Here is a 53230-nt window from a genome sequence, read left to right on the forward strand (position 1 = left end):
TATCGGCTTCGCGGCAAGCTTCCGTTAGGAGTTCGCCAAGCGTCTTCAGAACAAGCGTCTTCAGAACAAGCGTCTTCAGAACTCGGCGAGCCGCTTCAGGCTCGCGCGAAAGCCGAGGCCTTGTGCTAATCCGCTGTCCGGCTTTGTTCCAGCTTCGCCTTCCTTTCGTTCTCGAAGAACGAATCGGAATCGCGGAAACCGGCGCGAAGCAAGCCTAAAGAATTCGTTTGCACGCAAACGAGCGCCGTCGCCAGCCATCGCGCGCTCACATCGCGTCTTCGGATTTCGAGCGCGGTGGCACTTGCGGCACCGATGGCCTGCCTTTGCGCAAGCGCGGGTGCCGATCGTACCAAAACACTTTTGCGATCTCGGCGAACATCTCGAGAAACCAGCACGCATCCATGTCGCGTCTCCCTCGCCTGATCTCGTAGCGAGGACACGCGGACGGGACCGTGCGAAGCATCACGCTGGATTGGTTAGGAAGCGCGTGTCCCGCATCGACACAGAAGGCACGGCTTGTTCTGCATCCGACTCCATTTCGTTCGCAAAGAACGAATCGGAGTCGAGAAGTCGGCGCAAAACGATTCCTAACGATCTGTGAAGGCAGGCGCGACTGCCCGTTATCATCGGCGCAATGCGACGCTAATTACGCGGCTCGCTTCACAGTGTCCTTCCCCGACAGGTCCTTCTCCGAAAAGCATTCGAGGATCTGGATGCGGAGTTCTTCCGCGGCCGGGCCCTCGAGCTTCCTGAGCTGATTCCAGAGCCTGATCACTTCGCGTTGTTTCTCGACAGTCATGGGCACCTCCAAAAGAATGCTCACTTCCAAAACCGATGCCTCACTAGAACAAAATAGGAACAAAAAGTCTAGCCCCTTGCCCGCGGAATTCGCTGGGCACATCGACTTGAGTCTTCCGCGCGCCGGCGCGGTTGCTTTTTGGGTTTTCAACCTTAAGTTCGAGCCACGGCCGGCGGCCAGGCGCTGAAATCCCATCGCCGCCAGCCAAGAAGGCCCCGTGCGAAAGCGCGGGGTTTTTCTTTTGGGGAACGCGCCATCGCCCTTCCCGTTAGTCATTCCGGAGCGAGGGACCGTGACCAGAAAATTCTACGCCGTCGAAGTGGTGCGTCAGATCGAGGAGACCGTGGAGATCATGGTCGAAGCGCCGGACCAGACCGCCGCACATGATGCAGCGCTTGCGCACCTGAAGGCGCGCGGCTCCGAATATCGGTGGCTCAATCCCAAATGCGATCTCGTCGTCTGGCGCGAGCGTCAGGTCGATACGCCGGCGATCATCGACGTGTCCGTGTCGCCAGACTAGCGCTCGGAACGAATTTTTCCGGCCCGCGTTGTCAATTCGAATTCAGTGGTGCTGGCGGCATGTCGCGACGCGGCCGGCCAGCTTGAAGAACCCCGGTCCCTAAGCCCGGGGTTTTTCTTTGCGGGCGACTCCATTCGGAACGGTGGCCCGAACAGCAAAGCAGCCACCCGGGTGTTACGCCGGGTGGCTGCTTTGAGAACTGTCAACGCTCGCCTCTGTTCGCCTCTTAGACCAGCAAGTCAGACCGGCAAATTGTCGGTCATCCCGGGCGGCACTTCGCCTTGCTTGGTCCGTTCGGCGAGAAGCTCCTTTTCGGCCTCGTACCAGAAGGTGTCCATCGTGCCCGCGGGCTCGCCGGCCTCCTTCCAGAGGTGATAGGCCCGGTTTCGAATCTCTTCTTCGCTGAGACCAGTCATGTGATTTCTCCCTTTCGGAAGCAAAGCCTGACGACGCCCTAGAGTTCCCTAAGAGAGTTCCTTATTGGTTCGGCACAAGCAAGCAGTCATTGCAGTACGTCGCGGCAGCACTCCGCGAAAAGGAGGCTCCGCAACGAAACCGCGAACCCTTAGCGAACTCTTAGACGGAGTCCTTGGCCACCTTCAGCGGCGAGGCCTTCACCGACTTGCTCGCCGGCTTCGCCGCGAACTGCATCGGCTCCTTGGTGAAGGGATTGACGCCCATGCGGGCTTCGGTCGCCGGCTTGTTCACCACCGACATCTTCACGAAGCCTGGAATGACGAACTCGCCGGACTCGTTGAGCTCCTTGTAGCCGACCGTCGCCATGTACTCGATGACCGACTTCACGTCGTTCTTCGACAGCTGCGTGCCCTCGGCAATTGCATCAATCAACTGAGTCTTGGTCATCTTCGCCATGTCTGAATTTCCTTCTGTGCGCGCGAGCAGGCTTTGCTCAGGACGCGGTCCAACCGCGCAACGCGCTTCTGATTCATGCTAACTTTCATGAAGTGACGGGGCTTAGAACCCATCGACGCCCAAAACGCAAGCAGGGGGTTCTGCGGGAGCCCGGACGCCGTGGGGAAAGATGCCGCAGCCTGCGCCGTTTTCGCCTTGAACCATTTTCTCCCTGAGGCGTCTAACTCTTTGAAGTCCCCAAGCTTCACCCCCATCAGAGAGCCCCGCTTCCCCCAGGCGGGGCTTTCGACTTTTTCCAGGGACCCGGCCGCGCAATGCCGATCAGGCTGGGCCCCGAGGTCTGCGCCTGGGCCGCGCGGGTGACCGTCACAAGGCAGGTTCTCTTTTCCGGCCATCTCCTGCATAATGCGGCATGGCAAAAACAAAAGTGACCTTCAAAACCGTCCGCATTGCAGACAACGACTGGAAAATCCTGGCGGATTACCCGGACAGCGAACAGCGCGAAATCAAGGGCTTCACCAGCAAGGCAGATGCCGACGACTGGATCAACGGCGACCGCAAGATCGCGTGGCTCCGCTCTCAGGGATACGCCAAATAGCGGATACGCCAATAGCGCGTGCAAGTAACACGCGCCTAAGTTACGCGCGCATCGTGTGACGCCCGTATGGGCATGCGCGCTTAGTCCCTCCCCGCTCCAGATGTTCTTCCCGTGCCGGCGCGTTGTCGAGCAGGCGGCGACGCCCGCGCGTCTATCGCTTACCTGGTCGAGAAACCTGTGGCCGGGCATGTGCCGTTGAGACTTCAGTAACCTAACGCCTCCAAGCTCCTCTCAGTATCGTTGCGTTGGAGTACCCACAGTGCTGGATTTTAACGAGCTGCGTGAACTCGCAGCCGATGTTCGCGTGTTCGTCGACATTGCCGAAGACAAGGCCGAAGCGCTTCGCGCCGTTATCACGGCCTATGACGTGGTGCTCGCGATCTTCCCGGCCGGAGAGGGCATGGGCCTCCACGTCATCAAGGGCGGCGAGATCCTGGACCATATTGCAAAATCGCGAACCCATGCGAGCTACAGCCACACGGCCATTGCGGTTCCCGACCTGGAGCATGCGGAAGTGCTCAAGCACCTGACGGGACCGGCCGACCAGCGCATTGCGGCGTAGAGCGTTTTCTAGCGAAGTCGATGGCGGTTCGCCCGCAGACGAGAATTTTTGCACTCCGGAACACCCTGTTTTAGGAACACGGCTCCTGCGCTCCCGTTGGCCCACGCAACCAACCAGGAGTTTGAGATGAAGAAGCTCATCATTGCGACCGCCGCCCTCGGCCTCATGTGCGGCTCCGCCTTTGCGCAGAACCAGACCGGCCCCGCCGCGCAGACCGACAACATGCAGAAGCCCGGCATGACCAACACGGACAAGGGCACGATGAGGAGCGGCACGACCGGCATGAGCCATGACGGCATGAGCAAGGGCGGAACGGTGAGGCCCGACGCCTCCGGCCAAGGTGGCTCCGGCCCCGGCAGCGATCAGGGCGGTACCAAGACCCGCAGCAACATGAAGTAAGCCGGTTTCCTGTACGGCTTGTTCCCGGCCGCGTCGCTTTCCACAAGGCGGCGCGGCCATTTCATGACGCGGTTTTTTTGAACCTGTCGCGAATGCACTCCTCACAATCCCGCGCGCGCCGGAACGGTCAGGTCTCGCCGCGAGTTGCCCCATCTCCAGCAAGGAGATCGTCATGAGCGTTGAAGGTAAAGTGAAGGAAGGCGCCGGGTTCATCAAAGAAGAGATGAACGAACACGGCAAATCCCCCGAGAGCCAGAAGAAGGCTCAGGAAGGTCGCGACTTGCGCAACGAAGGCCGGATCGAAGACGGCAAGCCGCCAAAGACGACGAAGCCCGGCACCGGTCACTAGATCGCGTTTCGAAACCCCATTTGGTGAAAGCCGCCCCTGGTCATGTCAGGGGCGGCTTTCACGTTCATGACCAGCCGACACGTGCCCACGCGATCTTCCGAAGCTCCGATCTTCCGAAGGTGCGGCCTACAAAGATAGAGGGCGGCTCGAACCATCCAGCGCGATGGCTGGTAGAACGCTTCGGCTGTTGTATGGTCGAACGTTTCTTGTGAGGGGCCGATGAAGATTGCCATTGTTATCGCCGGCTTGATCGTTGTTGCTGCTGCCGTTCTCGTCTCGGTACAGCCCGGCTTCCTGAAGCCTGCGTCTCTGGCACTCGTGAAGAAGTCCGACATTCTCGGCTTTTCGCCCGGAATGACATTCGACGAGACCAACAAGCTGATCACGCAACGTCGCTACCGCTGCCGTCAGCTTCGCGATTCCTACGTCCTTGAATGCGCAGTCGACGGCGCCAAGGTCACGATCTTTGCCGACGACATCGACCCCAAGAATCCGGACCCCAAACATCCCATCTGGCGCGTCAATGCGGAGTTGAGCAATCCGGGGCCCCAAGACGCTGCTTCCAAAGACGCTGCCGTCAAATCGATATCCGACCAGTTCAACGCCCAGCCAACCCGGGACGCCCGGGACGCCCGGGAGGAATGGATATGGACCGTCGGCCGTGGGCTGAAGCTGAGCTACGACGGCGCCGCCTTGAAGCTCGTGGACGAAGCCGAGGAAATCAGGCGTGCCAAGCAGGAAGCAAAGCGCTAGCGAGCGCTCCTGTGGTCGTGCCTTTGATGAATTGCACAGCAGTCTATCCGCCTGAGACATGTCTCATTCCCAGCGCATCCAACAGCCATCTATCGCATCCGCGCAATTGTTCCTTAATGGGTTTCCCGCCTAGATTGCGCTATCCTGAAATGAACGTGGCGGGGCTTGGTGCGGATCTTCGCGGGTGTACAGGCGATGCGCGGGGTCGCTGCGCTGTCGGTGGTCTGCGGACACGCAATCAGTGCGCGACCCGATATGGTCGGGCCGGACCTTGCCGAGGGCGCGCTGACGATCCTTGCGAGCGGCGTCGACATCTTCTTCGTGATCTCCGGCTTCATCATCGCGACCACGGCGGCGGCACAACACAACCCGCTGGATTTCGCTTTCAGACGAGCCCTCCGAGTTTTTCCGCTCTATTGGCTGGTGTTGCTGGCGGCGTTTGTCAGCTCCTCCTGGATCGCGCTGGCACCGGGCGACCGCCCCGCCCTCGACCTCGGAACCATCTTCGCATGGACCTATCCGAACTGGTACCTTGCGCCGGCATGGTCGCTGGCTTTCGAACTGCACTTCTATGTTGCCGTCGCCGTCGTCCTGGCGATCAAGCCGGACCGGCTGTTCGAGATCTTGTTCGCGGGATTCGGCCTGGTCATTCTTGCTCTCGTCTTCGGCCTTGAGCTCGGGATCTACTTCCATCCGCTGGTGCTGGAATTCGGTGCCGGCGTTGTCATCGCCTATCTCCAGAGAAGCGGACGATTGCGCTTTTCGCGCCGCGTCCCAGCCGTTTCCGCGGGCCTGTTCGTGGCCGGCTGGTACTGGATTTTCGTGCACGGTGCGATCGACGCGCAGTTCGCGCGCGTCCTGACCTATGGCCTCGGCGCGGGATTGCTGATCCATGCTGTGGTCGCCGTCGAGATCGAAGGACGATCCTTCTCACGGGTCCTGCAATGGCTCGGCAAGGTTTCGTACTCGCTCTATATCGTCCATTATCTGGTGGTGAAATGGATCGCCAGCTTTGACGGACTGTGGCTTCTGTCGACCGTCGGCACAGTCATCGCCGGCATCCTGCTCTCCATCGGTCTCGCCGCCGCCTTGCACGTCGCCGTCGAGGCACCGATCCTCGATTGGGGGCGCAAGGCAAGTCGCAAGATAAGTCTGATGCGCAGACGCCGAACGATGCCGGCCGTTTCCTGATCATTTCCCGACGCTCGATTCCGGTCGCCGGCCACGAACAAACAAGGAACAAAAAGCGCGAGCCGGCATTGAACCTGAAAAGGAGAGATCGCCATGGCTGACAGGATCGCTGACAACACACAAAAGGATCCGAAGGATTGGGTCTCCGGCGACGACCCGATGACCGGTGCCCAGGAATCCTATCTCAAGACCCTCGCCGAGCAGGCCCACAGGGAGCTCCCCAAGGAGGATCTGACCAAGGCAGAGGCGTCAGAGCTGATCGACACGATGCGCCAGAAGGCCGGGCTCGAGAAATAGACGGCTTCAGCATTTCGAACCACGGGAGATGGGCGGCGGCTGACAGGAAGGCCGCCGCCGATTTTCGCGAAGCGCCAATTTGCGGCAGCGAAACGCCAACCAGAGGCCGTCATGGGCCATTGGAGGCATCGATGCTGGCGAAGAGCACCGCGATCACGCAGTCAACTGCGCGTCACCGTAATTCGCAATTCGCCTCGGATGGGCGAATATCCGGCATCACGGTCATTGCCGGATCACTTCGGCAGACCACGAATTGCCAACTTGGCGACCGTAACAACGACGAAGGCAACCGCCCCGTAAACGATGGCATTCACGGCCCAAGTGATGGCGACGCCCAAGAAAACCGAACTGCCGACAGCTCCCCAGAAAAGGTAAGCTGCAGATATGCCCGGCATCTCCCATGCCATCACAGCGATGGAGTAGTCGGTGAGCTGCTCCATCACGAGCAGCACCGCCGAGACGAGCGCCCCGATTGCCAGTGCGGTGATGAGAACCGATTTCATTGTCTTCAAAGCCCCAACAGACCCATCAGTATCGGAATCATAAAAAAGGCTGCCAGACCGAGGAGGCCTCCTACGGCAACCTTCACCCAACGCCGTTGGATTTTCGGCTCGAGCCACGTCGCCACTTTGACCCAGAGCGCATACGCCCATCCAGCAACAATCGAGCGGATAAGTGAAAACAGAAGCTCGCCTAGAATACTGGCCATAGCGGTTAGTCGCGCCATCGCCGCGAGCAGTTCATCTGCGAACGGCTAAACAACCCTGTCCACCCGTGAGTGAGGTGCCCAGACTCTGCGGTTGGCGTCACCGTTCTGACGGCCCAGTTAGCGCTGGGGCGCTTCGTGAAGGGGCTAGTTTTCTAGCGCTTGAGCACTGCCATCGCAATTCATGCCCGTCGTTGGCGCGCTCGGCGCGGCATCGTGACTGCTGCCATCAGGGTGGCAGCAGCGGTGTGCGACGAGCCCCGCGATGCCGCTCAAATCTGCGGTCAACCAAAGGACATGCCATGAAGTTCGCCTCCACTCGCCTGATCGCCACCGACATCAAAATCATGGTTTCGTTCTACGAAATGGTAACCGGAGCTTCCGCCGAATGGCTCGCGCCGGTGTTCGCCAAGATCGTGACGCCGGGCGCCAACCTGGCAATCGGCGCAGCCGAGACGGTCGCGCTCTGGAAAGAAAACAGTGCCGAGCCCGGCGCAAACCGCACCGCCGTGATCGAGTTTCAGGTTGAAGACATCGATGCGGATTATGAGCGCCTGAAAGACAAGATCACGCTGGTGCATGAGCTGAAAACGATGCCATGGGGCAACAGGACGTTCCAGTTTCGTGACCCCGAAGGCACCGCAGTATCGCTCTTCATGCCGCCGACCGAGGAGGCCGGAAAGCCCCTCGCGGCGCAATAGGGGCGGTGGCGGCAGATCTGCCCTCATAATGTTGCCAGTGGCGTGTGTGCAGCACTGGATTTGCGGTGAAGGTGCATTGAAATTCGCCGGCTGATTTACTTCATCGGCCGGCTTCGCCCTCACGCACACGTGCGCCCGCCCCCTGCCCCTCGCCCCACTTTCCTGCTATCTCCTACCCCCGCCGTCCCGGCCCAAACCAAAAATCCTCCATCCGTTCAAGGGAGCAACAACCATGCGATACCTCCACACCATGCTGCGCGTGCGCAATCTCGATGTTGCGCTGAAGTTCTATCAGGATGCGCTGGGGCTGAAGGAGGTGCGGCGGATCGAGAACGACAAGGGGCGTTTCACGCTGGTGTTCCTGTGCTCGTCGGACGATCTCGAGGCGCTGAAGAAGCAGCCACGGTCGCGCGGCGCGCCGCTGGTCGAGCTCACCTGGAATTGGGACGAGGAGAAATATGGCGAGGATCGCTTCTTCGGCCATCTCGCCTATGAGGTCGACGACATCTATGCGACCTGCGAGAAGCTGATGAAGGCGGGCGTCACCATCAACCGTCCGCCGCGCGACGGCAACATGGCCTTCGTGCGCTCGCCCGATTTGCACTCGATCGAGATCTTGCAGAAGGGCGACCCGAAGCCTCCGCAGGAGCCGTGGTCGTCGATGCCCAACATCGGCCATTGGTAGAGCCTTTCCGCGGGAACCAGCCTTGGCCCTAAACGTTCTCTCTTCGACAATGCAATTGGAGGAGGACGCGATGGGACGCGGAATTTTGTTATGGATGTTGGGTGTGCCGATCCCGGTGATCATCTTGCTGTGGCTGTTCTTCGGCCGCTGATCGCCTGACCAGCTTTGCCCTGCAATGAAAGCTCCGCCTCGGGCGGAGCTTTTTGCATGCCGACCTTTTTGCATGTGGACCTTTCTGCATGAGAGGATCGGCGCAATCGCGCATCGCTCGCGGCGGCGGATTCCGCTATCACCCGCGACACCAAGAAACTCCTGGGGAGGATGATGTGCCGGAGCAAAAGCTGACGATCTGGGGCCGTGCCAATTCGGTCAACGTGCAGAAAGTTCTGTGGTGCCTCACCGAGCTCGGCCTGGCTTATGAGCGCATCGACGCCGGCATGGCCTTTGGCAAGACTCGCGAGGCCGACTATCTCGCGATGAACCCGAATGCGCGGATCCCGACGCTGGTCGAGGGCGATTTCACGCTGTGGGAATCCAATTCGATCATGCGCTATCTCTGCCTCGCGCACGGGCGCGGCACGCCGATCTATCCCGAGGCGCCGAAGCTGCGTGCCAGCGTCGACCGCTGGCTCGACTGGACGCTGTCGATGGTGCAGCCGGTCGACCGCCCGGTGTTCTGGGGCATCGTGCGCACGGCGCCCGCCGAGCGCGACATGATCCAGGTGCAGAAGGATGCCGATGCCGCCGCCGAGGTCTGGGCCATCGCCGACCGCCTGCTCTCCACGCGCCCGTTCATGGACGGCGATGCGTTCACCCTCGCCGACATCGCGATCGGCGCCTATGCGCGGCGCTGGCTCGGCGTCGAGGGCATCACCCGGCCCGCGCAGCCGCATCTGACGCGCTGGCTCGCCGAGCTCGGCAAACGGCCCGGTTTTGCACAATTTGTGGCACCGCCGATGTCGTGAGCGGTGACGCGGCTTAAAGTTCGTTGAGAGCACGATGAATCGGCGTTCTCGCGCCCGCCGCCGGGAGCTAGCGGCTACTGTGCATGGGGTTGTTTTCGCGTTTTTTTGTTTAAGGCCAGCCGCGCTCGAACAGAAGCACGCAGACGATCAGCACAAGGGTGACGGCCGCGGTGGCGAGCCGCGCGGTCCAGCTCAGACCGCGGCCGCTCCACCACAGCAGCGCGCAATACATCACGAATGGAACGATGATCTCGGGCCGCATGATGTCCGGTGGCATGGGGCTTCAGCGCCTGATCGTGGTCTCGACGCTGATCGAGCCGCCGATCTTGACGCAGGTGCCGGTGCTCTCGACCATGTGGAAGCCGCGGCCATAGGCGGCGCAGGAGCCCGCTTTCGCGCTTCCGCCGGCACCCTTCAGCGGCAAGGCCTTGCCGGCCTGTGGGCGCTCCGCAGGCGGAAGACGCAAGGCTTCAGCCGCGGCCGCGGACATGGTCAGCAACGAGATCAGGATGAGGAGCGGCGCACGCATGCGGGCCGTTCTAGCCCGGACCGGCGCCGCGCGCCATCAGGGCGCTTCAGATGAACTTGATGCCGGCCGATTTGCCGCGGCGCCAGACCACCTGGCAGCTCCGCCCGGTCCGCGCATCCCGCGCGAACGCCATCCGGATCACGCCCGGGAGCTGGCTCGTATCCTCGTCCAGCGTGATCTTGGCGCCCGTGGCGGAGATGTCCTGGACCAGGCATTGCCGCGCCGCGAACCCGCCTTCGAGCGTGATCCAGGCGTGCTGCGACAGCGACTTGCGGGCTGCGCGCTTCTTGGGCGGTGGCATCGGCTCAAATTCTCCCAGTCCAGCGCTAGCTCAGGGAACCTAAGAAACCGTTGAATTCGCCCCGACTGATCCTGGGCGGGAGGCTATCATCGGTGCCAAAAGACCGTTCCCGAACGGCTTGCCCAGGGCGCCAAAGGCCATTATAGGTTCGCCCGCTGCAGCCGCCGGGCATGACTCGGGCGGCCAGCGGCCCTGCCCCGAAAAACGGCGGGGCCCTGGGTTTGCTCCCTTCGTCTATCGGTTAGGACGCCACCCTTTCACGGTGGAGAGAGCGGTTCGATTCCGCTAGGGAGCGCCATTATCCGGGCGTCTGGATGACACGGCGAAATCTGCCACCCCGCATGAACCTCGCTGCCCCTCGCCTCCGACCAATGTCCAGACGGAACCGGATGCAGGCCCATGGCGCAGCATAAATCTCCCTCGGACGATCAGGCCGGGATTGCCTCGCCGGCGCCGCCGCCATGGATCCACCGTACGGCAGCTTACGCCCCGGAGCGCCGCGCCAGAATGCTGGAGCACATGGCGCGCGCCAGATCGCGGCCTCGGGCCACGGCTGCGCCGGAGCCGTCGCCTACGGCCGGTGCGAACATACTCGCTGACGCCTGCGGCTACGCCGTCCTGTTCGGCATCATCGCGCTCCTGTTTCAGTCGCGCGTTCCGCTCTACCTCGGCGCCTTCCTCTTCTTCACCGATGGCGAGCGCATCGAACTCGCTCTTGGAAAGATCGGCATTCGTCTCGAGCCCGGCACGATCGGGGCCGACATCATCAAGGGCTTCGTATCCCTGTTCGGATGGTTCGCGCTGCTGGCCTCGCTGAAAGCGTCCGTCCCCGATTGGCTCGCGGCATGGATGCTTCCGGACGCATCGTGGTCCTTGCTCGCCGGCATCGCGCTTCTGCTCGCCATCGTCGAAGCGTTCGCAACGCGCGCGATGCGGCATGCATTGCCGTGGTTCGGACTTGAGAGCCGACCGGACAGCCTGGCTTGCGCGACGATCAAGTTCGTCATGGCCATTGGCGTGCTGGCTCTGCTGGTGCTGCTCGGATGACGCGATCGTGAGGTCACGGGCCTCATAATCGCGGCGCTATGCCGCCCGTCCCGATCCGCGCATTTACCAGAAATTTACCCCTGCTCGTGAGCGCCGGTATCATTTGCTTAGAATTTGGCTGGTACCGTGGAATTACGGAAAGCCTCCGAAACACGATTGGCGCCCATGTCCGTCGCAGAGTTCCTCAGACAGCGTGCCGTGCAAGTCACCGTGAGTGGCAGCTACTCGCTGCCGCGCTGGTACGATTGCGAGGGCAAGCTGCGTACCTTCGCCTGCCGCACCAGCCGCGTGTCACCGTTCCGCATGATGGTCGACGTTCCCGTGGTCGGAAAGGTCGGCGAGCGCGTGACATCTTACTTCCAGGATTTCGGCGAATTCCAATGCACCATCAGCGCGACGCTGAAATTGGGCTTCCTGATGGAGCTCGAGATGACGCGGGCCCGGCGCGCCTGGATGTCGGAAAAGCTGACCTGGCTCGAGAAGAAGCAGAAGGACGCCAGCGTCCAGGAGCTGCGGCGTGACGCCCGCTTCGTTCCGCAGGTCGCGCACACCTTCCTGACGCTCGCCGACGGCAGCACCCATGCCTGCTTCATCATCGACGTCTCCACGGCCGGTGTCGCGATATCCTGCGAATACGACCCTCCAGTGGGAACTCCGCTTGCGGTCGGCGCTTGCGTCGGGCGCGTGATCCGCAAATTCGAAAACGGCTTTGCGGTCAAATTCGCCGAAAAGCAGTCGCGGGACGACGTCGTCCGGCTGATCGTCCGCTCGCCCATGCTGCAATCGGCCTGATCCTCCGGCTGCGCCGCCCTATCGCAGCCCTATTTCGAGATAAGCTTTTGAAGGTCCGCGTCTCGTGCCGTGGACCATCTGCAGACTTGCGATCGGGGGACCGAATGGCAGTCGAGAAAATTACGGTCGAAAAGATCAGAGTCGAAAAGATCACCTGGGACAAGGTCGGCCGGGTCACCGAGCCCGGACGCTACATGTACACCTTCGGCTGGCTCACCATCACCGCCGGCGATCTCGATATCTGGAAGCAATATCCGCAGGCCGCGTTCACGCTGATGGCGCAGCATTTCGAGCCGAACGCATCCATCGGCGAGGAATTCCATCTCGGCGCCTTCGACGTCGCGCCCGACACACCGCCGCCGTTCACCACGCATTGAGACAGTCAAACCGGGGCTGGGGATCGGCTGGAACTCAGGCCGCGACGGGAACGCGTGGCATGGGCGTTGCTTTACCATGGCCATGACTCACATCCCCGCTGTCGATCAGGCCTTCCTGCTGTTGCTCATCGTGTTCTGCCTTGGCACGTGCCTCATACGCGCGTTCTGGGAGCTGGAGCAGGTCCGGACACGCCGGATCGCATCATCCTCCCGCGCGACGAAGCGTGACTAGACCGGCCCGACCGGCCGCGCGTCGGCCGGACGGGACGATCCCGTCTCTGGACTTGGCGCGGCGACACGTGCATCGTGAATCGAAGAAACCTGCACATTGCCTTGATCTGACTTACCAATCGCGATCCGATGACGGGCGCGCGACCGTTGTCATGGATGACGAGGTGGTTCTGTCATGCAATTGATTGCCCTCTGTATTCTTCACCTCGGCGACTGTCCTGATGAACGCAGGCTGTCGCGCTTGTTAAGAGACGCGACAGCTAGCGCATGACACAAGGTCGCATCGGTGAATGTAGATAAGCGGATCAAGGGAACCTATTTTCGGCGCCGATGTACCTGATTGAAGCGTTACCCACCGTCATCGGAACGGCCGCCATCGCCCCGGCGCTGCTGATGCTGTGGCTTGTCATTGCCGCCGAGGAACGCCCGGGACCGCCGGCCCAGGTCTGGACAGCGTTCCTGCTCGGTGCGGCCAGCATTTCGCTGCTGGGCCTAGCCCGCGCCCCTTTCGCCAGGATGGTCGCGGCCCCGGATGACCCGTGGGCGGCGCTGGCCATGCATTCGATCTTCGGGGTCGCGCTGCCGGAGGAAGCGGTCAAGGTGATCGCCATCGTGCTGGTCGCCTCGACCAAGCGGCGGACCTTCGCCAATCCGATGGACACCGTCGTCTATGGCGCCGCGGTGGGCCTGGGCTTCGCCGCCTACGAGAACCTCGCCTATCTCGTCCAGCACGCCGAGATGTGGCGCTCGCTGGCCGCGTTGCGCAGCGTGCTGACCGTACCGTTCCACGGCGCGCTCGGCATCATCGCCGGCGCCTATCTGACCATCGCGCGCGCCGGCACGGCGCTGGGTGCGAACCGCCATCATCGCGACTGGGCCCGTCTCTCCAGCCGCCTGCTGATCTTCGCAGGCCCGCTCGCCCTGCATTCGGCGTTCGACTTCCCCCTGCTCACACTCCAGCGCATGCCGGATCTCGATCCGACGCTGCGGATGTGGCTGGGCGGCGCGAGCCTGCTGATCGGCTTCAGCTCGATCGCCTTCGCCATCCGCCTGGTGCGGCGCGTCGCGCGCCATCACGCGCCCCGGACTGACGTTGCGCGCGAGCGCCTCAGCCAGCTCCGCCGGATGTGGGCGTTGCTGCTCGCGGGCGGCGGCGTCGGCTTTCTCGGTCTCGCCTTCGTGCTGACCTCGATCCATCACTGGCTCATCAACCCCGAGCGCAATCTGACGCTGGCCCTGATCCCGATCGGCTTGGTTTCGATCCTGCTCGGCCTCGCACTTCTGATCGTCACGACCGCGATCTATGTTCTCGGCCGCAACCGCATCCGCACCAGCGGCGAAGGTTTTTCGTCGGCGCACGGCGGCGGCTGAGCCGCGGGTGGCAAGCGCGGTGTGCGCGTACTAGACTAGATTGAACACACACTTCTCGATCCGGAGCTTGCCAATGACATCGCCTGAGGATTTTTCCCGGCTGCAATCCGCCATGAGCCGGACGGTCAAGGCACATTGGAAGGCCTTCCTGTTCGAAGGCATCCTGCTTGCAGTGCTCGGCGTTGCCGCGCTGATCCTGCCGCCGCTCGCAAGCCTTGCGATCGCGATCTTCCTCGGCTGGATGTTCCTGATCAGCGGCATCGGCGGATTGATCGCCACCTATTGGGCGCGCAGCACGCCGGGCTTCTGGTGGTCGCTGATCTCGGCCGCGCTCGCCGTGCTCGCAGGCATGCTCCTGCTGGCGCGGCCGATGCAGGCCATCCTGACGCTGACCATCGTGCTCGGCGCCTATTTCCTCGCCGAGGGCGTCGCCACCATAATGTACGCACTGGAGCACCGCCGCGAGCCGGGCGGCCGCTGGTCGTGGCTCCTGATCTCGGGCCTCCTCGACATCGCGATCTCGTTCATGGTGATCACGGGATTGCCGAGCTCGGCCGAATGGGCGATCGGCATCCTCGTCGGCATCAACTTGCTGTTCGGCGGCGCCTCTTTGATCGGCATGGCGCTGGCGGCACGCAAAAGCAACAGTTAAGGCGCCCCGTGGCCATCCCGTCCATTGGGGGGTGACAACCCGCCGATCGCGCGCTATATGACGAGCCATGATCACCCTCGTCACCAGCTATTTTTGGTACTTTAGCTACGACAGCTCGCTGGCGGCAGGAGGATCGCGCTCAATCTGAAACATTGCAGCAAACGTCCGAACAAGCCGCCAGACCTGGCGGCTTTTTTATTGGCCGGCAGGGTCTCAAAATAATAGGAGCCCGCCGTGCTGAGCACGACCGACGATCTTCGTATCCGCGAACTGAAAGAGCTGAGCACGCCCGAAGAGGTGATGCGGGAAGTCCCGCGCACGCTCACGGCGACGCGCGTGGTGATGGCGGCACGCAACGCCATCCATGCGATCCTCAATGGCCAGGACGACCGGCTTCTGGTCGTGGTCGGCCCCTGCTCGGTGCACGATCCCAGGGCCGCGCTCGAATATGCCGAGCGCCTCGCGAGCTTGCGCGAAGAGCTTGCCGATCAGCTCGAAATCGTGATGCGGGTCTATTTCGAGAAGCCACGCACCACGGTTGGCTGGAAGGGCCTGATCAACGATCCTGATCTGGACGGCAGCTTCGACATCAACAAGGGCCTGCGGCTGGCGCGCAACGTGCTCTCGGCGGTGAATAATCTCGGCCTGCCCGCCGGCACCGAATTCCTCGATATGACGACGCCGCAATACATTGCGGACCTCGTGTCCTGGGCCGCGATCGGCGCGCGCACGACCGAAAGCCAGATCCATCGCGAGCTGGCCTCCGGGCTGTCCTGCCCGGTCGGATTCAAGAACGGCACCGACGGCAATGTGCGGATCGCGGCGGACGCGGTTAAGTCGGCCTCGAATCCGCATCATTTCATGGCGGTGACCAAGCTCGGCCGCTCGGCGATCGCCTCAACCGCGGGCAACGAGGATTGTCACATTATCCTGCGCGGCGGCAGCACGCCGAACTACGATGCGGCAAGCGTCGCGGCGGCCTGCAACGATCTGGCGAAAGCGAGCGTCGCACCGCTCGTGATGGTCGATGCGAGCCACGCCAATTCGAGCAAGAAGCCGGAAAACCAGCCGCTTGTGACGGCCGACATCGCCAAGCAGATTTCCGGCGGCGAGAACCGCATCATGGGGGTGATGATCGAGAGCAATCTCGTCGCCGGACGCCAGGATGTGGTGCCGGGCAAGCCGCTCGCCTATGGCCAGAGCATCACGGATGGCTGCATCGACTGGGCGACCACGGCAACCGTGCTCAAGCAGCTCGCTGACGCGGTCGAGATCCGGCGCAACACCAAGCGCGCAGGACTGCACGAGCGCTCCGCCTGACCGAACGATTGCGGGCGGGGTGAGGCTGTCGCACCCTGCCCGCCGTTGTGGCGCCTAGCAGCCGCGGCAGATGCTCTTGATCTTCTTGTCGAGCGCCTGATTTTCCTTGCTGAGGGGATCGTTCGGGTCGCTCAGGTTCTTCTCATTTGGCACGTCGCCGGCGCGCGGCTGCCGATGACCGACGGGCGCAGGCGGCAAAGTACCCGCCGATTGTCCCGAGGTCGTCGATCCCTTGCTTCCCGTCTGCGCGAAGCCGGCGCTGCCGAACACCGTCAGAAGGGACAGTGCCAGGATGATGCTTTTCATTTTGCTTCTCCATTCCTCGAGCCAGCATCTCCATCACGACCAATCAGGTCTCGGGCGGATAGAGGTGAACGTCGCCGCAATAATCCACGATACGATAGCGCGTTTCTTGATCTGCATCACGCGCATCAGGTGCGGTATTTTGCATCGGCAACACGTAATTCGGCCCCACCGGCGACTTGCCGGCGCCGCCGGGAATGTCGATGACATAGTCGGGCTGACACAGTCCGGACACCCGTCCGCGCAGCTGCCGCATCAAATTCTGGCCCTCGGCGAGCGTCGTTCGCAGATGCGACGTGCCGGGCGCGAGATCGCCGTGATGCAGATAATAGGGCTTGATCCGGCATTCGACGAAAGCTCGCATCAAATCCGACAGAGCGGTCAAATTGTCATTGACGCCGCGCAAAAGCACGGACTGGCTCACCATGGGAATCCCGGCATCGACCAGCCGCGCGCAGGCGGCACGCGCCGGCCCCGTCAGTTCGCGCGCATGGTTGGCATGCAGCGCCACCCAGGTGGTGGCGCCTTCGACCTTGAGCGCAGCCACCATCTCCTCGCTGATGCGCGCGGGCTCGGCCACCGGCACGCGGGTGTGAAGGCGGATGATCTTGACGTGATCGATGCCGGCAAGATCCGCCATGATCTCGCTCATCCGCCGCGGCGACAACATCAGGGGATCGCCCCCGGTCAGGATCACCTCCCAGATCTCGCTGTGCGATCGGATGTAGTCGATCGCCGCGCGATAGGCGCCGTCCGAGAGCGCGTTCTCCTTGCCGGGTCCGACCATCTCGCGGCGGAAGCAGAAGCGGCAATAGACCGCGCAGACGTGAACGAGCTTGAACAGCACGCGGTCAGGATAGCGATGCACGATCCCGGGAACCGGCGAGTGCGAATGATCGCCGATCGGATCTGCGTTCTCGCCCGGCTGCATCTCCAGCTCCGCGGCAGTCGGAACGAATTGCCGCGCGATGGGATCGTCGGGATCGGACCTGTCGATCAGGTCAACCAGTGCGGGGGTGATCGCAACCGCATAGCGTGCGGCAACGCGACCGAGCGCCGGCAGAGCCGTGGCCGGCGCCAGCTGCTCGACCACAAGTTCGGCCGGCTCGCGCAATGTGCGTGCAAGATTGCTCTTCGTCATGTCTCGCTTAACGTTTCATTTGCAGGCGGCGTCCAGACGACCTGATCAATTCGCGACGCGCCGCTTGCCAGCATCACCAGCCGGTCGAAGCCGAGCGCGACGCCGCTTGCCTCCGGCATCGCCGCGACCGCGGCCAGAAAGTCCTCGTCCAGCGGATAGGCTTCGCCGTAGCGGCGCTGCTTCTCCGCCATGGATTGCGTGAAGCGCTTGCGCTGCTCGTCGGCGTCGGTCAGTTCGCCAAAACCGTTGGCGAGCTCGACACCGCAGGCATAGACCTCGAACCGCTCGGCAACGCGGGGATCGCCCGCCTTCACGCGCGCCAGTGCCGCCTCTGGAGATGGGTATTCGAACAGAATGGTCAAACGGCCCTGCCCCAGATGCGGCTCGACATGCTCGACCAGAATCTTGCTGAAGATGTCGGACCAGGTGTCGTCCTCGGCCACCCGGACCTTGCGGGCAGCTGCCCGGGCGAGCGCGGCGCGGTCGCCCTCGCCGCCGGAAATGGTCGCAAGCAGGTCGATTCCCGCAAACTGCTCGAAGGCGCCGGCAACCGTCACAAGCTCCGGCTCGGCGAAGGGATCGGCGGTCCTGCCGCGGAAGGCGAAGGTGCCGATACCGGTCGCCTGGGCCGCGCGGGCGATGAGGACGACGCAGTCGGCCATGATGGCGTCGTAGGGGGCGTCTGCCCGGTACCATTCCAGCATGGTGAATTCGGGCAAATGCAGGTCGCCGCGCTCGCGGTCCCGGAACACCCGGGCGAACTCGAAAATCCGGGTCTCTCCGGCCGCCAGCAGCTTCTTGCAGGCGAATTCCGGCGAAGTCCGCAGATATCGGCTCACACGGCTGCCGTCGGGTCGCATGATCTCCGTCCGGGGGGCGTGCAGGTGGGTCTCATTGCCGGGGGAGACTTGGAGAACGGAGGTTTCGACCTCGACGAAGCCCTCCTCCGCGAAAAATCCCCGTAGAGCCCCGGTGATGGCCCCCTTGGCCTGCAGGAATGGCCGGCGGTCGAGATGCCGCGAAGGCGACCAGTACGGCGACATCGGCTTGTCCCCAGCCATTAGCCGGCCGCCCCGCAGGCCAGCAAAATGCTGGCATCCAACGGCAAAACCAGTATGTTGCGGCCCGAAACAGGTGCCGCGGTCTGATTTGGGGCCCCAGGTCCCCCATCAATTTGACCACGTCCTGGCCCGAGCCGGGCCAAGCAAGCAGGAAATACAGCTTTGAGAGTCATCGCCAGTTCTATTCGCAAGGGCAACGTGATCGAGCAAGACGGCAAGCTATATGTCGTCGTGACCGCCGAGAACATCCATCCCGGCAAGGGCACCCCGGTCAGCCAGATCGAAATGCGCCGAATCTCGGACGGGGTAAAGATCTCCGAGCGCTACAAGACCACCGACCAGGTCGAGAAGGCCACGATCGAAGAGCGCAACTTCACCTATCTCTATGAAGACGGTGACGGTTTCCACTTCATGAACCCGGAAACCTATGACCAGGTCCAGGTGTCCAAGGACGTCATCGGCGACGCCGCGGCCTATCTTCAGGAGAGCATGACCGTCAAATTGTCGACCCATGACGTCAACGTGGTATCGATCGCGTTGCCGCAGCGCGTGACGCTGGAAGTGGTCGAGACCGAGCCCGTGACAAAGGGCCAGACCGCTTCCTCGTCCTACAAGCCCGCGATTTTGTCGAACGGCGTGCGCACCACGGTGCCGCCGCACATCGCCGTCGGCACCCGAATCGTCGTGATGACCGAAGACGGCTCCTACTCCGAACGCGCCAAGGACTGACGGGGCCAAAGCGAGCGCAACAGGTGCCGCCGGGGGGCGAGACAGTGGTTGGGAAAAGTTTCCGCTTCGTCTCGCAACTTCTGGCGTCGCTTTCGCTCCTCATTGCCTCTCCGCTCGCTGCGGATGAGTTCCGCAGCCCCTCGCTCACGGCGCTGCGCGTCGATTGGCGCGCGGCGCTCGACCAGCTCCGCACCGAAATCAACACCCATCCACGGGCCGCGGACGATTTCATCTTCGCCCCCCGTCGTTCGGTGCCGCGCTACGATCCACGTGCAATGCCGGCGCTGGTGCAGCTCAACGCGATCTCTTCGCAATTTTTCACCGGCATCGCCCGCAGCTCCGTGCCCGTGCTGCTGCCGTTCGACACAGCCGCTTATTTCGAAGCACGGCGCAATGGCGCGCCGACGACCCTCGCGCTGTCGCGCTACCAGGCCGACTTCAGTTCCGTCGACATGTTCGATGCCGGCCCCGCCGGCTACAGCGCGACCTTTTCGTTCGAGCCTGGCGCCGGAGACGGCATGCCGAGCCGGGTGTTCGCAAGGCCGGTCGAGGTGCAGATCACGGGTTCTGCGCTCGTCTATGACATTGCCGATCCCTCGGGCGGCAAGGGCGACCCGGTCAAACCGCTCGCGGCGCTCTACCCGGACCTGCGCAAGTTCATCAGGGAAGGCTATGTGCGCTACGCTTTCACCCGTTTCGGCGTCGCCTATGTAGTGTCGATCCAATGCCTCGATAGCGTCGCCAAGCCGCGGCGACTTGCCTGCAAGGAGGCCTATCCGGTCGCCGAACGCTTCCTGAAGGCGCTGCGCGTGGCCGGCGGCCAGCGCATGCGGCCGCTGACGGACATCGCTTCCAACATTCTCGATCGTCCCGGGGCACGTTCCCCGGACTTCACCTACCGGCCGAGCGGCGACATCATCCCGAACACCGGCTATCGCAAGCAGGGCGGCCATCCCGACTTGATGGCCTACGCACAGATCCGCTTTCCTCTCGATAAGGCGCCCGCGTTCGTACACTCGCAATCCTATGCCAAGCGCGACAAGATGGAGAGCACGACCGCCTATCCCTGGCGGGACAATTTTTGCGAGTCCCGCAGTTTCGAGGTCTGGCAATGCGGCGGCGGTTATGGCCATCAGGGCGAGGACATCCGCGCGGCCGAGTGCCCGCCGCCCGGTGAAGGCCGCCAAGCCTGTGATCCCAAGCAGCGCGCCGTCGTCGCCGTGCGGGATGCGAGGGTCATACGCGCCTCCAAGGACCAGGCCGTGACGCTGCAAATCAACAGCCGGACCGAGCACATCCGTTTCCGCTACATGCATATGAACCCGCAGGCGCTGAACGCAGATGGCCTGCTCAATGGCCGCATCGTATCGGAGGGCGAGAAGATCGGCGTGGTCTCGAACTATCTCGACCATCCCGCCGGCACCTCGATGCACCTGCATTTCGACGTGCAGGTGTTCACTCGCGACGGCTGGATCTGGGTCAGTCCTTACGTCACGCTCGTCTCGGCGTACGAGCGCCTGATCCGCGCCCGCGGCCGCGAGGTCGGCCCGGAGATCGCCGGCACGCCGCAGCCCGTGGCGCATGCGCTACCGGAGGACGTGCTCAAGCCGGACCTGCGCGAGGGATCGGGCGGCGACGAGAACTGACGGCTTGCTCCTTCCATTGCCAGGCAGTGCAACAGCGTGTTTGTCGCACACACCGCCCGCTGGAAGGCCGAAGGAACTGGGTTGATGAGTGTCGGACTGATTGGTCTTCTCGACGATATCGCGGCGATTGCGAAGGTTGCGGCAGCCTCGCTCGACGATGTAGCGGGCCAGACGGCCAAGGCGGGAGCAAAGGCGGCTGGCGTGGTCATCGATGATGCAGCCGTCACGCCGAACTACGTGATCGGCTTTGCCTCGAAACGCGAACTGCCGATCGTGGGCAAGATTGCGGTCGGGTCGCTGCGCAACAAATTGCTGATCCTGCTGCCGATCGCCCTGTTGCTTGGTTATTTCCTTCCCGCCGCCGTCACGCCGCTGCTCATGCTGGGCGGCGCCTTTCTCTGCTACGAGGGTGCCGAGAAGGTGCTCGAGGCCGCAATGCCGCATGATGCGCACCACCACGAAGCTCAGTCCCAGCCGATTGCATTGAATGCGCGGTCGGTCGAGGACGAGAAGGTTGCGAGCGCGATCAAGACGGATTTCATCCTGTCGGCGGAGATCATGGCGATCACGCTGGCAGCCGTGCCGGCGGGCAGCATCTGGACGCAGGCGCTCGTGCTGGCGCTCGTCGCCATTTTCATCACAGTTGGTGTCTACGGCGTGGTCGCCCTGATCGTGAAGGCGGACGATGTCGGCCTGGCCCTTGCGCGGTATGACGGCGCTTCGGTCATTGGCAGCGCAATCCGCTTGCTTGGACGTGCGCTCGTCCGCGGCATGCCTGCCTTCCTGGCGGTGCTGAGCACCATCGGCACTGCGGCCATGATCTGGGTCGGCGGCGGCATCATCCTGCACGGCATCGAACAATACGGCCCACCGGCGATCGGCCAAACGGTCCATGCCGCGACCGAGGCTGCCGCGCACCTCCTTCCGTCCATTGCCGGCATCGTCGAATGGTCGGTCGAAGCAGCCATCTCAGGCGTCATTGGGCTCCTTGTCGGCGCAGTTGCGATACCGGCCGTCACATACGGTCTTTCACCGCTATGGAAACGTGTGAAGCGATCGCAGCCCACCTGAACAAGAGCCGCTTCGGATTGCGAGTGCCGGCTACTCCAGCAACGTCGTGAGTTGCGCGCCCTCGTCGGCCACGAACACCGCGATCAATTCCGCCGGCTCCGTGGTGCTGGCATTGGCCGAAACCAGATGGGTCGAGCCGGGCGGCTCGAAGAAGGACTGGCCGACGCCGAACGTCTCGACCGGGCCGCCGCCGAGCTGGGAGCGGATCTCGCCCTTGGTGATGTAGGCGGTGACGGATCCTGCGTGACGATGCGGCCGCGAGAACCCGCCGGGACCGTAGAACACGCGCACGATGGTGACGCGCTTGCCCGGTACGTTCGGCAGCGCGTAGGAGCCGATCGGTTCGATCTTGTCGAGCGGCGAGCTTTCGGCGGCTGTGGCGCAGAGCGGCGAGAGTGCGCCGGATATGGTGTCCATCGTCACCGGCAGCGCCTTGCCAATCGCAAGCGCGCAGGCGAGCCCTCCGACGACGGCGATCGCCATCGAGCGCGATGGCAACGGGCGTGGTGTGGTGGGCAGACTCATCGCTGTCATCATGATCTCCCTTCGTTGCAATCAGGATGCCGCTGCATTCGCTGCGACCGGCCGCTTCGCCGGCGTCCAGCGAAACGCCGCACCAAAACGGTTCCAGACGTTGATGGAGGCGACCGCCGAGGTCAGGTATGTCAGCTCGGTCTCCGAGAATTCACGGCTCGCCTCGGCGTACACGTCTTCGCCGACGCCGTCGGGCAGGCAGGTCAGCGCCTCGGTCCAGGCCAGCGCGGCACGTTCCCGCGCGGAAAAGATCGGCGCCTCGCGCCAGACCACGACCAAATTGAGCTTGTCCACTGGGACGCCGATCCGCTCCGAAAGCAGGATGTGATGCTGCAGGCAGAAGGCGCAGCCGTTGATCTGCGATGCGCGCAGCTTGACCAGTTCGAGAAGCTGCTTGTCGAGGCCGGCCTTGGCCGCGACCCGGCCGAGCGCCAGCACCAGCTCATACGCGTCGGGCGCGATCTTCTTGAAATCCTCGTATTCGCTGCGGGCGTGTGACATTGCCGTTCACCTCGTGGTATTGTAAGAGTGCTGATACATTATAAGAGCACTTATATGACGCGCAAGCCGCCTGATATCACGAGATCGCAACCGCGGCGGCAGGCAGCCACTGCCGCCCCGGCGGTTCGGGTGCCAGCGCCAGGGGAAGGCAAGCGCGGCGAACAAGGCTATCTCGGCTATCTGCTGCGCCAGGCCCACGCCGCAGTCCGTCTGACGATGGAGCGGTCGCTGGCCGATCTCGGTGTCACCTCACCGCAATTCGCGGTGCTGACCATGCTCAATGCCTATCCGGGACTGTCAGGGGCCGACGTCGCCCGCCTCACGTTTCTGACGCCCCAGACCGTCGGCGTCATCATCCGCAATCTCGAACGTGACGGTGCGATTGTGATGACGCCCCATCCCGTCCACGGCCGCATCCAGCAATGGACGCCGACGCCGCGCGGCGCGACGCTTTTGAAAGCGTGCCGGGAACGGGTGATTGCGTTGGAGAAGCGCCTTGCGGTCGGGCTCGATGCCAGGGCCGAGGCAAGCATTCGCCGCTGGCTCGCAGGCATCGCGGCCGATTTGCAGGAGGATTAGGCGAAGCGCGTTCGCCGCTGACGGGTCCTAGTCGCCGCCTCCTCCATCGCCGCAGCCGCCACCGTCCGAATCCGGGAAGTCACTTGCGGCGCCGTTGCCTCGAATACCGCGCCCAAAGTTCTCCGCAAGGATCATCAGGATGACGACGAACAACCCGGCGCCGAACGGCCAGGGATTGGCGCGGATGATGTCGAACAGCTCCTGCATTCACGCATTGTGCGCAGACGGAAGCGAATCGACCGTAAAGCGACAGGCTCAAAATTGGGGATACCCGACCCATTGCAGGCGCGCCCTACCCGCCCTTCAACACTTTCTTAACCTCGCCATCAGGCCAGGTCTCGCCCGCTGCAATCACCCGCACGCGGCTTTGATCGGCATCATTCACCAGCTCATGCGAACTCACCCGATCGCCGCTTCGCTCCAGATGCAGATCGGTTTCGGGCTTCCAGCTCAGCGTGGTCGCGAGATCGCCGGGAAAGATCTGCCATAGCGATCCGTCGTCGAGCTCGACGACATGGCTTTCCGCATGCGCGCGTATCTTCATTCCACCCCGAATCCTCGATGAACGGACGGCGGGCCCCGACGATCGGCCGGGCCCCAACCCATCAGTCGTTGTCGTGATGAATCACGGTCTTGCTGCGATTGCCGAATTCGTCTTCCTTCTTGATCACCGTGGTGCGGTCGGCGGGTTCGCGCTCCTTGATGACGGTGGTGCGGTCGCGATCACGGTCCCGCTCACGATATTCGTGAGACTGTCCGACCGTCACGCCGGCACCGACCGGACCGACGTGAACGCCGACTTCGTCGGCAAACGCAGGCGCGGCGATGGCCGTGACCATGGCGGCGGCAAACAGATATTTCCTCATCTTCTCCTCCTCTAATTTGGTGCTGGGGGAATGCGGGAGTGCGACAGTTTGTTCCGGGGAACGCGTGCCTGCGTCTCTTCCTCTGGTTCCAGGAACCGGGTCACAGCCGCCATGTTTCCCGCTAGAATGGGCCCATGAAACACGCTGATTCCATTGCCTCCCGCAGCCGCCGCGCTCTGCTTCGATCCACGCTCGGCGCGGCCGCACTCGTCGCAATCCCAACGCGCATCCTGGCCGCGCCTCCAGGCTTCGAGGAATGGCGCGAGGGCTTTCGCGCACGTGCAATGGCCAAGGGCATCTCCGCTGCGACCTGGCAGCGCGCGATGGCGCGGGTCGAGCCCGACATGAGCGTGTTCAAGCAGATGCGCAACCAGCCCGAATTCCATGAGCAGGTCTGGCAATACATCAACCGCCGCGTCTCCGACTGGCGCATCATCAACGGCAAGATTGCGCTGAAGAACAACGAGGCGCTGCTCGCGCGCGTCGAGCGCGATTTCGGCGTCGAGCGCGGCACGCTGCTGGCGCTGTGGGGCGTCGAGTCCGCCTATGGCGATCCGCTGGTGCAGCAGAACCACATGACGCCGGTGTTTCCCTCGCTCGCCGCCCTCGCCTGGAACGAGCCGCGCCGCAAAGCCTATTGGGAAACCGAGCTGATCAACGCACTGCGCATCGTCGACAAGGGCTGGAGCACGCCGGAGCAGATGCAGGGCTCATGGGCCGGCGCGATGGGGCATTCACAATGGATGCCGGAGGTCTGGCTCAATGTCGGCATCGACTACGATGGCGACGGCAAGGTGTCGCCGTTCGGCAAGCCCGACGACGCGCTGGGCTCGACCGCAAAATATCTCGTCAACCGGGGCAAATGGCACCGCGGCGAGCATTGGGGCTACGAGGTGCGCGCGCCCGGCGAGATGAGCGGCACCCGGACCTATGCGGCTTGGCAGGCAGCCGGCGTCACCCGCGCCGACGGCCAGCCATTCCCGCAAGCCTCCGCATCCGCGCAAATGTGGACCCCGGTTGCGGGCGGGCCGACGTTTCTGCTGGGACCGAATTTCAACGCGGTGAAGAGCTACAATCCCTCGATGAACTATGCGCTGGCGATCTGCCATCTCGGTGACCGCTGCCTCGGCGCGCCGCCTTTCATCCAGCCATTCCCCGGCTCCGAGCGCGCGCTGACGCTCGCCGAGGTGCAGGAGATGCAGACGCGGTTGACCAAGGCGGGCTTTGACACCGGCGGCACCGATGGCCGTGTCGGCAATGACACCATGAAGGCAATCAAGGATTTTCAGCAGCGCGCGGGCATCACGCCCGCGGACGGCTATGGCGGGCTGAAGGTGCTGGCGAAGCTGCGCCAGGGGTCGTAGGCGGGGGTCGTAGGCAGGCTCAGTGCCTGTACTGCGGCTCCTCCGCATCGAGCTGGCGACGGATTGCGGCGAGATGCAGCCGGGCGGATTCGGAATCGCCCTCGCGCATCTGCCTGTACGTCTCGGCCGCAATGGCGGGATCGACCGGCAGTACCTGACGCCCCGTCGACATCGCCAGCACCTGCACCTCGGCAGCACGTTCGAGATAATAGAGATCGTCCCAGGCTTCCGCGATGGTCGGTGCCAGCACCATCACGCCGTGATGCTTCATGAAGACGATGTCGGCGTCCCCCACGGCCGCTGCGATGCGCCCGCCTTCGCGGTTGTCGAGCGCAAGGCCGTTGTAGTCGCGGTCCACGGCCGTGCGACCGTAGAATTTCAGCGCGGTCTGGCCGGCCCAGATCAGCGGATCGCCCTCGGTCATCGACAAGGCCGTGGCGTAGGGCATGTGGGTGTGGAAGGCGACCTTGGCGCGCGGCAGCCGCTTGTGCATCTCGGCATGGATGTAGAACGCGGTCGCCTCGGGCACGCCCTCGCCGTCGAGCACGTTGCCGTGGAAGTCGCAGATCAGCAGTTTTGACGCGGTCAGCTCGCGGAACGCGTAGCCGTAAGGGTTGACCAGGAAGAGATCGTCATGGCCCGGCACCACGGCCGAGAAGTGGTTGCAGATGCCCTCCTCAAAGCCGTTGCGCGCAGCCATGCGAAAGCAAGCGGCAAGATCCTCGCGCGCGCTGCGGATCGCGTCGGTGACGAGGTCCGGACGGTTCGAGCGGAACGTTGCTGGCATGGATGACGAAGAGTGAAGGCTGTGCGCCATGGCGGAAGGACACCTCTGTCGATCGGAAGACGCCCGCGTTGTACAGGTCCGACGCCTGCGCGTCAGCCCCCGCGGGCGCCACCCTGCCCTTCGCAGCCCGCGCGGCGGCTTATTGCCGCCGCGGCACACCGCCGGCATTCATGCCGCCGTCGATGACGAGCTCGGTGCCGGTGACGTAGCGCGAGGCATCGGAGGCCAGATACAGCACGCCGGAGGCGATTTCCGCAGCCTGGCCGGCGCGGCCGAGCGGCGTGACGACGCGCGCACGCTCCTCCGGATCGATCGGCGCGTTGGCCTGGTTGCCGGTCGCGCCAGTCGGGATCTTGCCCCAGATCGGCGTGGCGATGATGCCGGGATGGACCGAGTTGACGCGGATGCCGTCACAGGCCGCCGCGCACTCCATCGCGATCGATTTTGCGAACAGCCGCACGCCGCCCTTGGTCGCCGAATAGGCCGACAGCCCGGGCGCGCCGCGCAGGCCCGCGAGCGAGGACATCATGACAATCGAGCCGCCGCCGGTCTTGCGCATCAAGGGCAGGCAATACTTCACCGAGAGGAACACGCCGTCGAGGTTGATCGCGTTCTGCTTGCGCCAGTCGCTGAGCGTCATGTCGACGATCGAGGGCACGGCGATGCCGATGCCGGCATTGGAGACGAGAATATCGAGCCGGCCAAAGCGCTTCGCGATCTCGGCTGTGATCTCGATCCAGCGCTCTTCGCTGGTGACATCCTGCTCCAGGAAAATTGCCTTGCCGCCGGCCTTGGTGATGCGTTTGGCGAGCTCGGGGCCGCGCAGCTCGTCGATGTCGGTGGCGATGACGGTGGCGCCCTCGCGCGCGAACATCTCGACGATGGCCTCGCCAATTCCGGATGCGCCGCCGGTCACCAGCGCGACCTTGCCCTCAACCTGCCCTGCCATGTTCACTCCCTTTTTTGCTGTAAGCTTTTTTGTTGTTTGCCGGGCCTATCTAATCATGGATGGTCCCTGGTCGGGTAGCGCGACGTCGATGACGCGGAATTGCACACGCTCGGCGCCCTGGTAGCGATCGACCGACAATGATCCCGCGACATGCAGTTGCTGGCCGCGATTGGCAACGAGCGCGTTGCCGAGCTTCTGTCCGATCGAACGGAACGCGATGCCGTTGACGATGGCGCCGTCGCCCGATTTGAAGCGTAGCCTCAAATGTGCCTGTCCCACCTCGTCGGCATAGACGAGCTGGTGCGCCGGCAGCGCCAACACGACTTCCGGATTGCCGCTGCCGAAGGGACCTGCGCGGTTGAGCGTCGTTGCAAGCTCGGTCGTCACCGCGCGCGCGGAGACCGCGCCGTCGATGTAGAGCTCGTTGACGTGGCGCGCCTCGGCGACGTCGCGTGCCAACGCATGCTCGAGGTAGGCGCGAAATTCGGCGAGCTTTTCCTTCCGCAGCGTGACGCCCGCAGCCATCGCGTGACCGCCGCCCTTGAGAAGAATGCCGTCGGCGACCGCCTGCCGCACCGCCTTGCCGAGATCGACGCCGGCAATCGAGCGGCCGGAGCCGGTGCCGATGCCGCCGGGCTCCAGCGCGATCGCAAAGGCGGGCCGCGAGAACTTCTCCTTCAGCCGGGACGCAACGAGACCGACCACGCCGGGATGCCAGCCTTCGGAGGCCGTCACGATCACGCCGATCTTGTCCTCGAGCCCGATCGAGGCGAGCGCCTCGGCTTCGGCCTGCGCTTCGGCCGCCTGCTCGATGATACGACGCTCACTGTTGAGGCGGTCGAGCTCGGCGGCGATCCGCGCGGCCTCGACGCTGTCACCCTCCAGAAGTAGCCGCACGCCGAGATCGGCGCGGCCGATGCGGCCGCCGGCATTGATGCGCGGCCCCAGCATGAAGCCGAGATGCCAGGCCTCCGGCGGGCCGTTGAGCCGCGCCACGTCCATCAGCGCGGTGTGGCCGACATGGTCGCGCCGCCGCATCGCGATCAGGCCCTTGGCGACGAAGGCGCGGTTGAGACCAATCAGCGGCGCGACATCGGCAACCGTGCCGAGCGCGACGTGATGCAGCATGCCGAGCAGATCAGGCTCGGGCATCTCCGCTTTCCAGAAGCCGCGCTGGCGTAATTCACGATTGACCGCGACCAGCGTCACCAGCACGAGGCCGACAGCGGCGAGATGGCCGAGGCCGGAGAGATCGTCGAGCCGGTTCGGATTGACCAGCGCGTCGACCTCTGGCAGCTCCGTGCCGGCCTGATGATGGTCGATCACGACGACGGACATGCCGAGACGTTTTGCCTCGGCGAGCGGCTCGATGCTGGTGGTGCCGCAATCGACGGTGACGAGCAGCGTGGCGCCCTTTTCGGCCAGCGCACGCACGGCTTCCGTGTTGGGCCCGTAGCCCTCGAAGATGCGGTCGGGAATGTGAATCAGCGGATCAAGCCCGCAATGGCGCAGATGCCAGGTCAGCAGCGCCGCCGAGGTCGCGCCGTCGACATCGTAATCGCCGAAGATCGCGACCTTCTCGCCGTTCGCCGCGGCATCCGCGATCCGCTTTGCGGCGGCTTCCATCTCCGTCACCGTGAACGGGTCCGGCAGAAGCTTGCGGATGGTGGGATCGAGGAAATCTGCGACGGCGTCGCTGTCGACACCGCGGCCTGCCAGGACCCGCGCCAGCAGTTCGGGCAGTTGGTGGCGCTGCACGATGGCAAGCGCCTTCGCCGCCCCGCGCGCATCCAGCCGGTCGCGCCAGAGCTTGTCGGTGAGCGAGCGCGCCACCCCCAGGAACGCCTGGGGCGCTTCGACGGGCAAGGCGGTGGCGGGCGGCGTCATGAGCTGCGGTCGGTTTGAGGAACCTGGGAGCCGGAGGTTGTTGCATCGTCCGGCCGACGGGACGATTGGCCCGGAATCCTGCGGGATTTGCAATGTCTGCGCCGCACAAAGCGGTGGATTGCCGCTTTGCTACGCGGACTGACTATCATTTGAGCATTCCGCAAAACAGCAAATTAAGCAGGCGTTAGGCGGAATCTTCGAAAAAGAATTGTATTCGATCTGTCAGTGATTGTTCCGGGTTCGTTGCAGATCAGACCTCATTGCCAAGGGAAGCCCCCGATGTCTGCTGCGCCGGGTCTCAAAGCCAAGCCGATCGCAAATGAACCCGCTGATGATGATTCCGACATCTCCGCGCTGATCAACCGCCTCACGGCGGAGGTCAACCAGATCGCGGTCGACAAGACCAAGGCGATCCAGCAGATCACCAACCAGATGAAGATGCTGGCGCTGAACGCGCTGATCGAAAGCTCGCGCGCCGGCGCGCAGGGCGCGGGCTTCGCCGTGGTGGCGCAGGAGGTCCGCGGCGTCGGCCAGCAGGTCGAGACCATCGCCCGCGAGCTCGAAAGCCAACTGACGAAACGGACCGGCGATCTCGTCTCCTCGATTGACCGGATGAGCCAGCGCTCGCGCGGCGAGCGCATGGTCGATTTGTCGCTCAACGCCATCGAGCTGATCGACCGCAATCTCTATGAGCGGACCTGCGACGTGCGCTGGTGGGCAACCGATTCAGCGTTGGTCGATTGCGCGGCCTCGCCCGACGGCGCGGCCGTGTCCCATGCCTCGCAGCGTCTCGGTGTGATCCTGGGGGCCTACACCGTCTACCTCGACCTTTGGCTCTGCGACCTCGACGGCAACGTCATCGCCAACGGCCGCGCCGACCGCTTTCGCACCGTCGGCCAGAACGTCGCCCACACCAAATGGTTTCGCGAGGCCAACACCCTGCGCTCCGGCGACGACTATGTCGCCGGCGACGTCGAGAACCAGCCGCTGCTCGGCAACGCCCAGGTCGCGACCTATTGCGCCAGCGTCCGCGCCGGGGGCCAGGCCAACGGCGCGCCGATCGGGGTGCTCGCCATCCATTTCGACTGGGAGGCACAGGCCCGCGCCATCGTGCAGGGTGTGCGCGTCGGCGACAGCGACAAGGCACGCGTGCTGCTGGTCGACTCCAATCTTCGCATCATCGCCGCCTCGGACGGCCAGGGCATCCTCAGCGAGCGCATCTCACTCTCGCTGGACGGCCAGCGCTCCGGCTTCTATCAGGACCGCTCGGGCACGCTGGTGGCGTTCCACGCCACGCCGGGCTACGAGACATATCGCGGCCTGGGCTGGTATGGCGTGATCGTCTGCGGGGCGTGAAGCTGGAGGCGGTCTGCCCATCCAACTCAAAACCGTGAAAACAACCCCATGCACAGTAGCCATCTGGTTGTTTTCATGACGGTTTTTTTCGCGATTTGACGCCGGCAAAAACCGGCACGCATGCCATCATGGCGTCTTTCGCGGTCCAGGCTCAGAGCGCTAGGCTCTGGTGATATCGTCTTCGAAAGCCTGCACCGTCGCAATTCCAAGCGTTTGCGACGGACGCTCTCCGAACATTGCCAGGTAATATTGCGAAAACCGGCCGAGCTCGTAAAAGCCCTGTTGCATGGCGACGGCTGTCACGGTGGTCGAGCCGGGTGCGCTCTGGTGCAGGATCGAATGAACAGCGCAGAGACGCTTGTGCCTGAGGAAGCTGACCGGGCCGAGACCGAATACCTCCTGAAAGGCGCGGTGGAGGGTGCGCCGCGATACGCCGAGCACCGCGCAAATTTCCGACACATGCACCGGACGCGTGCCGGCGTCGTCGAGAAACTCCTCGACCTTGCGGATCAGCCGTCGCGCGGAAGGCAGCCAGCCATTGCCATCAGGTGGCAGCGACGACGCGACGTTGGCAGCCATGCATTCGGCGATCGATCGTTTCCAGAAATCGGCAGTTGATGGCGTCAGCCCATATTTGTTGTCGCGCAGGTGCGACATGACCCGGACCAGGCGGCGCGAGGCGATCGCGCCGGTCTCGATGTGCGCGCGGAAATGACCGCGGCTGCGCCAGGTGTCGGGGTCGCTCAGCCGTGCCTCACCACCGAACAGCGTTGCGACTTCGTTGAGGTCGAAGCGCATGGCGGCGTAGGCGGAGCCGCCGTGAAAAACACCGTCATGTTCGAGCCGCGGCGGAATGACGAGCACATCATTAAGCTGCATGTCGAACGACCAGTGGGCGACGCGTTCTTCGGCTGCGAGCAGCATCCCGATGATCAGTCTGTCGTCGCTGGAAACCCGCTGCGTGCGCATGCCGACGTTGAAAGCACCAATGCTGAGCGAGAAGTCGCCGATGCCGACATGGGATAAAGTTCCGCGCAACCGACCGCGGCCGAGTTGCATCACATCGACATGCGAGCCGTGGACGGCCTGCTGAAGACCTTCGAAACCGTCCAGCTTGCGCGAATCAACCAGAAGGAATTGCCCCATGGCTGTACCGTGTTACTGAAGCGCGACAATTCTGCGGCAGGCAGCAGCGAAATACCACCACAACGCGAGGTGGGCGCGACAAGCCGACTTCGCGTTTTGAGGCAAATCATCGCCGAATTTGTCGCGAGATATGCCACTGAATTGCCTCTGCATTGAGGGATTTGCGACATGGGGCGCCAGGGTGCGTACCCATAAAATCTGCTGCTAAGAGTAGGCGCGCAATGTCCGCTTGTCCTCCAACAGCGGCGCGAAAGCGGACGTTGTCGGACTTCCAAGAAGGGCTGATCGCCGACACGTGCCGTCGCGCCAACCATCCGCTACCAAGAGATCGTCAACGCTTCGCCCTTCTCAAACCTTGTCAGACGTTTTGACAAGTTAAACGAGGCAAAGACTTCGGCAAGTTGATCTTGGCTCTCTCTCAGATGCCCCCATCCCTCATTATGCACAGCGACTAGAGCTGCATCCGGGAAGGCGTGCGCAGCCTCCAGCGCGTCCTCGCTACCCATCGTCATGTGAAACCGCCCGCGGGGCTCGGCCGCGCCAGTGTGTAGGATGACAATCCTGGGCGAAAACTTCCGCGCCACCTCAGACGTGCCATCGAACCAAAGCGTATCGCCCGTGATATAGATCAGGTCGCCGGCCTGCTCTGCTCCAAGCGCAAAGCCGACCACGTCACCAGCCTCGACGCCAACAGGGCCATGGCGAGCCGGCGTGGCGGTCACGATTAACCGCTGACCATCCTTTCCTTCGAGAAAACGAGCCTCAAATGGGTCAATGCCGACGGCATTTCCACCTAAACGTTGAGCTCCCGACATGGTCGTATAGACCGCGCCGACCTTCGGTAACAAAGCCCGGCCCAAATTATCGAGATTGTCAAAATGGTGGTCGTGGCTCAACAGGACTGCATCCACCCTTCCGACATTCTCCACCGAGATACTCGGCCCTTCGGTCTTGACGTGTTTCACGGGGCTGTGCGGCCCCTGATATTGCCCAGGTGGATCAAAGGTAGGATCAGTCAGTAGGCGAAAGCCATTGTGCTCAATGAGCACTGTTGGACCACCGATCAAGGTGAGGGTGATTGAACCGGACATAGAGCTCTCTTCAATGTTGTCCAACCTTAGATAATCCACTGGCCATCGGATAAAAATCCACTATCTTCTCCCAATGGCTGTTAAAAATCGCACAGCGCTTGATTGGGAGAATGTTCGGGTCTTTCTCGCGCTCGCTCGCCACGGTAGTTTGTCGGCTGCCGCGCGTGCCCTCTCCGTAAATCACGCGACGGTCGCCCGCCGCGTGAAGTCGTTAGAGCAATCTCTTGGTGAGCAGCTGGTCGAGCGGCGTCTCGACGGTTATTTGCTGACACCTGCGGGCACCCGTCTTCTCGGTCCAGCCACTGAAATGGAAACAGCGGCGGCAAACCTCGGCCGTGGCGGAGGCGAGGACAAGCCTATTGGGCTTGTTCGAGTAAACGCGCCGCCAAGTCTCTCGCAACACTTTCTCGTTTCACGGCTCGCCAAACTGTGCAGGCAACATCCAGGGCTCGATGTCGACTTGGCGACCGACTTTCGGTCGGTGAGTTTAGAACGACATGAAGCGGATATTGCCCTCCGTTTCGGACGCCCGCAGGATGGTGACGTTGTTGCCAAGCGGCTGCTGCCAATCGGGTTCGGCTTTTACGCTAATGCCGAATGGCGGCGCCGGGTTCAAGCCGGAGCCGAGCCGGTCTTTGTCGGGTTCGATGAAGTGAACGCGCATTTGCCGGAAGCACGCTGGCTGTCTAAGCACTTTCCACGTTGTCGATTATCTTTTCGAACCGACAGTCAGTCCGCCCAGGCGGTCGCCGCTCGTGCGGGCGCAGGCATTGCACTTCTACCGCATTTCGTTGGCAAATCGGAAGACGGCCTCTTCACATGCAATCTTGAGCGTGAACCGCTGATCCGCGAGCTGTGGCTGATCATGAGGCGTCAAAGTCGAGAAAGCCTGCCTATCAAAACCGTCGCGGACCATATTTCTTTTACTTTCGACGACGAGTCCAAATTGTTTCAGTAAGATCGATCCACGGTCAAATTGCTTGAGCCGTCGGGCGAACCACGATCTCATTTATATCGACATTGGCGGGTTGCTCCATTGCAAACGCGATTGCACGAGCTACCGCTTCGGGCGGAATCGCATTTTTGTAGATCTCAAGCATGCGCGCACTTTCGGAGCCTGTGGTCTTATGTTGGATGCCGGTGTCGACGGCACCTGGCGTGATTAAAGTCGACCGTATTGGCGTCGTTGCAAGTTCGGCTCGAAGACCCTCGGATAGCGCCCGGAGCGCAAATTTAGAAGCCGAATGCACCGCGCCGCCTGGCGAAAACACTTTGAGGCCGTGGATGGAACTGAGACTGATGATATGCGCGCGCTGCTGGCGCATGAAAACCGGCAGAACAGCCGCGATTGCCCACAACGCCCCCTTAATATTTAAGTCGACAGTGGTCTCCCATTCCACGGTGTTGATCTCCATCAGCGGGCGGACAAACATGATCCCGGCGCAGTTGATCAGCGTATCCAGCGAACCAAAATCCTGAGCGACCTTCGCGACTGTTGCCTTTACCTGCTCTTTCTGTGTCACGTCGACGGGATAGGCGCGGCTTTCGCCACCCGTGTTACGTATCGCCCTTGCAACATCCTCGGCCTTCGCCTCGCTGATGTCGGCGACCGCGATCTTCGCCCCTTTTGATGCGAGATCCTTTGCCGTTGCTGATCCGATGCCGCCAGCGCCACCAAGAATAAGAACAACTTTGTCTTTAGCGTCGCTCATCCGCCATCCCTCTACGTTGTGCGAAACGTAGCTCACCAAAGTGCCGTGTTGAATGAGCGTTTTTGATCAGCGACGGCGCAAAAATGAGTCGGCTTGATCTGCTTTAGCCCGTACCTCTATCGCGCTCGCAACCTCGTCGGACTGTTCTTCAACAGGATCAAGCACTGCCGTCGGGTGGCGACGCGCTACGACAGGCTTGCAGGAAACTACCTTGCCGTCGTCCAACTTGCATCTATCCGGCTATGGCTGGCCGCGCGTTATGAGTCCGCGCCCTAGGTCTCACCAAATGCCTGCAGACTGGCACAAACTGCACATCACAGCCGTCCAATCTTCGAGTACCGTTTGCAACCTTAGCGATATCAAGGGGAAGCGCTCTGCGGATGGCAGAGCGCACGCGGCATGATTTGCCGCGTACTCGAAAACGTGCGTGCGAAGGAAAGAGATGTTGACGCAATGCAGCGTCTTCCTCTCCCCCGAGCACCAAAAAAAGAGGGGGACTCAATGCGTCCAGTGGGCCGGGCAAAGAGCTATCGTCGAAGTCTGCCAGAGTTGGCGCAGTAGCATCGAGTGGAATGCGAGTATCGGAGCTTCCACCATGTTGCGAGCGGATCTGGATCACTGCGAGTGGTTGCCGGATGATTTGAAGACCGGCGAGATGGTCTTCATTCCCGGCGGAACCTTTCGCATGGGATCCGACCATCATTATCCCGAGGAAACGCCGAGCCATCGCGTCGCTGTCGACGGCTTCTGGATTGACCGCACGCCCGTGACCAACCGGCAGTTCAAGCAGTTCGTCAACGCAACCGGCCATGTCACCGAGGCGCAGATCGTTCCCAATCCGAAGGACTATCCAAGCGCGCTGGCAGAGTTGCTCTACGCGGGATCGCTGGTGTTCTCACCGCTGCCGCGCATCACCGATCTGACCGACTGGAGCCAGTGGTGGACTTTCCTGCGCGGCGCCAACTGGCGCCATCCCTATGGCCCCGGCAGCAACATCAAGGACCTCGACGACCATCCCGTCGTTCACGTCTCCTTTAGCGATGCGGCAGCGTATGCCCGCTGGGCCGGCAAGGACTTGCCGACGGAGGCGGAATGGGAGTTCGCGGCGCGTGGCGGCCTCGAGGCGGAGGAATACGCCTGGGGCGATGCGCTGATGCCGGGCGGCAAGCACATGGCCAATGTCTGGCAGGGCAACTTCCCCGTCCAGAATCTCGGCGAGGATGGGTACGAACGTACCTCGCCGGTCATGGCCTTCCCGCCGAACGGCTACGGTCTCTACGACATGATCGGCAATGTCTGGGAGTGGACCTCCGACTGGTGGTCGTCAAAGCACGCCGCCGAGGCTGCAAAACCCTGCTGCATTCCCAAGAATCCCCGCGGCGGCGGTGAGCACACGAGTTACGACCCTCGCCTCCCCGGCATCCAGATTCCGCGCAAGGTCCTCAAGGGCGGCTCGCACCTCTGCGCGCCGAACTATTGCCGCCGATATCGTCCGGCCGCGCGGCACGCCGAGCCGGTCGATACCTCGACCAGTCATGTCGGATTCCGGTGTGTGGCGCGGATGCCGTCAGTAACCGAACGCCAACAAGAAGGACGTGCTGCAATCTAGCGAGTGCCGCCGGCGGACGCCGGCGACAGCACTGCGCGCCGCGCTTCGGACTATTTCGATACCCAACTTTATCTATCGGCGATCGGATAGACGTCTTCAGCATTTTTCGACAAGGCAGGCCGGTTACAGGCAAGAGCCCGCCCCATTTCCCCGGTAAGAGTCGCCTCATCGCTTTCGCGACGCGCGCGCCGTCGCTCCTGAAACGCTCGCGCTCGCAACGTGCCGAGGAGACATGCCATGAAGATCGTCGTGATCGGCGGGACGGGATTGATCGGATCCAAGCTCGTAGCGAGACTCAAGCAGCAAGGCCACGACGCCGTCGCGGCTTCGCCGAAATCAGGCGTGAACGCCGTGACCGGGGAAGGCCTCGCCGCTGTGCTGGCGGGTGCGGATGTCGTCGTCGACGTTGCCAACGCGCCGTCCTGGGAGCCTGCCGCCGTGCTCGAATTCTTCGAGCGTTCGAGCAAGAACCTCGCTGCGACTGAGGCGGCTGCAGCCGTGAAGCATCATGTGGTCCTCTCGATCGTCGGAACCGAGCGCTCGCCCGATAACTCCTATTTTCGCGCCAAGCTGGCACAGGAGACCATCGTCAAGGCATCTCCGGTCCCTTACTCGATCGTCCGCGCCACCCAGTTCTTCGAATTCCTCAGCGCCATCGGCGATATGGGCGCGGCCGACGACCGGATCGTCGTTCCCACGGCATTGTTTCAGCCGATCGCAGCCGAGGACGTGGCTGATCGCCTCGCAGAGGTTGCGATGGGCCAGCCGCTCAATGGCACGATCGATATCGCAGGGCCTGAGAAGGCGCCCTTCAATGAATTCATCGAACGGCGCCTCAAGGCATCCGGCGACGCCCGACCGGTGGTGGGAGACCCAAAGGCGCCGTACTACGGCGCTCCCATCGACGACACATCGCTGAGGCCTCTCGGCGAGGCGCGGCTTGGCAAAACGCCGCTCGCTACATGGCTCGCGAGACTTTGAGGAGACTTCCATGCGCAGATTGCTGATCGCAACCGCTGTTTATGCCGCATCATTCCTGACGGTCCATGCCGCCGAGACGGCGGCACCCACAGCCAAGGTGACGGTCGTGTTCGACCAGGCGCTGCCCAACGTCCCAGGCAAGAGCATGAAGGGCGTGCTGGTCGAGTACGGCCCAGGAGGCTCCTCTCCGGCCCACATCCACGCGCCCTCGGCTTTCATCTACGCCACCGTCCTGGAAGGAGCGATCCGCAGCCAAGTGAATGACGGCCCCGCCAAGGTCTTTCATGAGGGAGAGAATTTTTCCGAACGACCTGGCGACCGTCATGCCGTCAGCGCCAATGCCAGCGACACCCAGCCCGCGAAGCTGCTTGCCGTGTTCGTGGTGGATACAGCCGACAAGGAACTGACGACGCCTCTCGCGAAGTAGCGCCAGGTCAGCAGACGGCGATGCTGGAACGGGACGCTGGCGTCAACCCGCGCTCGCCACGAACGCGACCGGCGTACCTTTCGAGACACTGGCTGCCACCCGTTCAGCGTCCCAGTTGGTGAGACGCACGCAGCCGTGGGATTCCGCTTTGGAGATCTTCTTCGGCGAAGGCGTGCCGTGAATGCCGTAGCCCTCGGCGGACAGGTTGATCCACATCGTGCCGACCGGATTGTTCGGACCGGGCTGGATGGTGAAGGGCTTGCGCGAACGGACGTCCCTGAAGTGGTAATCGGGGTTGTAGCGATAGTGCGGATTGCGGCTGATTTCCGTGACCTTCAGGGTGCCCGAGGGCGATGGCTTCTCTTCGCTTCCTACCGTCGCAGGATAAAAGCCGATCAGCGCATTCGACTTGTCGAACAGCTTCAACGTCTGTCGGCTCTTGTCGATCTCGACCCTGTCGGCTTTGGCAGGCGCAGCGCCTCCACTCGCGGTATCCACGATGACGATGGTGTCGCCGGCACGATCGAAGCGGCGCCCGGGGTTGAGCGCTGCCAAGAGCTCCTCGCTCATGTGAAATTTCTCGGCCAATCCTTCGCGCGGACTCGTGAATCCAAGCTTCGGAATTCCTTTCATCTCCTCCATGCTCGACGGAAGCCTGCTCAGGAAAGGGCCCGCCACGTCCTGCTGGGCAATCGTGTAGGTCGCCGTTGCCGGCCGGTCGTCCGCCAGCAACGCCTTCCAGATGTCTTCCGAGAGAGCCTCCGAACTCGGCAATTGCTGCGCTTCCGCATAGGCGCGCAGCGCCTTCCTGGCGTTCTCTCCGAACTTGCCGTCGATCTCGCCGGGCGAGAAACGCGCCCTGTCCAGGAGGACCTGCAGCCGGACGCCGGCCGGCGTCGGCTTCTCGTTCGAGAGAATCTTGTTGGTTGGCTGGGCGGAATTGATGGCGGCGGCGTCCATCGCCGCGGCGAACGCTGGCGGCGCCGTCAGAGCGAAGACCAGAAAGATGCAAATCTGCCCCGCTTTTCCGAGCGACATCGCCGGGTCCTTTCACGTTTCCGACGGTTCAGTGATGAATTCCCGAGCCACGGCGGCAGACAATTTGCGGTACTGATCTTCGTACTGCCTCGCCATTCGGCTCGCGGAAAAGCGCTCCTCGAACCGGGAGCGCACCTTCCTTCGATCCAGCTTGCCCAATTCGCCGACTGCCCTGACGGCCTGCTCCTCGTTCTCGACGATGAAGCCTGTCAATCCGTGCTCGACGACTTCAGGGACGGAGCCGGAGCGATAGGCGATTACCGGGGTTCCGCATGCCATGGCTTCGATCATGACCAGCCCAAACGGCTCCGGCCAGTCGATCGGGAACAACAGCGCAGCGGCTTCGGCAAGGAAGGGCTGTTTCTTCGCGTCATCGACTTCACCAACAAGCTGGATGTTCTTGCCGTCGATGTTGGGCTCGATGTGCTTCCTGAAGTAGGCTGTCTCGGCGCGAGGGACCTTCGCGGCGATGCGGAGGGGCATCTGGACCGCGCGTGCGATGCGAATGGCGTCCTCCGGACCCTTGTCTGCGGTGAGACGTCCGAGAAACGCCAAATAGGACCCCTGTTCGTAGGACGGCCGAAACAGGTCGGACGGCAGCCCGTGCTGGATTGTTCCGATCCATTTCGCATCCGGAAGCGGCAGGCGCTGATGATCGGAAATCGACACGAAGCATGCTTCAGGAAATTGCCTGGCTACGTCCGGTAGCCCAGGCAAGTCGAGGCGCCCGTGCATGGTCGTAAGGAACGGCACGCCGAGACGACTGAGCAACGGCAACGACAGCCAGTCGACATGCGCGTGGATCACGTCGAACTCCTTCGCACGCCTTGCAATCGCCTCCATCAGCATCGCGCTCGCGGCCGTCGGGTCCGCCCCCGTCCGCCCGAGACGCAGCGCGCGTGGCCAAACCGGATGAAGCGCACCATTCGTCCTGGAATCGCCGCTCGCAAACAGCGTGACCTCGTGGCCGAGCTCGACCAGTCCATCCACCAGCCAGGCCACTACCCGCTCAGTGCCGCCGTAAAGCTTCGGAGGGACGCTTTCGGCGAGGGGAGCAAGCTGAGCGATGCGCATGAGAGGCTACCCGTTAAACCGCCGCACGCACGATCAGAATGATCGCGGCGGACAGAAGGTTCGAAATCGCGAGCAGCGTCCAATTCGGCCTGGCACTTGCAGCCGCGACCCGGCAGACGACCCCTTCCATGAGCCTCAACATTCGTCGTCAGGAAGCCGATCGAGGTAGGCAATCCCGAATTGCGTGAGTTCTTCGGCATCGCTCCCGCGCGCTTTCCATCTCCCTTGCAGATGACGCTCAAGCAGACAGCGACGACTATCCGCGGCATCGACGTGGCGATGCCGGGCGCGGTAAACGGACCAAGCAATATCCACCGCCGTTCGTAGCGGGTCGTCGTCGACCATGTTCCAACTCCGAGATGGAGACGTTCATGCGACGGCAACTCGTTACGAGGACGGAAGTTTCCACTTTTTCCCGGAAAGTCCGAAACTGCGCGGCCACCGCAGACACAAGCAGGCGCCCACCTCCCCGTCGGAGAAATCAGGCGACGCGACGCACGGCCATCTCCGCGGCGAGCAACACCGCGGCGCGGCTGGCACCGACTGATGCAATGCCTTGGCCGGCGATGTCGTAGGCAGTGCCGTGGGCGGGCGTGCAGATCGGGAACGGAAAGCCGCCGAGCAACGTTACGCCGCGATCAAAACCCATCAGCTTCATCGCGATCTGGCCTTGGTCGTGATACATGGTCAGCACCGCATCGAAGGTCCCACCCTTGGCGCGCAGGAACACGGTGTCGGCGGGAAACGGTCCCTCCACGACGATGCCATCGCGCTGGCCGGCTGCGACTACCGGCGCAATAACATCGATCTCCTCGCGGCCGAAATTTCCGCCGTCGCCGGCATGCGGGTTGAGACCGGCGACCGCGATGCGCGGCCGGGCGAAGCCGGCATTGCGCATGCAGGCATCAGTCAGCTTGAGCGCGCGATGAATACGTTCGCCGGACAACAGCGCGGCGACGTCCTTGAGCGGGATGTGGGACGTCACGCGGGCGTTCCAGAGCCGGTCCAGCACATTGAATTCGCTTGCGGGAGTTTTGAGTCCGACCACTTCCGCCGAGAACGCGATCTCGTCGTCATACTCGGCGCGAGCCAGCCGCATCGCCTGCTTGTTGAACGGCGTAAAGCAGACGGCATCGACCCGGCTGTCACGGCCGAGTTCGAGCGCGTGCTTGTAGTTGGCAAGCGCGAACCTGCCGCCGGCTAGGCTCGCAATGCCCTGCCTGATGTCGCCGGGATCGAGGTGGCCGAGATCGACGAACAGCGTCTCGCCCACCGCCTCGCGCAGATCGGCCCCCTGCTCCACCATTGTCAGCTCCGGCTTGACGCCGGCAATGCGCGCGCCTTCGTCGAAGATGCGGCGGTCGCCGATCACGACGATCCGGCTGCGGGCGCGGATGTCGTCCTGCACGACCAGCTTTGCGGTCAGCTCCGGACTGACGCCGGCAGGATCTCCCATTGCCAATGCAATGAGGGGCTTTGCGGTCATATGGTCACCTTCTCTCGAGCGGTCTCTTGGGCCGTTGTCTCGGTCGCGGCAGATGCGGGTTTGCGCCAGAGACGCGGCAGCTGCAGCACGAGCGGAAGCAGCAACAGCGCGATGCCGGCCAGGATCAGGCACGTCACCAGCTTGTTGGCGAAGAAGATTCCGAGCGATCCCTTGGACATTAGCATCGACTGCCGGAACGCGTCCTCGGCCTTGTCGCCGATGACGATCGCGAGCACGAGCGGCGCCAGCGGATAGAACAGCTTCTTGAAGAGATAGCCGACGATGCCGAAGCCGAGCATCATGACGACGTCGAGATAGGAGTTCGACACCGAATAGGCGCCGACGACGCAGATGATCACGATCAGGGGTGCGATGATCACGAAGGGAATCCGCATCAGTGCCGCGAACACCGGGACGGTCAACAGCACCAGCACGACGGCGACGATGTTGCCGACATACATCGAGGCGATCAGGCCCCAGACAAAGTCCTTCTGGTCGACGAACAGCATCGGTCCGGGATTGAGACCCCAGATCATCAGCCCGCCCATCATGACGGCCGCGGTGGCCGAACCGGGAATGCCGAGCGAGAGCATGGGCAGAAGCGCGCTGGTGCCTGCGGCATGATCGGCCGTCTCCGGCGAGATGATGCCTTCGACCTCTCCGGTGCCGAAGTATCGGCCACGGCGCGAGAAGCGTCGGGCGATGCCGTAGCTCATAAAGGACGCCGCTGTCGGGCCGCCCGGCGTGATGCCCATCCAGCATCCGATGGCAGCGCTGCGCAGCAGCGCAACACTGTGCCGCGGCAGGCGGCCGATCGCGCGAAACACCTCGCGCCACTCGATCTTCGACGAGACCGCGCGGGCATGAAACTCCTCTTCGACGGCCACGAGCAGCTCGCCGATGCCGAACAGGCCCATCACCGCGACGACGAAGTTGACGCCCTTGACCAGCTCGTCGACACCCATCGTGAGGCGCACGCTGCCGGAGACGGTGTCGATGCCGATAGCCGCGATCGCAAAGCCGATCGCCAGCGCGACGATGGTCTTGATCGGCGCCGACCCGCCCATGCCGACGAAGCTGGCGAAGGCCAGGAAATAGACCGCAAAATATTCCGCCGGCCCGAAGGCGAGTGCGACCTGCGCCACCCATGATGCGAGGAAGGTGATCAGGATGACGCCGATCAGCGCGCCGAACGCCGCCGAGCCGAAGGCGGTGGCGAGCGCCGTCGTCGGCCGTCCGTCGCGGGCCATCGGATAGCCGTCGAAGGTGGTGGCGACAGACGACGGCTCGCCCGGAATGTTGAACAGGATCGAGGTCACGGACCCCCCGAACAACGCGCCCCAATACATGCTGGAGAGCAGGATGATGGCAGAGACCGGCTGCATGCCGAAGGTCAGCGGCAGCAGCAGCGACACCCCGTTCGGAGCACCCAGCCCAGGCAGCACGCCGACGAGAATGCCGAGCAGCACGCCGATCACCATCAGCGCCAGATGCGGCAGCGTGATCGCGATGCTGAAGCCGTGAAGGAGTTCCCCAAGATTGTCCATCGGCCTCTCCGTCAGAAGCCGAATGCCGCGGCGAGCGCGCCGTGCGGCAAGCTCACCTGGAACATGCGCTCGAACACGACATAGAGCGCGAGCGCTGTCGCCGCCGCCATGCCAAGCGCGCGCGGCACGGATTGTCGTCTGGGGATCGCCAGCACCGCGAAGATGTACAAGGCTGAGGCGACGTACATCCCGGCCAGCGGGATCGCAGCCACGAAAATCGCGGCCGGCACGAACAGGCCGGCAAGCCAGCGCAGCTCGATCGGCGTGATGGCAATTGGGACGCTGGCGAGCGTCGCGGCCGGCACGACACCTCGAACCAGGTTGTAGAGGCTCCCGAGTACGATGATGATCCCGGTCAGGAACGGAAACGTCCCGGCCTCCACACCCGCGCTCGACCAGCCGATACCGTTATCGAGGCTGGAGACGACGACGGTCACACCGAAGCTGCCGGTGAGGACGGCGGTCGCAAATTCGAGAGCGCGGCGCGATATCATGGCGGGACACCTTTGAAGGCAGGGCTATCGCATGTGACAGCGGAGAAGCTGCCGCACGCGCTCGGCCTGCATGGTTTGAGACGCCCGCTTTGGCGGGCTCCTCACCATGAGGATCTGATTTCTCGCCGCAACACGGGACGTCATCCTGAGGACCCGCCGCAGGCGGGCGTCTCGAAGGATGGCCGCAAATCCCTTGGCCGCCGCGTTTTTCGTCATATGCGCTTGCCCTGCCTTGAGGACCTCGCCTCACTTGACCAACCAGCCCTGCTCGCCCGCGACCTGCTTGACGTGCTCGAGGTCCTCCTTGATGAACTTGTCGAACTCGGCGCCGGTCAGGAAGGTGTCGACCTGGGAGGTCTTCTCGATGTAGTCCTTCCAGTCCGGGGTCGCCTGCACCTTCTTCATCAGGTCGACATAGAACGCGGCCTGGTCCGGCGTGACCTTGCCGGGGAGCCACACTGTCCGCGGCTGCTCATACTGCTTGATGTCGAGGCCCTGCTCGACGCAGGTCGGAACGTCGCCCCAGCCTTCGGTCGCGGTGACTTTGGCGCCCTGCGGCAGCCGCTTCGGGCTGAAAACGCAAAGCGGCCGTTGCGTTCCACCGCGCCATTGCCCGAGACTCTCGCTGGGATTGTTGACGTGGGAGTCGAGGTGTCCGCCGGCCAGCTGCACGGCGGTCTCAGCGCCGCTCTTGAAAGGGATGTAGGTCAGCTTGATGTGGCCGGCCTTCTCGATCATGCGGGTCAGCACCTCGTCGGTGTCCTTTGACTGCGCGCCGCCCATCTTGAATTCGCCTGATGCTGCGGCCTTCAGGTAGTCGCCCGCCGTCTTGTAGGGCGCGTCCTGCTTGACCCAGAGCAGGAACTCGTCCTGCGCCATCGCCGCGATCGCAGTGAGATCGGTGTAGTTGAAGGCAACCTTGGAGACGAGCGGCTGCTGCCAGGCATTCGACGTGCCGAAGATCACCTTGTAGGGATCGCCGGCGGATGCCTTGCCGTAGACATAGCCTTCCGCGCCGCTGCCGCCGCCCTTGTTGACGACGACGATCGGTTGCTCCACCAGCTTGTGCTTGATGATGATGTTCTGCACGGCGCGCGCGAGATTGTCGGTGCCGCCGCCGGGCCCGGCGGTCGCCACGAACTCGATCGGCTTTTGCGGCTGCCAGGCGCTGAGCGCCGGCATCGTACCGGCGAGCACGGTTGCGGCGGCGGAGAGCAGAAGTGTTGACGTCCGACCCATGATTTCCTCCAGCTGATTTTTTGTCTCTTGTTGTTTTCGACGTCCGGTCAGGCGACGCGTTCCTCGCGTCTTCCTGATGCCAGGACGATTGCGCCTTCTTGTTCGAGCGCTTCGATCTGCTTCTGGTCGAACCCGTGCTCGACCAGCACCTCGCTTGTATGCTCACCGTAGACCGGGGCGCCCGTGCGGACTTTGCCTGGGGTCTCCGAAAACTTGACCGGCAAGCCGATCGTCTTCACGGGACCGAGCGTGGAATGCTCGACCTCGACGACCATCTCGCGCGCCAGCGTCTGCGGATCGCGAAGCGCCTCCAGCATGTCGTGCACGGGTCCGCACGGCACGCCCTTCTCGTCTAGTGCCGCCAGCCAGTGCGCCCGCGTGCGGGTGCGGAAGCGCGCGCTCAGGACGGCTTCGAGCTCCTTCAGATTGGCCATGCGGTCGGCGCCGTTGATGAAACGCGGATCGGCAGCGAGCTCGCTCGCGCCCAGGGCCTCCAGCATCAACAGCCAGTGCTTCTTGTTGGCGCCGCCGACCACCAGCCAGCCGTCCGAGGCCTCGAAGGCCTGATAGGGTGCGTTGAGCGGATGGGCCGAGCCCATGGCGCGCGGTGCGGTACCCGCAGCCAGCGCGATGGTCGACTGCCAGTAGGTCTGCACTAGCGCGGCCTCATAGAGCGAGGTCTCGACCCACTGCCCTTCGCCGGTCTTGAGACGGTGCGTGTAGGCCGCGAGGATGCCCATGCTCGCCAGCAGGCCGGCGGTGATGTCGGACAGCGGCGGGCCGCATTTCACGGGCGGACCATCGGGACGTTCGCCGGTAAAGCTCATGATGCCGCTCATGGCCTGGGCGACCAGATCGAAGCCGCGGCGGTGCTTGTAGGGTCCGGTGCGGCCGAAGCCCGACAGCGAGCAATAGATCAGCGTTGGATGCTGCTTGTGCAGGTCTTCGTAGCCGAAGCCGAGGCGCTCCATGGCGCCCGGCGCAAAGTTCTCGACCAGCACATCCGCGCCCGCGATCAGCCGCCGCAACACTTGCTTGCCGCCATCGGTCTTCAGATCGAGCACGATGCCGCGCTTGTTGCGGTTCATCATCAGGAACGAGGCCGCCTCGTCGCCAATCTTCGGCGGCACCGAATGGCGGGTGTCGTCACCGTTCGGCGATTTCTCGATCTTGATCACGTCGGCGCCCATGTCGGCCAGCATCAAGGTGCAGGTCGGCCCCGCCATGACATGGGTGAGATCGATGACCTTGAGGCCGGCGAGCGGCCCCGAATGGCGCGAGGTTGATTGCGAGCGATCGCTTTGCATCGGGCGTCCTATTGGCCGCGCCATTGCGGCGCGCGCTTGGTGAGGAAAGCATCGAGCCCTTCGCGAAAATCCTGGCTCGTGTAGCACATCAGGATGAGGTCTTCGCCCTCGTCCGCCGTCAGCGGCCTTTGCAGGCGCGCCACTGCCTGCTTGGTCGCATTCAGCGTCAGCGGCGCGTGGCTGGCGAGCAATCGGGCAACCTCGTCCGCGCGCCTGTCGAGCGCGGCGAGATCCTCGACGACCTCGCCGAGCAGCCCGACACTGGCAGCCTCCGTCGCGTCGACGAGGCGCGCGGTGAAGATCAGATCCTTGACGCGGGCGGCGCCGATCAGCGCGGTGAGACGACTGACATTGGACATCGACAGGCAATTGCCGAGCGTGCGGGCAATGGGAAAGCCGATTTTCGCGCTTTGGGTACCAATGCGGAGGTCGCAGGCCGCGGCGATGCCCGCGCCGCCGCCGGTGCAGAACCCGTTGATCGCCGCGATCGTCGGCACGCGGCACTGCTCGAGCGTGGTCAGGACCCGATCGATGCGGCTCTCGTAGTCGATCGCGTCCTGCGGCGACTTGAAATCGCGGAACTGGTTGATGTCGGTGCCCGCGGCAAACGCCTTGTCGCCGGCCCCGCGCAGCACCAGCACCTTGATCGCGTGATCGTGGTTGATCTCCTCGCAGATCGCAGCGAGCCGCTCGTACATCGCGAAGGTGAAGGCGTTGCGGGCCTGCGGGCGGTTGAAGGTGATCCGCCCGATACCGTCCTGGCGCTCGAAAACGAGGTCTTCCGCCCCCACCTGCTGGTCCATTTCCTCATGTCCTTCTGTTTTTTACATTTTTGAATGCAAAATTACCGGTTTACAAGATGGAACTTGCAATCTTTCACGTATAGCTCCATTTTTGCATTCAAATGGACTTCAGACCCATGCTCCATGAGGAAGTCGTCGGCCGCATCCGGGCCATCCTGCTCGACGGCGAAATCCCGCCGGGCGCGCGGATTCCCGAGCGCGAGCTGTGCGAGCGGCTTCAGATATCGCGCACGCCGCTACGCGAGGCGCTCAAGGTGCTCGCCGCCGAAGGGCTCGTGCAGCTCCTGCCCCACCGCGGCTCGCGCGCGGCGAAACTGACCGACAAGGACATGCGCGACCTGTTCGAGGTCTGCCAGGGCCTCGAGGCGCTCGCCGGCGAGCTCGCCTGCGAACGCATCACCGATGCCGAGATCGACGCGATCGCCGCGGTGCACGCGAACATGGTGCGGCACTATCGCGAGCGCGATCTGATCCAGTACTATCGCGGCAACCGCGCCATTCACGAAGCCATCGTCGCTGCGGCCGGAAACCCGGTGCTGGCGGGGCTGTATACGTCCGTGACTGCGCGCATCCGCCGCGCGCGTTATGTCACGCCGATGACGCCCGAGCGATGGGCGGTCGCCGTGCAGGAGCACGATGCCATCCTGAACGCACTGCAGAGGCGGGACGGCGTCGGCCTCGCCCATATCCTGCGCGCGCATCTGCGCCATAAGCGCGAAGAGGTTTTGCAGGCAGGCTTTGCCGAAACGGAGCGCACTGACTTGGTGCCGAGGATTGCGTGAGACGGCATTCGCGACGAAGAAACTTGCGGTCCCGCTACAACGCGCAGTCAAGAGACACAATCGCGACACAATCATTGACTGCATTCGGCCGTACGATCCGATCGTGCTGACGCGAGGCGATCGGCGCAGGCCGAATGTAACGCGCAAACAATTGCGCAAAACAAAAGACAAAAGCGGAGGAAACGCATGACAATCGATGTCTCACGTCGGTCCTTGTTGGCCCTTGGGGCCGGCCTTGGAGCCAGCGCAATGCTCGGCAGCAGCGCGATGGCGCGCGCTCCCAAGCTCGGCACCCAGACGCCCTACTGGCACCGCTTCGTTCTCGGCGATGCCGAAGTCACCATCGTCTCCGACGGACCGCTTCCGCTCGGCGATCCCTCCGGCACCTTCACCGGCGTTCCCAAGGAAGAGGTGAAGAAGATGCTGGCAGACAATTTCCTGTCGCCGGACAATGTCGTGCTCGAACAGAACTCGCCGATCGTCAACACCGGCGACAAGCTGATCCTGTTCGATACGGGCATGGGCAGCTCGAAGATGTTCGGCGCTACCACTGGGCGGCAACAGAAGAGCATGACCGAGGCCGGCATCAAGCCCGGGGACATCGATGCGGTGGTCTGTTCGCATGCCCATATCGACCACATCGGGGGCATCGTGGACGACGGCGGCAAGCCGCTGTTTCCGAACGCGCAGATCTACATCTCGCAGACCGATTTCGACTTCTGGACCGACGAAGGCAAGCTCGGCAGCGACGCCAAGGATTTCGTCGTTCACGCCCGCAAGAACCTGCTGCCGGTGCGCGACCGCATCGTGTTCTTCAAGGACGGCCAGGAATTCCTGCCAGGCGTGCAGGCGATCGCGGCGCCCGGCCATACCGTCGGCCATACCATCTTCATGGTCTCGTCCGCCGGCAAGTCCTTCGCCTTCATGGGCGACCTCTCGCACCATTCGGTGCTGCTGCTGGAGCGGCCGCGAATGGAATTCTCCTACGACACCGATCCGAAGCAGGCGGCCGAGTCACGCGTCAAGCTGCTGACCATGCTCGCCGCAAACAAGGTGCCGGTGATGTCGTATCACTTCGCCTGGCCGGGCTATGGCCATGTCGCCAAGGCCGGCGAAGGCTTCCATTATTATCCCGAACCGATGCAGATGACTTTGTAGGTCGTCAAAGTCCGGGCAGCGCCTGCCGCCCGGACTTTTTGCTTCCCGTCCCAATGCGCCCACTTCGCCTTTTGGTATCTAAGATTCCGATTTAATCAGCCGATATTATTCGTTTGTCAAAATCGCCCTCCTGCGTAGCTTAGGCAACGCGGCTATCGCCCGCAGCCCGAACGGCCGCCACCAAGAATGGCGAAGCGCGAGGAGGATGAAGATGACGACGACGCTCGACGCATCGGGACTGCCTGCACGCTCGCTACTGCGGTTCCTCGATCGAGAGCATACGATCGCAAGGCCGGGCTATAGCCGATGGATGGTGCCGCCCGCGGCGCTTTGCGTGCACCTCTGTATCGGGCAGGCCTACGCCTTCAGCGTCTTCAACCTGCCGATGACCAAGCTGATCGGCGTCACGCAATCGGCGCCCGGCGACTGGAAACTGACCGAGCTCGGCTGGATCTTTTCCATTGCGATGGTGTTCCTCGGACTGTCGGCCGCGGTGTTCGGACGCTGGGTCGAGGAAGGCGGCCCGCGGCGCGCGATGTTCACCGCCGGCGTCGCCTGGGCGAGCGCGTTCCTGATCTCGGCACTCGGCGTCTATCTCCACAATCTCTGGATCATCTATCTCGGCTACGGCGTCGTCGGCGGCTGTGCACTTGGCATCGGCTACATCTCGCCGGTTTCGACGCTGATGAAGTGGTTCCCTGACCGGCCAGGCATGGCGACGGGCATGGCGATCATGGGCTTTGGCGGCGGCGCACTGATCGCCTCCCCCTTCTCGGTCTGGCTGATGAGCAAGTTCGCCAGCGCGACCGACGTCGGCGTGCTCGGCGCCTTCATCACGCTCGGCTGCGTCTATTTCGTCTTCATGATGGTCGGCTCCGCAATCGTGCGCGTGCCTGCGCCGGGCTGGAAGCCGGAAGGTTACGTGCCGCCTACAACCGCGACCAAGCTGATGACCAAGAACGACGTGTTCGTCTACCAGGCGATCAAGACGCCGCAGTTCTGGCTGATCTGGATCGTGCTGTTCTGCAACACCACGGCCGGCATCGGCGTGCTCGGCCAGGCCTCGGCGATGAGCCAGGAGATGTTCCCGGGACAAATCACCGCGGTCGCGGCCGCGGGTCTCGTCGGCCTGATGAGCCTGTTCAACATGGGCGGACGCTTCAGCTGGGCTTCGTTGTCCGACTTCATCGGACGCAAGAACACCTATTTCGTCTACATGGTGCTCGGCTTCGCGCTTTACGTCACGGTGCCCTATGCCGGCGCGAGCGGCAATGTCGTGCTGTTCGTGCTGTGCTTCCTGATCATCGTCAGCATGTATGGCGGCGGATTTTCCACGGTGCCAGCCTATCTGCGCGACATGTTCGGCACCCGCTACGTCGGAGCCATCCACGGCATCCTGCTCACGGCCTGGTCGATGGCCGGCATCGCCGGGCCGGTGCTGATCAACTACATCCGCGAATACAACGTCACCCACGGCGTGCCGAAGGCGCAGGCCTACAACACCACCATGTACATCATGGCCGGACTGCTCGTGGTCGGCTTCCTCGCCAACCTCTGCGTCCGTGCCGTCGACAAGCGCCATCACATGAAAGACGACAACGCAGGTCTCGAGCCCGCGCGCGCTTGAGCCGCGGCGGAACAGAAGGAGCGACCATGACAACGACATCGCGAAGCGAAGCGTCATTCTCCCAGTTGCTGCTGAGCTGGATCACCTATCGGGTGTCCCAGATGGCGGCGATCAAGCCGTCCCATCGCGCCAGCGAGATCGCTGCCGCCGCCGCGGCGAGCAACAACCCCTCGGGAGCGTGACATTATCATGCATCATGCCCAGACCGTAAAAACCACGCCGCTGCAATTGGCACTGGCCTGGAGCTTCGCAGGCATCCCCTTGCTTGCCGGTGTCATCCAGACCCTGCTCAACGCGATGAAGCTGTTCCAGTAGGCACGACCCCATGCGCTCGACGGACAGGCCCGCAACGCGCGTCGGCGGCGCGCGGCAATTGATCGCCGATGAGGGCTTTACCTTCTGCATGCTTGCCGCGGTGATCGCCGCTGCGGTTCTTGCATTCGGCTTCGATGCGACCCCGGACACCGTCGTCGCCATGCTTGCGATCGGCGCGGTGACGGCCGTTGCCGAAACCCGCTTGCACCGCCGGCGCTAGGACCGTCCCGCCGCTGCGAACCTGATGTCAGCGGCCTTTGCGCGCGCTCCGCGCCGGCGTTTCCATCACGCGCCGCGCTTGCTCGGCGGCGAGCTCGCGCATGATCGCGATCGCGCTCTGTACATGGTCGTCCGACTGGTCGACCGAATAGACGACATAGGCCGGCATGGAGAACTTCGGCGCGCCGGCCACCAGGTGCAGGTGCCGCGCCTTCAGCAGCGGTTCGACGATCCGGTGCGCGAAGTAGCCGGAGCCGCCGTTTGCCAGAACATGCTGAAGTCCGAGCCAGCCGATATTGGCGGTCAGCGCGGGCCCCGCAAAATTGGGGAAGACAGCGCTGTGGCGGGCATAGAACTCCGGTCCCCAGTCGACATAGACGTAACCTTCCTGCGGCTCGGGGGCGCTTTTGGGATTGGTCGAGACCAGCACCAGCTGCTCCTCGATCAGCAGCTCGACTTTCAGGCCGGGCCGACTTTGCGGCGTGTACATCACGCCGATGTCGATGCGGCCTTCGACCAGCCCCTGCATCAACTCGGGCTCGAGCGCGCTCTCGGCGCGGATGGAGATTTGCGGATTGGCCTCCTGCATGCGCGGCAGCCAGAGCAGCAGAAACTCCTCCCACAGCCCGATGCGGCCGCCAACCACCAACGCCCCGCTAAAGCCCTTGGGAACGCCGACGTCATGCCGGGCCTGCTCGACGGTGCGCACCAGGGTCGAGGCGTGGCGCTGGAATTGGCGCCCGGCTGCCGTCAATGCTGCGCCGGCCTTGTTGCGCACGAACAGCGTGCAGCCGAGCAGTTCTTCGAGGCTCTGGATCCGCGTGCTGACGGTGGACTGGCTGACGTGAAGCCGCTCGGCGGCCGTAATGAAATTGCCCGTCGCGACCACCGTCAGGAATGTACGCGCAAGCTCGGTATCCAAGGGCGGCCTCACATCGACATCGTCGATATGAAAGGCGCTCTCTTGAGGGATGTCAAACCGTAGAAAGGCTGCCTAGCACCCGAGCTTGTCGGCGATTCCGCCAAAATCCTTGGCGACGATGTCCCAATTGCCCGTGGCCTCGAAATCGACCTTCTTGAGCGGACCGTATTCGGTCGGCCGCGCCACGAAGGCGGTCAACCCGATCTTCTGCGCGGCGGCGATATCGCCGATGCCGACCGTCTCGCCGGCCGATGTCCTGATCGACCCCGGGTCTGAGCTATCAGCGCGACCGCTCCTGGAGGGAGCGCAACAGCCTGCTGGCCTCCGGACGATCACCACCGTCAGGCTGACCGACAAAAAATTGCAGTTCGTGATGCAGGAGCGTCCGGGCGCGCTCGGTCTCTCCTTTGGCGGCGAGCAGGCGCGCAAGACCCTCCGCGGCACGCAGGCCAAATCCGTGCTGGCCACGACGCTTGGCAAGCGCGAGCGCCAGCTCGAAGTTCCGCTCGGCCAGCGAAGTGTCGTTGATCTGCGCATGTGCGGCAAATCGCCCTTCGATACGCAGGCACTCGGCCTCGTACCAGTAGTTGCCGCCCCGCCCGAAGACGTTGCGCACCTGATCGAGACAACGCCGTGCGTCTGCCAGACGGTCGGCGCGGACATAGGCCTCTGCCAACCAGCAGAGATAAGTGGGCAGCCAATAGACGAGGTGCGCCGTCTGCAGGAAATCGCGCTGCTTCTCAAGCAGATCGATGCCTTCCGTGAGGCGGCCGCTTTCAACGTCGGCCCAACCGAGAAATGTCCGTGCCACCGAGACCCAGAGCGGCAGCTCCCGTCTGATCGCCCCATCGAGCGTCCGCTGGGCGAGCTCCCGCACCGTCGGCACGTCCCGCTCCAGCGTGTAGAGCATGCAGGCGTGGGCATAGGCGTAACCGAGGGTATGGGCATGCGACAATTGGTGCGCGTGTCGAAGTGCCTCTCGGCCGTGCGTGACCGCGTCGGCAACTCGGCCCACCAGCCAGTAGCAGATGCACAGGTTGGACAGGCTCGTGATCTGCACGTCGGTGCCGTATGTCACGGCCGTCGCTCGGTCGGCGGCAGCATCGTAGAGTTTGGCGGCCCGATCGAGATGGACGCACGCCTGCTCGGTCTCCCCGTCGAGCAGCGACGTGCCGAGCAGCCGGTGGCCCACCATCCGATCGGCCCTCGTTCCCTTTTGCTCGGCGAGCGTCAGAAAATCCCGCGCCAGCGTGCCGGCCTCCCGCACGTTGCTTGCAACACGCAAATAAGACCATCTTGCGTACAGCGCCGGAAAGATGCGCGGATCGTTGTCGAGGGCACGGCAGAGCTCGATGGCGCGGCTGCTGACGTCAGCGACCGCATCGGCGCCGAATCCCTGCAGCGCGATCGTGGGCCCGATCAGCGCGATCTGGGCGTTCAGCTCCAGATTGTCCCGTTCAA

General features: G+C 63.2%; 66 protein-coding genes, 1 tRNA gene and 2 pseudogenes (1 of these 69 running past the window's edge). 36 read left to right on the plus strand and 33 right to left on the minus strand.

Going from position 1 to position 53230, the window contains the following annotated elements; genetic code table 11:
* Positions 1 to 646: 646 nt before the first annotated feature.
* Positions 647 to 799 carry a hypothetical protein gene (locus tag AC0L27_RS03740; protein WP_275174559.1) on the minus strand — a complete coding sequence of 51 codons (153 nt, stop codon included), beginning with the start codon at positions 797 to 799 and terminating at the stop codon, positions 647 to 649.
* 292 nt (positions 800 to 1091) lie between these two features.
* Here AC0L27_RS03740 and AC0L27_RS03745 point away from each other — a divergent pair, with 292 nt between their 5' ends.
* The gene (locus AC0L27_RS03745; protein ID WP_354203566.1) at positions 1092 to 1319 is read left to right on the plus strand and encodes a hypothetical protein; all 228 of its coding nucleotides are present in this window, start codon (positions 1092 to 1094) and stop codon (positions 1317 to 1319) included.
* Positions 1320 to 1558: 239 nt separating this feature from the next.
* Here AC0L27_RS03745 and AC0L27_RS03750 read toward each other — a convergent pair whose 3' ends face one another.
* Both AC0L27_RS03750 and AC0L27_RS03755 read right to left on the minus strand, forming a co-directional pair.
* Positions 1559 to 1735, minus strand: a complete 177-nt coding sequence (locus AC0L27_RS03750) for a DUF2934 domain-containing protein (protein WP_007610132.1) — start codon at positions 1733 to 1735, stop codon at positions 1559 to 1561.
* Positions 1736 to 1895: 160 nt separating this feature from the next.
* On the minus strand, positions 1896 to 2192 hold the full coding sequence (locus AC0L27_RS03755; RefSeq protein WP_007591377.1) for an HU family DNA-binding protein: 297 nt from the start codon (positions 2190 to 2192) through the stop codon (positions 1896 to 1898).
* Between the two features lie 412 nt (positions 2193 to 2604).
* On the opposite strand from AC0L27_RS03755, the gene AC0L27_RS03760 reads away from it, so the two are divergent.
* From AC0L27_RS03760 to AC0L27_RS03790, 7 genes are all read left to right on the plus strand, one after another.
* Positions 2605 to 2790 (plus strand): hypothetical protein, encoded by a 186-nt coding sequence (locus AC0L27_RS03760; protein ID WP_007591378.1) that lies wholly within the window; start codon positions 2605 to 2607, stop codon positions 2788 to 2790.
* A 259-nt stretch (positions 2791 to 3049) separates the two neighbouring features.
* Positions 3050 to 3352, plus strand: coding sequence for a hypothetical protein (locus tag AC0L27_RS03765; protein ID WP_354203568.1), 303 nt, complete (start codon positions 3050 to 3052; stop codon positions 3350 to 3352).
* Between the two features lie 126 nt (positions 3353 to 3478).
* Entirely contained in the window at positions 3479 to 3751 is a 273-nt protein-coding gene (locus AC0L27_RS03770; protein ID WP_275174562.1) for a hypothetical protein, read from the plus strand.
* Positions 3752 to 3923: 172 nt separating this feature from the next.
* Positions 3924 to 4100 (plus strand): hypothetical protein, encoded by a 177-nt coding sequence (locus AC0L27_RS03775; protein ID WP_007610124.1) that lies wholly within the window; start codon positions 3924 to 3926, stop codon positions 4098 to 4100.
* A gap of 219 nt (positions 4101 to 4319) precedes the next feature.
* Positions 4320 to 4853 (plus strand): hypothetical protein, encoded by a 534-nt coding sequence (locus tag AC0L27_RS03780; RefSeq protein ID WP_473317960.1) that lies wholly within the window; start codon positions 4320 to 4322, stop codon positions 4851 to 4853.
* Between the two features lie 168 nt (positions 4854 to 5021).
* Positions 5022 to 6044: an acyltransferase family protein gene (locus AC0L27_RS03785; RefSeq protein WP_354254965.1), complete on the plus strand. Its 1023-nt coding sequence runs from the start codon at positions 5022 to 5024 to the stop codon at positions 6042 to 6044.
* Between the two features lie 93 nt (positions 6045 to 6137).
* Positions 6138 to 6341, plus strand: coding sequence for a DUF3072 domain-containing protein (locus AC0L27_RS03790; RefSeq protein ID WP_354203573.1), 204 nt, complete (start codon positions 6138 to 6140; stop codon positions 6339 to 6341).
* Between the two features lie 233 nt (positions 6342 to 6574).
* Here the strand turns inward: AC0L27_RS03790 and AC0L27_RS03795 are convergent, their stop codons facing one another.
* On the minus strand, positions 6575 to 6844 hold the full coding sequence (locus tag AC0L27_RS03795) for a hypothetical protein (protein ID WP_275174567.1): 270 nt from the start codon (positions 6842 to 6844) through the stop codon (positions 6575 to 6577).
* Positions 6845 to 7349: 505 nt separating this feature from the next.
* Between AC0L27_RS03795 and AC0L27_RS03800 the strand changes: the two genes are divergently transcribed.
* From AC0L27_RS03800 to AC0L27_RS03810, 3 genes are all read left to right on the plus strand, one after another.
* Positions 7350 to 7748, plus strand: a complete 399-nt coding sequence (locus AC0L27_RS03800; protein ID WP_354203575.1) for a VOC family protein — start codon at positions 7350 to 7352, stop codon at positions 7746 to 7748.
* A 232-nt stretch (positions 7749 to 7980) separates the two neighbouring features.
* Positions 7981 to 8433: a VOC family protein gene (locus AC0L27_RS03805; protein WP_354203577.1), complete on the plus strand. Its 453-nt coding sequence runs from the start codon at positions 7981 to 7983 to the stop codon at positions 8431 to 8433.
* 326 nt (positions 8434 to 8759) lie between these two features.
* Complete coding sequence (locus AC0L27_RS03810; protein WP_354203579.1) at positions 8760 to 9398, plus strand: glutathione S-transferase family protein; 639 nt, start codon at positions 8760 to 8762, stop codon at positions 9396 to 9398.
* 109 nt (positions 9399 to 9507) lie between these two features.
* Here AC0L27_RS03810 and AC0L27_RS03815 read toward each other — a convergent pair whose 3' ends face one another.
* The 3 genes from AC0L27_RS03815 to AC0L27_RS03825 are packed head-to-tail and all read right to left on the minus strand — an operon-like array spanning position 9508 to position 10228.
* Positions 9508 to 9675: a hypothetical protein gene (locus tag AC0L27_RS03815; RefSeq protein ID WP_354203581.1), complete on the minus strand. Its 168-nt coding sequence runs from the start codon at positions 9673 to 9675 to the stop codon at positions 9508 to 9510.
* A 6-nt stretch (positions 9676 to 9681) separates the two neighbouring features.
* A complete protein-coding gene (locus AC0L27_RS03820) occupies positions 9682 to 9927 on the minus strand; it encodes a hypothetical protein (protein ID WP_354203583.1) in 246 nt (81 codons plus the stop codon).
* A gap of 46 nt (positions 9928 to 9973) precedes the next feature.
* Positions 9974 to 10228 carry a PilZ domain-containing protein gene (locus AC0L27_RS03825; RefSeq protein ID WP_354203585.1) on the minus strand — a complete coding sequence of 85 codons (255 nt, stop codon included), beginning with the start codon at positions 10226 to 10228 and terminating at the stop codon, positions 9974 to 9976.
* A 223-nt stretch (positions 10229 to 10451) separates the two neighbouring features.
* Here AC0L27_RS03825 and AC0L27_RS03830 point away from each other — a divergent pair.
* From AC0L27_RS03830 to AC0L27_RS03865, 8 genes are all read left to right on the plus strand, one after another.
* A tRNA-Glu gene (locus AC0L27_RS03830) sits at positions 10452 to 10526 on the plus strand.
* Between the two features lie 101 nt (positions 10527 to 10627).
* Positions 10628 to 11275 (plus strand): hypothetical protein, encoded by a 648-nt coding sequence (locus AC0L27_RS03835; RefSeq protein WP_354203588.1) that lies wholly within the window; start codon positions 10628 to 10630, stop codon positions 11273 to 11275.
* 165 nt (positions 11276 to 11440) lie between these two features.
* Positions 11441 to 12067 carry a pilus assembly protein PilZ gene (locus AC0L27_RS03840; RefSeq protein ID WP_007609965.1) on the plus strand — a complete coding sequence of 209 codons (627 nt, stop codon included), beginning with the start codon at positions 11441 to 11443 and terminating at the stop codon, positions 12065 to 12067.
* Positions 12068 to 12171: 104 nt separating this feature from the next.
* Complete coding sequence (locus AC0L27_RS03845) at positions 12172 to 12444, plus strand: hypothetical protein (RefSeq protein WP_473317961.1); 273 nt, start codon at positions 12172 to 12174, stop codon at positions 12442 to 12444.
* Between the two features lie 76 nt (positions 12445 to 12520).
* Positions 12521 to 12676 carry a hypothetical protein gene (locus AC0L27_RS03850; protein ID WP_275172004.1) on the plus strand — a complete coding sequence of 52 codons (156 nt, stop codon included), beginning with the start codon at positions 12521 to 12523 and terminating at the stop codon, positions 12674 to 12676.
* Positions 12677 to 13005: 329 nt separating this feature from the next.
* Complete coding sequence (locus tag AC0L27_RS03855; protein ID WP_473317962.1) at positions 13006 to 14046, plus strand: PrsW family glutamic-type intramembrane protease; 1041 nt, start codon at positions 13006 to 13008, stop codon at positions 14044 to 14046.
* A 73-nt stretch (positions 14047 to 14119) separates the two neighbouring features.
* Positions 14120 to 14698, plus strand: coding sequence for an HdeD family acid-resistance protein (locus AC0L27_RS03860; RefSeq protein ID WP_354203593.1), 579 nt, complete (start codon positions 14120 to 14122; stop codon positions 14696 to 14698).
* Between the two features lie 234 nt (positions 14699 to 14932).
* Positions 14933 to 16018 (plus strand): 3-deoxy-7-phosphoheptulonate synthase, encoded by a 1086-nt coding sequence (locus tag AC0L27_RS03865; protein ID WP_354203595.1) that lies wholly within the window; start codon positions 14933 to 14935, stop codon positions 16016 to 16018.
* A gap of 54 nt (positions 16019 to 16072) precedes the next feature.
* Here AC0L27_RS03865 and AC0L27_RS03870 read toward each other — a convergent pair whose 3' ends face one another.
* The 3 genes from AC0L27_RS03870 to epmA are packed head-to-tail and all read right to left on the minus strand — an operon-like array spanning position 16073 to position 18523.
* Entirely contained in the window at positions 16073 to 16324 is a 252-nt protein-coding gene (locus tag AC0L27_RS03870) for a hypothetical protein (protein WP_275172000.1), read from the minus strand.
* A 43-nt stretch (positions 16325 to 16367) separates the two neighbouring features.
* Positions 16368 to 17462: a lysine-2,3-aminomutase-like protein gene (locus tag AC0L27_RS03875; RefSeq protein WP_354203597.1), complete on the minus strand. Its 1095-nt coding sequence runs from the start codon at positions 17460 to 17462 to the stop codon at positions 16368 to 16370.
* Positions 17459 to 18523, minus strand: coding sequence for an EF-P lysine aminoacylase EpmA (gene epmA, locus AC0L27_RS03880; RefSeq protein WP_354203599.1), 1065 nt, complete (start codon positions 18521 to 18523; stop codon positions 17459 to 17461). Before epmA ends, AC0L27_RS03875 begins: the two co-directional genes overlap by 4 nt.
* Before the next feature lie 162 nt (positions 18524 to 18685).
* Here epmA and efp point away from each other — a divergent pair, with 162 nt between their 5' ends.
* From efp to AC0L27_RS03895, 3 genes are all read left to right on the plus strand, one after another.
* Positions 18686 to 19252 (plus strand): elongation factor P, encoded by a 567-nt coding sequence (gene efp, locus AC0L27_RS03885; protein ID WP_027569909.1) that lies wholly within the window; start codon positions 18686 to 18688, stop codon positions 19250 to 19252.
* Positions 19253 to 19275: 23 nt separating this feature from the next.
* Positions 19276 to 20898 (plus strand): M23 family metallopeptidase, encoded by a 1623-nt coding sequence (locus AC0L27_RS03890; protein WP_473317963.1) that lies wholly within the window; start codon positions 19276 to 19278, stop codon positions 20896 to 20898.
* Positions 20899 to 20982: 84 nt separating this feature from the next.
* Entirely contained in the window at positions 20983 to 21969 is a 987-nt protein-coding gene (locus tag AC0L27_RS03895; protein WP_275171996.1) for a DUF808 domain-containing protein, read from the plus strand.
* A gap of 30 nt (positions 21970 to 21999) precedes the next feature.
* Here AC0L27_RS03895 and AC0L27_RS03900 read toward each other — a convergent pair whose 3' ends face one another.
* Together AC0L27_RS03900 and AC0L27_RS03905 are read right to left on the minus strand one after the other, a co-directional pair.
* On the minus strand, positions 22000 to 22503 hold the full coding sequence (locus tag AC0L27_RS03900; RefSeq protein WP_275172017.1) for a cupin domain-containing protein: 504 nt from the start codon (positions 22501 to 22503) through the stop codon (positions 22000 to 22002).
* A gap of 21 nt (positions 22504 to 22524) precedes the next feature.
* A complete protein-coding gene (locus AC0L27_RS03905; RefSeq protein WP_275171995.1) occupies positions 22525 to 23004 on the minus strand; it encodes a carboxymuconolactone decarboxylase family protein in 480 nt (159 codons plus the stop codon).
* Between the two features lie 54 nt (positions 23005 to 23058).
* Between AC0L27_RS03905 and AC0L27_RS03910 the strand changes: the two genes are divergently transcribed.
* Positions 23059 to 23583, plus strand: coding sequence for a MarR family winged helix-turn-helix transcriptional regulator (locus AC0L27_RS03910; protein ID WP_275171994.1), 525 nt, complete (start codon positions 23059 to 23061; stop codon positions 23581 to 23583).
* Positions 23584 to 23610: 27 nt separating this feature from the next.
* Here AC0L27_RS03910 and AC0L27_RS03915 read toward each other — a convergent pair whose 3' ends face one another.
* The 3 genes from AC0L27_RS03915 to AC0L27_RS03925 all read right to left on the minus strand — a co-directional run bounded on the left by AC0L27_RS03915 (position 23611) and on the right by AC0L27_RS03925 (position 24449).
* Positions 23611 to 23790: a hypothetical protein gene (locus AC0L27_RS03915; RefSeq protein WP_275171993.1), complete on the minus strand. Its 180-nt coding sequence runs from the start codon at positions 23788 to 23790 to the stop codon at positions 23611 to 23613.
* Between the two features lie 85 nt (positions 23791 to 23875).
* Entirely contained in the window at positions 23876 to 24127 is a 252-nt protein-coding gene (locus tag AC0L27_RS03920) for a hypothetical protein (RefSeq protein WP_354054694.1), read from the minus strand.
* Positions 24128 to 24188: 61 nt separating this feature from the next.
* Positions 24189 to 24449, minus strand: coding sequence for a hypothetical protein (locus tag AC0L27_RS03925; protein WP_219680264.1), 261 nt, complete (start codon positions 24447 to 24449; stop codon positions 24189 to 24191).
* A gap of 134 nt (positions 24450 to 24583) precedes the next feature.
* Here AC0L27_RS03925 and AC0L27_RS03930 point away from each other — a divergent pair, with 134 nt between their 5' ends.
* Positions 24584 to 25813 carry a lytic murein transglycosylase gene (locus AC0L27_RS03930; RefSeq protein ID WP_354203605.1) on the plus strand — a complete coding sequence of 410 codons (1230 nt, stop codon included), beginning with the start codon at positions 24584 to 24586 and terminating at the stop codon, positions 25811 to 25813.
* Between the two features lie 19 nt (positions 25814 to 25832).
* On the opposite strand, the gene AC0L27_RS03935 is transcribed toward AC0L27_RS03930, so the two are convergent.
* The 3 genes from AC0L27_RS03935 to recJ form a co-directional block, all read right to left on the minus strand.
* On the minus strand, positions 25833 to 26630 hold the full coding sequence (locus tag AC0L27_RS03935; RefSeq protein ID WP_354203607.1) for an aldolase: 798 nt from the start codon (positions 26628 to 26630) through the stop codon (positions 25833 to 25835).
* A 109-nt stretch (positions 26631 to 26739) separates the two neighbouring features.
* A complete protein-coding gene (locus AC0L27_RS03940; protein WP_275171989.1) occupies positions 26740 to 27549 on the minus strand; it encodes an SDR family NAD(P)-dependent oxidoreductase in 810 nt (269 codons plus the stop codon).
* A gap of 45 nt (positions 27550 to 27594) precedes the next feature.
* Complete coding sequence (recJ, locus tag AC0L27_RS03945) at positions 27595 to 29436, minus strand: single-stranded-DNA-specific exonuclease RecJ (protein WP_354203609.1); 1842 nt, start codon at positions 29434 to 29436, stop codon at positions 27595 to 27597.
* Positions 29437 to 29715: 279 nt separating this feature from the next.
* On the opposite strand from recJ, the gene AC0L27_RS03950 reads away from it, so the two are divergent.
* Positions 29716 to 30792, plus strand: a complete 1077-nt coding sequence (locus AC0L27_RS03950; protein ID WP_275171987.1) for a methyl-accepting chemotaxis protein — start codon at positions 29716 to 29718, stop codon at positions 30790 to 30792.
* 159 nt (positions 30793 to 30951) lie between these two features.
* On the opposite strand, the gene AC0L27_RS03955 is transcribed toward AC0L27_RS03950, so the two are convergent.
* Both AC0L27_RS03955 and AC0L27_RS03960 read right to left on the minus strand, forming a co-directional pair.
* Positions 30952 to 31938, minus strand: coding sequence for a helix-turn-helix domain-containing protein (locus AC0L27_RS03955; protein ID WP_354203612.1), 987 nt, complete (start codon positions 31936 to 31938; stop codon positions 30952 to 30954).
* A gap of 317 nt (positions 31939 to 32255) precedes the next feature.
* Positions 32256 to 33029, minus strand: coding sequence for an MBL fold metallo-hydrolase (locus AC0L27_RS03960; protein WP_354054709.1), 774 nt, complete (start codon positions 33027 to 33029; stop codon positions 32256 to 32258).
* Between the two features lie 73 nt (positions 33030 to 33102).
* Here AC0L27_RS03960 and AC0L27_RS03965 point away from each other — a divergent pair, with 73 nt between their 5' ends.
* Positions 33103 to 33987, plus strand: coding sequence for a LysR family transcriptional regulator (locus AC0L27_RS03965; protein WP_354203614.1), 885 nt, complete (start codon positions 33103 to 33105; stop codon positions 33985 to 33987).
* A gap of 13 nt (positions 33988 to 34000) precedes the next feature.
* Here AC0L27_RS03965 and AC0L27_RS03970 read toward each other — a convergent pair whose 3' ends face one another.
* Positions 34001 to 34741 carry an SDR family oxidoreductase gene (locus AC0L27_RS03970; RefSeq protein WP_473317964.1) on the minus strand — a complete coding sequence of 247 codons (741 nt, stop codon included), beginning with the start codon at positions 34739 to 34741 and terminating at the stop codon, positions 34001 to 34003.
* A gap of 99 nt (positions 34742 to 34840) precedes the next feature.
* Here AC0L27_RS03970 and AC0L27_RS03975 point away from each other — a divergent pair.
* The 4 genes and pseudogenes from AC0L27_RS03975 to AC0L27_RS03990 all read left to right on the plus strand — a co-directional run.
* Positions 34841 to 35017: pseudogene (locus tag AC0L27_RS03975) on the plus strand (IS5/IS1182 family transposase); the annotation flags it as partial.
* A 319-nt stretch (positions 35018 to 35336) separates the two neighbouring features.
* On the plus strand, positions 35337 to 36350 hold the full coding sequence (locus tag AC0L27_RS03980) for a formylglycine-generating enzyme family protein (protein ID WP_354203618.1): 1014 nt from the start codon (positions 35337 to 35339) through the stop codon (positions 36348 to 36350).
* Between the two features lie 237 nt (positions 36351 to 36587).
* Positions 36588 to 37331, plus strand: a complete 744-nt coding sequence (locus AC0L27_RS03985; RefSeq protein WP_354203620.1) for an SDR family oxidoreductase — start codon at positions 36588 to 36590, stop codon at positions 37329 to 37331.
* Positions 37332 to 37341: 10 nt separating this feature from the next.
* A complete protein-coding gene (locus AC0L27_RS03990) occupies positions 37342 to 37758 on the plus strand; it encodes a cupin domain-containing protein (RefSeq protein ID WP_354254960.1) in 417 nt (138 codons plus the stop codon).
* Positions 37759 to 37800: 42 nt separating this feature from the next.
* On the opposite strand, the gene AC0L27_RS03995 is transcribed toward AC0L27_RS03990, so the two are convergent.
* The 9 genes from AC0L27_RS03995 to AC0L27_RS04035 form a co-directional block, all read right to left on the minus strand.
* On the minus strand, positions 37801 to 38796 hold the full coding sequence (locus AC0L27_RS03995) for a L,D-transpeptidase family protein (RefSeq protein WP_354203624.1): 996 nt from the start codon (positions 38794 to 38796) through the stop codon (positions 37801 to 37803).
* Between the two features lie 12 nt (positions 38797 to 38808).
* The gene (locus AC0L27_RS04000) at positions 38809 to 39870 is read right to left on the minus strand and encodes a glycosyltransferase family 4 protein (RefSeq protein WP_275171976.1); all 1062 of its coding nucleotides are present in this window, start codon (positions 39868 to 39870) and stop codon (positions 38809 to 38811) included.
* A gap of 135 nt (positions 39871 to 40005) precedes the next feature.
* A complete protein-coding gene (locus tag AC0L27_RS04005) occupies positions 40006 to 40215 on the minus strand; it encodes a hypothetical protein (protein ID WP_275171975.1) in 210 nt (69 codons plus the stop codon).
* Between the two features lie 136 nt (positions 40216 to 40351).
* On the minus strand, positions 40352 to 41356 hold the full coding sequence (locus tag AC0L27_RS04010) for a 4-hydroxythreonine-4-phosphate dehydrogenase PdxA (RefSeq protein WP_354203627.1): 1005 nt from the start codon (positions 41354 to 41356) through the stop codon (positions 40352 to 40354).
* Positions 41353 to 42903: a tripartite tricarboxylate transporter permease gene (locus AC0L27_RS04015; RefSeq protein WP_354054729.1), complete on the minus strand. Its 1551-nt coding sequence runs from the start codon at positions 42901 to 42903 to the stop codon at positions 41353 to 41355. The genes AC0L27_RS04010 and AC0L27_RS04015 overlap by 4 nt, the downstream gene beginning before the upstream one ends.
* Before the next feature lie 11 nt (positions 42904 to 42914).
* A complete protein-coding gene (locus tag AC0L27_RS04020; protein WP_473317965.1) occupies positions 42915 to 43397 on the minus strand; it encodes a tripartite tricarboxylate transporter TctB family protein in 483 nt (160 codons plus the stop codon).
* 246 nt (positions 43398 to 43643) lie between these two features.
* Positions 43644 to 44636, minus strand: a complete 993-nt coding sequence (locus AC0L27_RS04025; protein WP_354203632.1) for a Bug family tripartite tricarboxylate transporter substrate binding protein — start codon at positions 44634 to 44636, stop codon at positions 43644 to 43646.
* Positions 44637 to 44683: 47 nt separating this feature from the next.
* Complete coding sequence (locus AC0L27_RS04030) at positions 44684 to 45943, minus strand: CaiB/BaiF CoA transferase family protein (RefSeq protein ID WP_354203634.1); 1260 nt, start codon at positions 45941 to 45943, stop codon at positions 44684 to 44686.
* An 8-nt stretch (positions 45944 to 45951) separates the two neighbouring features.
* The gene (locus tag AC0L27_RS04035; RefSeq protein WP_354203636.1) at positions 45952 to 46746 is read right to left on the minus strand and encodes an enoyl-CoA hydratase/isomerase family protein; all 795 of its coding nucleotides are present in this window, start codon (positions 46744 to 46746) and stop codon (positions 45952 to 45954) included.
* Between the two features lie 116 nt (positions 46747 to 46862).
* Between AC0L27_RS04035 and AC0L27_RS04040 the strand changes: the two genes are divergently transcribed.
* The 6 genes from AC0L27_RS04040 (at position 46863) to AC0L27_RS04065 (ending at position 50848) form a co-directional block, all read left to right on the plus strand.
* Positions 46863 to 47528, plus strand: a complete 666-nt coding sequence (locus tag AC0L27_RS04040; RefSeq protein ID WP_354203638.1) for a GntR family transcriptional regulator — start codon at positions 46863 to 46865, stop codon at positions 47526 to 47528.
* Between the two features lie 186 nt (positions 47529 to 47714).
* Complete coding sequence (locus AC0L27_RS04045; RefSeq protein WP_275171967.1) at positions 47715 to 48686, plus strand: MBL fold metallo-hydrolase; 972 nt, start codon at positions 47715 to 47717, stop codon at positions 48684 to 48686.
* Between the two features lie 211 nt (positions 48687 to 48897).
* A complete protein-coding gene (locus tag AC0L27_RS04050) occupies positions 48898 to 50313 on the plus strand; it encodes an L-lactate MFS transporter (RefSeq protein WP_354203640.1) in 1416 nt (471 codons plus the stop codon).
* 26 nt (positions 50314 to 50339) lie between these two features.
* Positions 50340 to 50495 (plus strand): hypothetical protein, encoded by a 156-nt coding sequence (locus tag AC0L27_RS04055; RefSeq protein WP_275171965.1) that lies wholly within the window; start codon positions 50340 to 50342, stop codon positions 50493 to 50495.
* A 7-nt stretch (positions 50496 to 50502) separates the two neighbouring features.
* Entirely contained in the window at positions 50503 to 50628 is a 126-nt protein-coding gene (locus tag AC0L27_RS04060; protein ID WP_275171964.1) for an MFS transporter small subunit, read from the plus strand.
* A gap of 10 nt (positions 50629 to 50638) precedes the next feature.
* Complete coding sequence (locus AC0L27_RS04065; protein WP_354203643.1) at positions 50639 to 50848, plus strand: hypothetical protein; 210 nt, start codon at positions 50639 to 50641, stop codon at positions 50846 to 50848.
* Between the two features lie 27 nt (positions 50849 to 50875).
* Here AC0L27_RS04065 and AC0L27_RS04070 read toward each other — a convergent pair whose 3' ends face one another.
* From AC0L27_RS04070 to AC0L27_RS04080, 3 genes and pseudogenes are all read right to left on the minus strand, one after another.
* Entirely contained in the window at positions 50876 to 51769 is an 894-nt protein-coding gene (locus AC0L27_RS04070) for a LysR family transcriptional regulator (protein WP_354203645.1), read from the minus strand.
* 72 nt (positions 51770 to 51841) lie between these two features.
* Positions 51842 to 51997: pseudogene (locus AC0L27_RS04075) on the minus strand (haloacid dehalogenase type II); the annotation flags it as partial.
* Between the two features lie 52 nt (positions 51998 to 52049).
* On the minus strand, positions 52050 to 53230 hold the 3' end of the coding sequence (locus AC0L27_RS04080) for an ATP-binding protein (RefSeq protein WP_354203647.1). It continues 1969 nt past the right edge of the window; 1181 of the gene's 3150 nt are visible here — the last part of the coding sequence; the start codon falls outside the window, past its right edge; the stop codon is at positions 52050 to 52052.

It is taken from the genome of Bradyrhizobium sp. Ken51, from assembly GCF_055807435.1.

Bases quoted from the DNA above. Each gene is read 5' to 3' on its own strand.
- AC0L27_RS03740 (WP_275174559.1), bottom strand. From the start codon at position 799: ATGACTGTCGAGAAACAACGCGAAGTGATCAGGCTCTGGAATCAGCTC.
- AC0L27_RS03750 (WP_007610132.1), bottom strand. From the start codon at position 1,735: ATGACTGGTCTCAGCGAAGAAGAGATTCGAAACCGGGCCTATCACCTC.
- AC0L27_RS03755 (WP_007591377.1), bottom strand. From the start codon at position 2,192: ATGGCGAAGATGACCAAGACTCAGTTGATTGATGCAATTGCCGAGGGC.
- AC0L27_RS03760 (WP_007591378.1), top strand. From the start codon at position 2,605: ATGGCAAAAACAAAAGTGACCTTCAAAACCGTCCGCATTGCAGACAAC.
- AC0L27_RS03770 (WP_275174562.1), top strand. From the start codon at position 3,479: ATGAAGAAGCTCATCATTGCGACCGCCGCCCTCGGCCTCATGTGCGGC.
- AC0L27_RS03775 (WP_007610124.1), top strand. From the start codon at position 3,924: ATGAGCGTTGAAGGTAAAGTGAAGGAAGGCGCCGGGTTCATCAAAGAA.
- AC0L27_RS03780 (WP_473317960.1), top strand. From the start codon at position 4,320: ATGAAGATTGCCATTGTTATCGCCGGCTTGATCGTTGTTGCTGCTGCC.
- AC0L27_RS03790 (WP_354203573.1), top strand. From the start codon at position 6,138: ATGGCTGACAGGATCGCTGACAACACACAAAAGGATCCGAAGGATTGG.
- AC0L27_RS03795 (WP_275174567.1), bottom strand. From the start codon at position 6,844: ATGAAATCGGTTCTCATCACCGCACTGGCAATCGGGGCGCTCGTCTCG.
- AC0L27_RS03800 (WP_354203575.1), top strand. From the start codon at position 7,350: ATGAAGTTCGCCTCCACTCGCCTGATCGCCACCGACATCAAAATCATG.
- AC0L27_RS03805 (WP_354203577.1), top strand. From the start codon at position 7,981: ATGCGATACCTCCACACCATGCTGCGCGTGCGCAATCTCGATGTTGCG.
- AC0L27_RS03815 (WP_354203581.1), bottom strand. From the start codon at position 9,675: ATGCCACCGGACATCATGCGGCCCGAGATCATCGTTCCATTCGTGATG.
- AC0L27_RS03820 (WP_354203583.1), bottom strand. From the start codon at position 9,927: ATGCGTGCGCCGCTCCTCATCCTGATCTCGTTGCTGACCATGTCCGCG.
- AC0L27_RS03825 (WP_354203585.1), bottom strand. From the start codon at position 10,228: ATGCCACCGCCCAAGAAGCGCGCAGCCCGCAAGTCGCTGTCGCAGCAC.
- AC0L27_RS03835 (WP_354203588.1), top strand. From the start codon at position 10,628: ATGGCGCAGCATAAATCTCCCTCGGACGATCAGGCCGGGATTGCCTCG.
- AC0L27_RS03840 (WP_007609965.1), top strand. From the start codon at position 11,441: ATGTCCGTCGCAGAGTTCCTCAGACAGCGTGCCGTGCAAGTCACCGTG.
- AC0L27_RS03845 (WP_473317961.1), top strand. From the start codon at position 12,172: ATGGCAGTCGAGAAAATTACGGTCGAAAAGATCAGAGTCGAAAAGATC.
- AC0L27_RS03850 (WP_275172004.1), top strand. From the start codon at position 12,521: ATGGCCATGACTCACATCCCCGCTGTCGATCAGGCCTTCCTGCTGTTG.
- AC0L27_RS03855 (WP_473317962.1), top strand. From the start codon at position 13,006: ATGTACCTGATTGAAGCGTTACCCACCGTCATCGGAACGGCCGCCATC.
- AC0L27_RS03860 (WP_354203593.1), top strand. From the start codon at position 14,120: ATGACATCGCCTGAGGATTTTTCCCGGCTGCAATCCGCCATGAGCCGG.
- AC0L27_RS03870 (WP_275172000.1), bottom strand. From the start codon at position 16,324: ATGAAAAGCATCATCCTGGCACTGTCCCTTCTGACGGTGTTCGGCAGC.
- AC0L27_RS03875 (WP_354203597.1), bottom strand. From the start codon at position 17,462: ATGACGAAGAGCAATCTTGCACGCACATTGCGCGAGCCGGCCGAACTT.
- epmA (WP_354203599.1), bottom strand. From the start codon at position 18,523: ATGGCTGGGGACAAGCCGATGTCGCCGTACTGGTCGCCTTCGCGGCAT.
- AC0L27_RS03895 (WP_275171996.1), top strand. From the start codon at position 20,983: ATGAGTGTCGGACTGATTGGTCTTCTCGACGATATCGCGGCGATTGCG.
- AC0L27_RS03900 (WP_275172017.1), bottom strand. From the start codon at position 22,503: ATGACAGCGATGAGTCTGCCCACCACACCACGCCCGTTGCCATCGCGC.
- AC0L27_RS03905 (WP_275171995.1), bottom strand. From the start codon at position 23,004: ATGTCACACGCCCGCAGCGAATACGAGGATTTCAAGAAGATCGCGCCC.
- AC0L27_RS03910 (WP_275171994.1), top strand. From the start codon at position 23,059: ATGACGCGCAAGCCGCCTGATATCACGAGATCGCAACCGCGGCGGCAG.
- AC0L27_RS03915 (WP_275171993.1), bottom strand. From the start codon at position 23,790: ATGCAGGAGCTGTTCGACATCATCCGCGCCAATCCCTGGCCGTTCGGC.
- AC0L27_RS03920 (WP_354054694.1), bottom strand. From the start codon at position 24,127: ATGAAGATACGCGCGCATGCGGAAAGCCATGTCGTCGAGCTCGACGAC.
- AC0L27_RS03925 (WP_219680264.1), bottom strand. From the start codon at position 24,449: ATGAGGAAATATCTGTTTGCCGCCGCCATGGTCACGGCCATCGCCGCG.
- AC0L27_RS03930 (WP_354203605.1), top strand. From the start codon at position 24,584: ATGAAACACGCTGATTCCATTGCCTCCCGCAGCCGCCGCGCTCTGCTT.
- AC0L27_RS03935 (WP_354203607.1), bottom strand. From the start codon at position 26,630: ATGGCGCACAGCCTTCACTCTTCGTCATCCATGCCAGCAACGTTCCGC.
- AC0L27_RS03940 (WP_275171989.1), bottom strand. From the start codon at position 27,549: ATGGCAGGGCAGGTTGAGGGCAAGGTCGCGCTGGTGACCGGCGGCGCA.
- recJ (WP_354203609.1), bottom strand. From the start codon at position 29,436: ATGACGCCGCCCGCCACCGCCTTGCCCGTCGAAGCGCCCCAGGCGTTC.
- AC0L27_RS03950 (WP_275171987.1), top strand. From the start codon at position 29,716: ATGTCTGCTGCGCCGGGTCTCAAAGCCAAGCCGATCGCAAATGAACCC.
- AC0L27_RS03955 (WP_354203612.1), bottom strand. From the start codon at position 31,938: ATGGGGCAATTCCTTCTGGTTGATTCGCGCAAGCTGGACGGTTTCGAA.
- AC0L27_RS03960 (WP_354054709.1), bottom strand. From the start codon at position 33,029: ATGTCCGGTTCAATCACCCTCACCTTGATCGGTGGTCCAACAGTGCTC.
- AC0L27_RS03965 (WP_354203614.1), top strand. From the start codon at position 33,103: ATGGCTGTTAAAAATCGCACAGCGCTTGATTGGGAGAATGTTCGGGTC.
- AC0L27_RS03970 (WP_473317964.1), bottom strand. From the start codon at position 34,741: ATGAGCGACGCTAAAGACAAAGTTGTTCTTATTCTTGGTGGCGCTGGC.
- AC0L27_RS03980 (WP_354203618.1), top strand. From the start codon at position 35,337: ATGTTGCGAGCGGATCTGGATCACTGCGAGTGGTTGCCGGATGATTTG.
- AC0L27_RS03985 (WP_354203620.1), top strand. From the start codon at position 36,588: ATGAAGATCGTCGTGATCGGCGGGACGGGATTGATCGGATCCAAGCTC.
- AC0L27_RS03990 (WP_354254960.1), top strand. From the start codon at position 37,342: ATGCGCAGATTGCTGATCGCAACCGCTGTTTATGCCGCATCATTCCTG.
- AC0L27_RS03995 (WP_354203624.1), bottom strand. From the start codon at position 38,796: ATGTCGCTCGGAAAAGCGGGGCAGATTTGCATCTTTCTGGTCTTCGCT.
- AC0L27_RS04000 (WP_275171976.1), bottom strand. From the start codon at position 39,870: ATGCGCATCGCTCAGCTTGCTCCCCTCGCCGAAAGCGTCCCTCCGAAG.
- AC0L27_RS04005 (WP_275171975.1), bottom strand. From the start codon at position 40,215: ATGGTCGACGACGACCCGCTACGAACGGCGGTGGATATTGCTTGGTCC.
- AC0L27_RS04010 (WP_354203627.1), bottom strand. From the start codon at position 41,356: ATGACCGCAAAGCCCCTCATTGCATTGGCAATGGGAGATCCTGCCGGC.
- AC0L27_RS04015 (WP_354054729.1), bottom strand. From the start codon at position 42,903: ATGGACAATCTTGGGGAACTCCTTCACGGCTTCAGCATCGCGATCACG.
- AC0L27_RS04020 (WP_473317965.1), bottom strand. From the start codon at position 43,397: ATGATATCGCGCCGCGCTCTCGAATTTGCGACCGCCGTCCTCACCGGC.
- AC0L27_RS04025 (WP_354203632.1), bottom strand. From the start codon at position 44,636: ATGGGTCGGACGTCAACACTTCTGCTCTCCGCCGCCGCAACCGTGCTC.
- AC0L27_RS04030 (WP_354203634.1), bottom strand. From the start codon at position 45,943: ATGCAAAGCGATCGCTCGCAATCAACCTCGCGCCATTCGGGGCCGCTC.
- AC0L27_RS04035 (WP_354203636.1), bottom strand. From the start codon at position 46,746: ATGGACCAGCAGGTGGGGGCGGAAGACCTCGTTTTCGAGCGCCAGGAC.
- AC0L27_RS04040 (WP_354203638.1), top strand. From the start codon at position 46,863: ATGCTCCATGAGGAAGTCGTCGGCCGCATCCGGGCCATCCTGCTCGAC.
- AC0L27_RS04045 (WP_275171967.1), top strand. From the start codon at position 47,715: ATGACAATCGATGTCTCACGTCGGTCCTTGTTGGCCCTTGGGGCCGGC.
- AC0L27_RS04050 (WP_354203640.1), top strand. From the start codon at position 48,898: ATGACGACGACGCTCGACGCATCGGGACTGCCTGCACGCTCGCTACTG.
- AC0L27_RS04055 (WP_275171965.1), top strand. From the start codon at position 50,340: ATGACAACGACATCGCGAAGCGAAGCGTCATTCTCCCAGTTGCTGCTG.
- AC0L27_RS04060 (WP_275171964.1), top strand. From the start codon at position 50,503: ATGCATCATGCCCAGACCGTAAAAACCACGCCGCTGCAATTGGCACTG.
- AC0L27_RS04065 (WP_354203643.1), top strand. From the start codon at position 50,639: ATGCGCTCGACGGACAGGCCCGCAACGCGCGTCGGCGGCGCGCGGCAA.